We start from the raw sequence: 57,671 nt of genomic DNA on the forward strand, positions 1-57,671 counted from the left end.
TCGTGCACCAGGTTCTGCCCATCGGGGTGGTGACTGCGCTGGTGGGCGCCCCCGTCTTTGTGGCGTTGCTTTATCAAAATCGAAAGGAGCATCCATGAATATAACAGTGGCCGGGTTAACCGTAACCCGACAGGCGCAGACGGTGCTTAAGGATATCGATCTCGACCTGCCATCCGGGCAGATTGTCGGCCTGTTAGGGCCAAACGGCTCAGGCAAGTCGACGCTGCTGCGCTGCCTCGCCGGGCTGTTTCCACGACACAGCGAACGTGTTGCGCTTAATGGCACAACGCTTGGCTTGATGCCGCTGAAAATACGGGCGCAGCACATGGCGTTTGTCCCGCAACATGCTGAGGTCGACGGGGAACTGACCGTTGAGGATATTGTCAGGCTGGGGCGTACGCCCTACCGGAAAACATTCCAGAGAACCACGCGCGACGATGAGGCTGCGGTTGAACAGGCGATTGGCCTGATGCAGTTATGCAGCTTACGCCAGCGGCGATGGCACTCTTTGTCAGGCGGAGAACGACAGCGAAGTCAGATTGCCCGCGCGCTGGCCCAGCAGCCGCAGGTGCTGTTGCTCGATGAACCGACAAACCACCTGGACATTCAGCACCAGCTGGAGCTGATGCGGCTCGTTTCACAGCTGCCGCTTACGGTGGTGGTTGCACTGCACGATCTCAATCTTGCGGCCAATTATTGCCAGCGTCTGATCCTCCTGAAGGCCGGGCAGATCGCAGCCACGGGCGCGCCCGAAGCGGTGCTGACGCCCTCGAACATCGCGGATACCTGGTGCGTAAAAGCTCAGGTCTGTAAGGCCGACGCCGGGATCACGATAAGCTATAACATGGGTAACATGGCGGAGAGCCAGAACAAAAGCAAAAACCCCTGCGATATTGCTATCGCAGGGGTTTCGAATTTGGCGGAAGCGTAGAGATTCGAACTCTAGAACCCTTTCGGGTCGCCGGTTTTCAAGACCGGTGCCTTCAACCGCTCGGCCACGCTTCCTAAGTGAGGCGAACTATAAACACCTCACCGCGCGCTGTAAAGGGTGCGCGCATTCGTTCGCTTTAAAAATAGCCAAAATGCGTTTAATCGGTTGAATAGACAACAGATTGGCCGTTTTACCAGCATAATATCCACCGCGGATCGTTAGTGCTTTTTGATGTACATATCTTTGGTGTAGTAGTAGCCAAGCTTATCCGGCGTGAAGCCCCCTACCCACGGTTTCACCAGGTGCGTGCGCACGTAGTGATAGACAGGGATCGCCGGCACATCGCGCCCCAGCAGATCTTCTGCCTGCTGGTAGAACTTACCGCGCTCCTCCGCCGTTTTCGCCTTCGCCGCATTCACCAGAGCCAGATCGTATTCCGGATTGCTGTACTGAGTGGTGTTTTGGCTGTCACCGGTACGGAAGTTATTCAGGAAGGTTGCGGCGTCATCGTAATCAGCAATCCAGGCGTAGCGCACCGCGTCAAAGTTATGGGTGTGCATGGTATCAAGCATGGTTTTCCACTCCTGGTTTTGCAGCTTCGCCTCTACGCCGAGGTTCTTCTTCCACATCGAGCTGGCGGCAATCGCAATACGCTGGTGCGATTCCGAGGTGTTATAGAGGAGATTAAAGCTGAGCGGATGGCTGTCATTAAATCCGGCTTCGGCCAGCAGTTTTTTCGCCTCGGCAATGCGTTTATCCATCGGCCAGCTGGCGTAATCAGGGTTCTGTAACTTGACGCCGCCAATATCCGGCTGGCTGATGAGCCATGCCGGGCGTTGCCCCTGCCCTAAAACTTTCCCGGCGATAATATCTTTATCCAGCGCCAGATTCAGCGCCTTACGCACGCGGGCGTCGCTGAACGGCGGCCGGGTGGTGTTGAATTCGTAATAATAGGTGGCAAGCTGCGGCGATACGTCCAGCTCGTTCCCCAGCGTTTTCTTCAGCTGAGCAAACTGGTTGATCGGCACCGTGTAGGCGATGTCGATTTCGCCCGCTTTGTAGCGGTTGACGTCAGCGGCTTCGGAGGAAATGGGCAGATAGGTCACCTTGTTGATGACGGTATGTGCGTTATCCCAGTATTTCGGGTTTCGCACCGCCACGATGCGTTCGTTCACCACCCACTGTGACAGTTTATAGGCCCCGCTGCTGACGAAGTGCTCCGGTTTGGTCCACTTATCACCGAAACGACCTACCAGGACTTTATCTATCGGCACCAGAGACGGGTGAGCCAGCATCGCCAGGAAAGCAGCATTTGGCTGGGTGAGCGTCACTTCCAGCGTGGTGTCATTGATGGCTTTCACGCCCAGCGACTCGGGTGCTTTTTTGCCTTCTGCGATATCAGTGCCGTTGACGATACGCATACTGCCGGGATAGCTGGCATACGGAGAGACGGTTTTCGGGTCGACCAGTCGCTGCCAGCTCCAGACGACATCTTCCGCGGTGATGGGGGTGCCATCGCTCCAGGTTATGCCCGGGCGCAGATGGAAAGTCCAGACGGTGTTATCTTTATTTTCCCATTTCTCCGCCAGGCGCGGCTGGATTTCACCTGCCGGAGAGACGCTGACCAGCCCGTCGAATAAATCGCTGATAATATTGAATTCGACATCGCTTTCGACTTTATGCGGGTCGAGCGAGGCGGGTTCACTGCCGTTGTTCCTGACCAGTTCCTGCTTATCTGCCAGCTGGGTTCCTGCTGGCACGTTAGCCGCCCAGGTTGCCGTGCTGGCGCACAGGACCCCTGCGGTTAACAAAGAGAGCGTAAAGTGCATGCGTGTTTGTGGTTTCATTTCCTTCGCCTTATTGTCTGTTTTTATGACGATCCGGAAATAACTCTTAGCGGCCTTAGGGAAATAACGCAATATTTTTCAGTGACCTATAAGAGGTTGATCTGAATACACCTTGCATACCGCACTTCATTCTGAGTACAAAGGCTTTACCAGAATAAAAAACCAGCATAATCCCTAAGGGGCTGAGTAAAGATGGGTAAAACCACTTTGCGTCTGCCGCGCCGTTTCCTATTCTTTGCGCTAATTACATCTGTCATAAGAGAGTGACTCATGGATCGTATAATTACTTCTTCACGCGACCGCACATCGCTACTCAGCACCCATAAGGTGCTGCGCAATACCTATTTCATGCTCAGCCTGACGCTGGCGTTTTCGGCGATCACCGCGACGGCCAGCACCGTACTGATGCTGCCTTCTCCGGGCCTGATCCTGACGCTGGTGGGTATGTATGGTCTGATGTTCCTGACCTATAAAACCGCGGATAAACCGGTGGGTATTCTCTCCGCTTTCGCCTTCACCGGCTTCCTGGGCTACATCCTGGGGCCAATCCTGAACGCCTATCTGTCTGCCGGAATGGGCGACGTGATTGGTATGGCGCTGGGCGGTACCGCGCTGGTGTTCTTCTGCTGCTCGGCCTACGTGCTGACCACCCGTAAGGACATGTCCTTCCTCGGCGGTATGCTGATGGCGGGTATCGTGATTGTGCTGGTCGGTATGCTGGCGAACATCTTCCTGCAATTGCCTGCTCTGCATCTGGCAATCAGCGCGGTGTTTATCCTGATTTCATCCGGCGCAATCCTGTATGAAACCAGCAACATCATTCACGGCGGTGAGACGAACTATATCCGCGCCACCGTGAGCCTGTATGTGTCGCTGTACAATATTTTTGTCAGCCTGCTGAGTATCCTGGGCTTCGCCAGCCGCGATTAACTCACCGTGCTGTGAACAAAGCCCCGCTTATGCGGGGCTTTGTTTTTTTGGTAGACTGAGGCGGTTTTTGACAAACGCGTGAATGAATATGTTGAGTTTTGAAGGCAAAGAGATCGAAACCGATAACGACGGTTATCTGAAAGAGAGCAGCCAGTGGAGCGAAGCGCTGGCGGAGAAAATTGCGGAAAACGAAGGAATTACCCTCTCCCCGGAACACTGGGAAGTGGTGCGCTTTGTGCGCGAATTCTACCTCGAATTCAACACCTCTCCGGCTATCCGCATGCTGGTCAAAGCCATGGCGAATAAATTTGGCGAAGAGAAAGGCAACAGCCGTTATCTGTATCGCCTGTTTCCGAAAGGCCCGGCTAAACAGGCGACAAAAATTGCCGGCCTGCCAAAGCCGGTAAAATGCATTTAATAGCGAATACTGAAGTCAGCGTATTCCCGGCCGGGTTGATGCGGTTCCGTTAGCACCTTATCAACCCGCGCGCTGCGCGGTCCGCCCGCTTTCAGCCACGCCACCAGCTTCTCTACCCGATCCGCCTCACCGCAGGCCACAACCTCCACGCTGCCATCATCCATGTTACGCGCATACCCCGTCAGTCCGAGCTGAAGGGCTTCGCGCTGGGTGCTGTAGCGGAATCCGACGCCCTGTACAAGGCCATGGACCCAGGCAATGGTGCATACATTTGACATCATCCTTCTCCTTATCCGACTGGCGCGTTGCATTTCCTCGCTGAAGTCGGGAAAATGGCGGCCATTTCATTGGAATCGACAGAATAGCAAATTATGAGTGTACGTTTAGTGTTAACCAAAGGGCGCGAGAAGTCATTACTGCGCCGCCATCCCTGGGTCTTTTCCGGCGCGGTTGCCCGCATAGAAGGTAAAGCCAGCCTCGGTGAAACCATCGATATTGTTGACCATCAGGGGAAATGGTTAGCACGCGGCGCATACTCGCCTGCATCTCAGATCCGCGCGCGCGTCTGGACGTTCGATAAAGAAGAAGCCATCGATATCGACTTCTTTGTCCGTCGTCTGCAACAGGCGCAGCAGTGGCGCGAGTGGCTGGCAAAGCGTGACGGGCTGGACAGCTATCGTCTGATTGCCGGTGAATCCGACGGGCTGCCGGGCGTGACCATTGACCGCTTCGGCAATTTCCTGGTGTTGCAGCTGCTGAGCGCCGGGGCGGAATACCAGCGTGCTGCGCTAATTAGCGCCCTGCAAACCCTGTTCCCGGAATGTGCCATTTACGACCGCAGCGACGTGGCGGTACGTAAAAAAGAGGGCATGGAGCTGACCCAGGGCCCGGTCACCGGCGAACTGCCGCCTGCCCTGCTGCCTATCGAGGAGCACGGCATGAAGTTGCTGGTGGATATCCAGGGCGGCCATAAGACCGGTTATTACCTCGACCAGCGTGACAGCCGTCTGGCAACGCGCCAGTACGTTGCCGATAAGCGCGTGCTGAACTGCTTCTCCTATACCGGCGGCTTTGCGGTCTCTGCCCTGATGGGCGGCTGTGCCCAGGTTGTGAGCGTCGACACCTCACAGGAAGCGCTGGATGTGGCGAAACAGAACGTTGAGCTGAACAAGCTGGATCTGAGCAAAGCGGAGTTTGTGCGCGACGACGTGTTCAAACTGCTGCGTAAATACCGCGACCAGGGCGAGAAATTTGACGTTATCGTGATGGACCCGCCGAAGTTTGTAGAAAATAAAAGCCAGCTGATGGGCGCCTGCCGTGGCTATAAAGACATCAACATGCTGGCGATCCAGCTGCTGAACCCGGGCGGCGTTCTGCTGACGTTCTCCTGCTCTGGCCTGATGACGACAGATTTATTCCAAAAAATCATCGCCGATGCCGCAATAGATGCGGGTCGTGATGTACAATTTATAGAGCAGTTCCGTCAGGCCGCCGATCATCCGGTGATCGCTACCTACCCGGAAGGGCTGTATCTGAAAGGGTTTTCCTGTCGCGTCATGTAACTTGAAAAGAGAAATATTGCCCGCACATAGTGTGTATGTAATGTTTCCCGGGAGGTGACTATGATTGCCAGCAAATTCGGTATCGGCCAGCAGGTCCGCCACACCTTGCTTGGATATTTGGGTGTGGTCGTGGATATCGACCCGGAGTATTCCCTTGATGAACCGTCAGCAGACGATCTGGCCGTTGACGCAGAGCTTCGCGCCGCGCCCTGGTATCATGTGGTTATGGAGGGCGACGATGGTCAGCCTGTCCATACCTATCTTGCCGAAGCGCAGCTGAGTGGTGAACTACAGGATGAGCATCCGGAACAACCCACTATGGACGAGCTTGCTCAGACCATCCGCAAACAGTTACAGGCGCCAAGACTGCGTAACTAAAGGTGTAAAAAAGCCCGTAAAACGGGCTTTTTTTATTTTGCCAGCCCCAGACGGGGAATATCGATTGCCGGACAGCGATCCATCACCACTTTCAGCCCGGCATCGCGTGCCAGCACGGCCGCCTGCTCATTAATCACGCCCAACTGCATCCACAGCGTTTTCGCGCCAATGGCGATCGCCTCCTGCGCCACGCCCCAGGCCGCCTCTGAATTACGGAAAACGTCCACCATATCCACCTTTTCCGGCACGTCCGCGAGCGTCGCATAGCCCTGCTGACCCAGCAGCGTTTTCCCCGCCACCTTAGGCGAGACCGGGATCACGTGATATCCCTGGTCCAGAAGGTATTTCATGACCCGGTAGCTTGGGCGATCCGGTTTATCGCTCGCGCCGACCAGCGCGATAGTGCGCGTGGACGTCAGAATCTCGACAATGTCGTTCTCTTTCATGCTGTTCCTCCTGGTTTTTTTCAAAGTGTACGTCAAAGCAGACATCTCAACCACGCATCCCATACAGAAGTATGAGGGCAAAACGGCAGAATATGTCTATATGTTAGTAAACGTGTTTATCGAAAAATTTTGATACATTCTTACCGGGTGGTTTGTCTACAGGAGTCTGCTATGAAAACCGGCATTGCCTGGGCTGTGGTTGCGTTAATCATGCCGGTTTGTGTTTTCGCAACCACCCTCAGACTCTCAACCGACATTGACCTGCTGGTGCTGGACGGGAAAAAAGTCTCCAGCTCCCTGCTGCGGGGCGCAGACAGCATCGAGCTGGATAATGGCCCGCATCAGGTGGTTTTTCGGGTTGAAAAGACGATTCGCCTCGCCGACAACGAACAGCAGGTGTACATTTCGCCTCCGCTGGTGGTCAGCTTTAATACCCAACGCATCAGCCAGGTCAATTTTCGTCTCCCGCACCTTGAAACAGAAAAAGAGTCACTGGCATTTGATGCCTCACCGCGCATTGAGCTGGTGGACGGGGATTCTATGCCCATCCCGGTAAAGCTGGATATCCTGGCGCTGACAAAAAGGCCAAAAGGAACAGATTACGAAGCGGACACGGAGATCTATAACAGAGCCAGCAGGCGCGCCTCCCTGCCCCAGTTCGCCACTATGATGGCGGATGACAGTACCCTGCTTTCGGGCGTATCGGAGCTGGATGTACTCCCTCCTCAGTCGCAGACCCTTACTGAGCAACGCCTCAAATTCTGGTTCCAGAATGCCGATCCGGACACGCGCGCCCGTTTTCTGCAATGGGCGAAACGACAACCTTCGTCGTAAGCCACATTTTTTCGTCCTTTCTCTTGCAGCATCAGTCAGTTCCCGTCATCGTGTAGCGAGGTAACCTCACGGATAAGATTATGGAACTGACAACACGCACACTTCCGGCGCGCAAGCACATTGCTCTGGTTGCGCACGATCACTGTAAACAAATGCTGCTTAACTGGGTTCGTCGCCATCAGCCTCTTTTACAGCATCATGCCCTTTCTGCTACGGGAACAACCGGCAACCTGATCCACCGCGAAACCGGTCTGGAAGTGAATGCCATGCTGAGCGGCCCGATGGGGGGTGACCAGCAGGTAGGCGCTCAGATTTCGGAAGGTAAAATTGACGTTCTGATTTTCTTCTGGGATCCGCTGAACGCGGTTCCGCATGATCCGGACGTTAAAGCGCTGCTGCGTCTGGCGACGGTGTGGAACATTCCGGTAGCCACCAATCTTTCAACGGCAGATTTCATCATTGAATCGCCGCAGTTTAACGATCCGGTGGAGATTTTGATCCCGGATTATCAGCGTTATCTTGCGGAGAGACTGAAGTAGTTTTTTGCCCGGTGGCGCTGCGCTTACCGGGCCTACAGAATTTGCCCGGCGCGTTACGGCTTTCTCGCCACCGGCACGTCAATACTTTTCAAAATATCGACAAACACCGACGGCTCCTCTTTGTTGAACAAGAGCCACACGCGATGGCGCGCGCGGGTTATCGCCACGTACAGTAAACGCCGCTCCTCTGCATCCGGGAAATCTTCCGGAACAGGTAATAACGCCTCTTCCATCACGGATTCCCGCGCCGGCGCCGGGAAACCGTCGCTCCCCTCTTTTAGCCCCACCACAATCACGTAGTCGGCCTGCTGCCCTTTACTGGCATGAATGGTCATGAAATCGAGCTGTAGTTTTGGCCAGCGCGTCGCCGCTTTTTCCAGCGCCGTCGGCTTGAGGTGGTGGTAACGCGCCAGCACCAGAATTCGTTCATCCGGTTTCGCATAGCCGCTCAGTTTATCCAGCAGCGGTTCCAGCTGATCGTCCGCCAGCAGCGTGACGGCCTTTTTATCACCCGACGTCAGGCTGTTAAGCGGTTTCGACAACTGGTGCGGGTTCTGCTGAATAAAACGGTTGGCTATTTCGCCAATCCGCGCGTTGAAGCGGTAGGTGGTGTCCAGATCGCTGCGATCGCCTTCCCCAAAATAGTGGTGGAAGGCTGTCGTGAGGGATAGTTGCGCCCCGCTGAAACGGTAGATAGCCTGCCAGTCATCGCCCACGGCAAACAGCGACGTGTGTTTATTCTGCGCCCGCAGCGCCGAAAGCAGCGCAGCGCGCTGCGGCGAGATGTCCTGAAACTCATCCACCAGAATGTGTTTCCACGGGCTGACGAAGCGCCCTTTCTCCAGAATGATAATGGCCTGATGGATCAGCCCCGAAAAATCGACCGCGTTTTCGTCTTTCAGCGCGGTTTTCCACGCTTTCAGCATCGGCGCCATCAGCTTAACCCGCTTAGAAAACACGGCGCGGATCGCTTCCGGTGCGCTTTCTATCATCTCCGTCTGAGAGCCGCCGTGCATGCGCATCAGGCTTACCCACCGGTCGAGACGAGAGCCCAGCCGGCGCGCCAGCTTTTCATCCTGCCAGAAGCTGCCCTCCGGCACCTCCCAGTTGAGTTCCTCTTCAAGCCACTGACGCCAGCCTTTCGCCTGCGCCTTTTTTTCACTGCACTGCTGACGCCATGCCTTGATAAACAGCGTCTGGCGAGCCTGAGCGTCGTTCTCCAGCTTGCTGACAACAGGGACTTTTTTGCTGCCCTGTTGAATGATGTGTAAAGCGAGGGAGTGGAACGTGCGCGCCGAGATATCCTGGGTATGCAAACGCGCCTGAATGCGCTCATCCATCTCCTGCGCCGCCTTGCGACCAAAGGCCAGCAGCAAAATCTGGTCGGCAACCGCCTCGCCCGTTGTCAGAAGCCAGCCCGCGCGTGCCACCAGCACCGACGTTTTGCCGCTCCCGGCGCCTGCCAGCACTAAAAGAGACTGCTCGCCATTCACCACGGCGCGCGCCTGGGCAGGATTGAGGGGCGATGATTCCACCGTACTGAAAAAATCGGCATATTGCGTAAGCATCGCCTCAGTCCAGGCCTGGTTATGCGCCAGACGGCTTTTCTCGATATCGTTCAGCCAGGCCTGACACTTCCGCCACGCGTCGCGGCAGTTATCAAATTCCTCAAGCCGCGCCACCGGTAAAGGCAATGCCGTCAGCGCCTGGGCAATTTTTTGCTGAAGCCCGGCGGTTTGCTGGCGCGTCAGCCACTTCTGCTGCGTATTGCTTAGCGCGATATCGTCCAGCACCTGTTGCAGCACCTGTGCGGCTATCACGCTCATCTCCTGGCCCCACTGTTGCCAGCGCGTGTTCAGATGGTAGTGGAAGCGTTGGGTTTCCGCCCACTCGGTCCCGTGAAGCCGCACCACTTTGTCTGCCGGCAAGACGAACTCCAGCTCCCCCCATACCAGCCCTCGTTTACAATGAATGGCCAGTAGCTGATTAAACGGAATAAGGTATTCGTGGCGTTCCCCGGAGACTTTCACTCCCGCATTGAGAAGGACAACCTTGTCGTAAGGGTGCTGCGCCAGGCGTTTGCCCATTGAAGTTGCTTTCAGTTCCATATCCTGCCGGATCCACGAGGTCATAATTTGTCAGACAGTTTAACTGCCAGTTTTAAGGTGCTCCAGCCCAAAAAAACGTTACAATCACCGGGCGTTAATCATATCGAAGGAAATGAGGGTTTATGCGTACCGTTCTGAATGTGTTGAATTTTGTCCTTGGCGGTTTTGCCACCACCCTTTCCTGGCTTTTTGCCACCCTGGTGAGCATCGTGCTTATCTTCACCCTTCCGCTGACGCGCTCCTGCTGGGAAATCACCAAACTGTCCCTCGTTCCTTATGGAAATGAAGCCGTGCACGTGGATGAACTGGAGCCGGAAAGAAAAAATGCCCTGATGAATACCGGCGGCACGCTGCTGAATATTTTATGGCTAATCTTCTTTGGCTGGTGGCTGTGTCTGATGCATATCTTCGCCGGTATCGCCCAGTGCATTACGATTATTGGCATTCCGGTTGGCCTCGCTAATTTCAAAATTGCCACCATCGCCCTGTGGCCGGTAGGACGCCGAGTTGTTCCGGTCGAAGTGGCGCAAGCCGCGCGTGAAGCCAATGCCCGTCGTCGTTTTCAGTAATAAGGACTGGCCGCTCTCATGCTAAGCCCCCTGCTTCGTCGCTATACATGGAACAGTAACTGGCTGTATAACGTCAGGATATTTATCGCCCTCTGCGGCACCGTCGCTCTGCCGTGGTGGCTGAATGATGTGAAGCTCACCATCCCCCTCACGCTTGGGGTGGTGGCCGGCGCGCTGGCGGATCTCGACGACCGCCTGGCCGGTCGTTTGCGTAATCTGGTCATCACGCTGGTCTGCTTCTTTATTGCTTCCGCCTCCGTTGAGCTGCTTTTCCCGTGGCCCTGGCTGTTTGCCTTAGGGCTGACGGTGTCCACCAGCGGCTTCATTTTGCTCGGCGGCCTCGGGCAACGCTACGCCACTATCGCGTTTGGCGCCCTGCTGATTGCCATTTACACCATGCTGGGCGTCTCTCTTTACGATCAGTGGTATCAGCAACCGGTCCTGCTGCTATTGGGCGCTATCTGGTATAACCTGCTGACCTTAACCGGGCATCTTATTTTTCCGGTTCGTGCCTTACAGGACAACATTGCCCGCAGTTACGAACAGCTGGCCCACTATCTGGAGCTGAAATCCCGGCTGTTTGATCCGGATATCGAAGAGGACAGCCAGGCGCCCCTGTACGATCTGGCGCTGGCAAATGGCCAACTGGTCGCCACGCTGAATCAGACCAAAGCGTCTCTGCTCACCCGTCTGCGCGGCGATCGCGGTCAGCGCGGTACCCGGCGCACCCTGCACTACTACTTTGTTGCCCAGGATATTCACGAGCGCGCCAGCTCCTCGCATGTGCAATACGCTGACCTGCGCGAGAAATTCCGCTACAGCGACGTGATGTTCCGTTTCCAGCGTCTGCTGTCGATGCAGTCTCAAGCCTGCCAGCAACTTGCGCGCTCAATACTGCTGCGCACGCCCTATCAGCACGATCCTCGCTTTGAACGCGCATTCAGCCACCTGGATGCGGCGCTCGATCGCGTTCAGGCCAGTGGAACTTCGCCGGAACAGTTCAAAGCCCTGGGATTCCTGCTCAACAACCTGAGAGCCATCGATGCTCAGCTCGCCACCATTGAGTCTGAACAGGCGATGGCGATGCCGGGCAATGACGCTGACAACCAGCTTGCCGACGACAGTCTCAACGGTTTCAGCGATATATGGCTGCGCCTGAGCCGGCATTTTACGCCGGAATCCGCCCTCTTTCGCCATGCGGTAAGGATGTCGTTGGTACTGTGCGTTGGCTACGCGTTTATCCAGATAACAGGATTGCACCACGGCTACTGGATCCTGCTGACCAGCCTGTTCGTCTGCCAGCCGAACTATAACGCTACCCGCCATCGACTCGCGCTGCGTATTGTCGGGACGTTAGTCGGGGTCGCCATCGGGCTGCCGGTGCTCTATTTTGTGCCTTCAGTAGAAGGGCAACTGATCCTAATTGTGATTACCGGGGTACTGTTCTTCGCCTTCCGCAATGTGCAGTATGCCCACGCCACGATGTTCATCACGCTGCTGGTTCTGCTCTGCTTCAATCTGCTGGGTGAAGGCTTTGAAGTGGCCCTCCCCCGTGTGATCTACACGCTTATCGGCTGCGCCATCGCCTGGGCGGCGGTGAGCTTTATCTGGCCGGACTGGCGTTTCCGAAATTTACCGCGCGTGTCCGACAGAGCAATGAACGCCAACTGCCGCTATCTGGACGCTATTCTTGAGCAGTACCATCAAGGTCGCGATAACCGTCTGGCCTATCGGATTGCCCGTCGCGATGCGCATAACACTGACGCAGAGCTGGCTTCCGTTGTCTCGAATATGTCAACTGAGCCGCGCGCCACGGCAGAAATCCGGGAGACAGCCTTCCGCCTGCTGTGTCTGAACCACACGTTCACCAGCTATATCTCTACCCTTGGCGCCCACCGAGAGAAACTGACGAATCCGGGCATCCTGGCACTGCTGGACGATGCCGTTTGCTACGTTGATGATGCGCTTCATCATCAACCTGCGGATGAGCCACGGGTTCACCAGGCACTGGATGAACTGGTGCAACGTATCGCACACCTTGATCCAGGCACCGACAACAAAGCTCCGCTGGTCCTTCAGCAAATTGGCCTGCTTATCGCTTTGCTGCCGGAAATTTGTCGGCTGCGACAGCAGATCGCTACCTGGCGGAATGATGGCCCTGCGACTCAGGCAGCGCATTAAACCACTCCGTAAGCTCCCGGCGAATATCCGCCGGGAGTGCCGCTTCATGTAACCCTTCAATCGCGCCTTCAAGCGCGAACAATACCCGGATACTCAGCGCTTTATTCTTAGAGCGCATTTTCAGCCAGCTCGTCTTCGCCCCCAACTGTCGTAGCGTCTCTTCATTAGTAATGCCCGCCTCCATAAGCAGGACCTCAATCTGAAAGGTCAGGTTCGGCAGATCTTTAAGCCGGTTACGCTGATGGCGCTGGTAGCGCTCTTTCCTGGCGGCATCGAGCGCAAACGAGGAGAGCTGAAGCAGTTTTTCCCTGTTTTGCCACAGACCTTCATCCACACGGTAGTAATTAAGCAGCACAGGACGTCCTCGTTTCATCAGGGTCAGAAAAGAAGAGGCGTTTTTTACACAGTATTTTGCACTTTGCTCACAGGCGCGAAGGTAAAGCTCACCGTCAGACACCATCGCGAACACCGCTTCATCCACGGCCAGGGTATAACCGCCAAACAGGGCGCGATGATGAATTTCGCCCAGCGGAGAGAGGTATTCTTGAGATTGATAAATCCGATCATAAGATATCTTTTTCATGATACTTCCATTAAAAATCATACAGTAACAACGATATTTCTTACTAACGGATCCGTTAGCAGGAAAATAGGCAACTTATTGCCGTTGGGCAAGATGATTTTTTCAGGTTCACCAGGAATGGATGAAATTTGCGAGTCGCTTTCCGAAAATGAGGTTGATCTTTATGCATACAGGGGTTACTGTATATCCATACAGTAACTACAGGGCTGGAATGAATATGTACACTTCAGGCTATGCAAATCACTTAACACCTTCTACTTCTGCCGCAGGCAATGCTGCGCAGAATTCTATCGGGCGTGAATCGACAGGGCTTATCAGTGAAGTGGTTTACCGTGAAGACCAGCCGCTATTGACACAACTCTTACTCCTGCCGCTTTTGCAGCAGCTCGGGCAACAGTCTCGCTGGCAGCTCTGGCTGACGCCACAGCAAAAATTAAGTCGCGAATGGGTTCAGTCGGCTGGGCTGCCGTTAGCGAAGGTGATGCAGATTAATCAACTCTCCCCTTGCGATACGGTCGAGTCGATGGTCCGGGCATTACGTACCGGGAACTATAGCGTCGTGATTGGGTGGTTGCCTGAGGATCTGTCGCAAGAGGAACATTTGCGTCTGACTGAAGCGGCTGAAGAAGGTAACGCGATGGGTTTCATCATGCGGCCAGTTCGTGGAGATTCCTATCGCAGAGGACAACGTCCCGGGCTAAAAATTCACTCAAATGTGTACCATTGAGTCATTTTAAGAGTTTTCCTGGATTTTTTTTCGACCGCAGTATGCAAAAAAAGTTCAACGCGCCAAAACTGCGGCAAGGCTTGTCTGACGCGGTTCTCGTTAATTTTACTGCACAAAATTCGTTCAAAAATTGTTAAATATTAGGTATACGGAACTTTTTTTTTCATATGCCTGACGGACTTCACACTTGTAAGTTTTCAGCTACGTTGTAGACTTTACATCGCCAGGGGTGCTCGGCCTAAGCCGAAGATATCGGTAGGTTTATATTTGACCACGCCCCCCGGTGAAGGATTTAACCGTGATTCCTCCGATGGAGATATTCATGGCAAATTTTGGATGATAACGAGGCGCAAAAAATGAAAAAGACAGCTATCGCGATTGCAGTGGCACTGGCTGGCTTCGCTACCGTAGCGCAGGCCGCTCCGAAAGATAATACCTGGTATGCAGGTGGTAAACTGGGCTGGTCTCAGTTCCATGACACCGGTTGGTACAACAGCAGCCTGAACAACGATGGCCCTACTCACGAGAGCCAGCTGGGTGCAGGTGCGTTCGGTGGCTATCAGGTTAACCCGTATGTTGGCTTTGAAATGGGTTACGACTGGTTAGGTCGTATGCCTTACAAAGGCGACAACGTAAATGGCGCTTTCAAAGCTCAAGGCGTACAGCTGACCGCTAAACTGGGTTACCCAGTAACTGACGATCTGGACGTGTACACCCGTCTGGGCGGCATGGTATGGCGTGCAGACTCCAGCAACAGCATCGCTGGTGACGACCACGACACTGGTGTTTCCCCAGTATTCGCTGGTGGCGTTGAGTGGGCAATGACCCGTGACATCGCTACCCGTCTGGAATACCAGTGGGTTAACAACATCGGTGACGGTGCTACCGTTGGTGTTCGTCCAGACAACGGCATGCTGAGCGTTGGTGTTTCTTACCGTTTCGGTCAGCAGGAAGATGCGCCAGTCGTAGCTCCAGCTCCGGCTCCAGCGCCAGAAGTACAGACCAAGCACTTCACTCTGAAGTCTGACGTTCTGTTCAACTTCAACAAAGCTACCCTGAAACCAGAAGGTCAGCAGGCACTGGATCAGCTGTACACCCAGCTGAGCAACCTGGATCCTAAAGACGGTTCTGTAGTGGTTCTGGGCTTCACCGACCGTATCGGTTCTGACGCTTACAACCAGGGTCTGTCTGAGAAACGTGCTCAGTCTGTAGTTGATTACCTGGTATCTAAAGGTATCCCAGCTAACAAGATCTCCCCACGTGGTATGGGCGAATCTAACCCAGTTACCGGTTCTACCTGTGACAACGTGAAACCACGCGCTGCACTGATCGACTGCCTGGCACCAGATCGTCGCGTAGAGATCGAAGTTAAAGGTATCAAAGACGTTGTAACTCAGCCTGCGGCATAAGTTATCGTCTTATAAAAAAACCCCGCCATGCGGGGTTTTTTATTATCTGAAGAAAAGTAAAAAGCTTATTTTTTACCTAACAGTGCCTGTAGATCGTTTTTCAACGTCGACATCTGGCTGGCATACTTCTCTTTGTGCTCGGCATCTTCAATCAGCTGCACCACCGTTTCCGACAGGGTTTTCCCGCGCCGTTGCGCAAGCCCGGCCAGACGCTGCCAGACCATGAACTCCAGGTCGATGGATTTCTTACGGGTGTGCTGATGCTCGGCATTGAAATGCCGTTTACGACGAGCTCGGATAGTTTGCTTCATCCGGTTTAACAAGGCCGGATTAATGTGTTTCTCAATCCAGCCGTTGACCTGTACCGGTTCGTTTTCGAGGGTCAGCAACATATCCACAGCTTCTTGTGCCGCGCTGGCTTCGATGTAGCAGGTGATCAGCTCCCCTTCACGGTGCTTTTTGACCAGGTACTTCCATTTCCAGCCGCTTTCGAGGTTTTCCAGTTGTTGATATTTCATTGCGATCTCAGTGTTACCGTGTAACTCTGTTCAGAATATCAGTTTTTTGGCAATCTGCTGAAAAGAAATCATATCCTGTGAAACGTCGCAGGCGATCCGCATGACGAAAACCCGAATCCTGATTGGGCAGAGTGCGCCGCTTACGGTATACTCCACGGTTTTACTTCTGACTAAAAAACATCAACTTTGACCATTACGAAACTTGCATGGCGTGACCTGGTTCCGGATACCGAGAGCTATCAGGAGCTGTTTGCACAGCCAGACCTCACAAAAGAACACAAATTCATACTTAGCGAGACACAACCGCGTTTGCATTACGCGCTGGAGCAGATGTCATCCCCATGGGCTACATCTCCTTTCATGCTGCTCAAAGCCCCGGAAGAAGCCGAGTATCTGACGCTTCTCGGTGATGCCATGCGCCAGTTGCAGCCAAAAACGAATGCCGTTTTTGGTGGTCAGTATCATATTGCCGGTCGCGACGTGACATTCGAACCTGCCACGCAGGCAGATGGATTGTTCGCTGCAAAAGGCGAGGTGATCACCGCCAACTGGGTGGAAGCAGAACAGTTGTTCGGCTGCCTTCGTCAGTTCAATGGCGATGTTTCACTGCAACCCGGGCTGGTACACCGCGCGAATGGCGGCGTATTGCTCATCTCCCTTCGCACACTGCTTGCGCAGCCGCTGCTGTGGATGCGCCTGAAAACGGTGGTGACGCAGCAACGTTTTGACTGGGTAGGCTTCGACGAGTCACGTCCTCTGCCTGTTTCCATTCCGTCTATGCCGCTGTCGCTGACCGTCGTGCTGACGGGTGACCGTGAATCCCTGGCTGACTTCCAGGAAATGGAGCCAGAACTCGCGGAGCAGGCGGTTTACAGCGAATTTGAAGACAATATTCAGATTGCAGATGCCGATGACATGGCGCAGTGGTGTCAGTGGGTTATGGCCGTGGCGGAACGTTTCGCGCTGCCCTCACCTGCCGAGGATGCGTGGCCGGGCTTAATCCGAGAGGCCGTACGCTACACCGGCGATCAGGAAACCCTGCCGCTCTGTCCGCTCTGGATCGGCAAACAGCTGCGTGAAGTGGGCGTTATCAGCGGCAACGGTACGTTCAACGGTGAGCAACTGAGCCAGATGCTGGCCCAGCGTGAATGGCGCGAAGGCTATCTTGCTGACCGTATGCAGGATGAAATTCTGCTTGAACAGATTCTGGTGGAGACCGAAGGCGAACGTATCGGGCAAATCAATGCCTTGTCCGTCATCGAGTTCCCCGGGCACCCACGCGCCTTTGGTGAGCCTTCCCGTATCAGCTGTGTCGTACACATTGGTGACGGCGAATTTACCGATATCGAACGCAAGGCCGAACTGGGCGGAAACATTCATGCCAAAGGCATGATGATCATGCAGGCATTCCTGATGTCTGAACTTCAGCTCGAGCAGCAGATCCCCTTCTCTGCCTCGTTGACCTTTGAGCAGTCCTACAGTGAAGTCGACGGCGACAGCGCCTCAATGGCAGAGCTGTGCGCCGTGATCAGCGCGCTTGCAGACGTGCCGATTAACCAGAATATTGCGATTACCGGGTCCGTGGATCAGTTTGGCCGTGCCCAACCGGTGGGCGGACTGAATGAGAAAATCGAAGGCTTCTTCGCAATCTGCCAGCAGCGCGGTTTAAACGGCAAACAGGGCGTGATTATTCCGGCACCTAACGCTCGCCATTTGAGCCTGAGCCAGGCGATTCTGGATGCGGTAGAGCAGGAACAATTCACTGTCTGGGCCATCGAAGGGGTTGAGGATGCACTACCCTTACTGACAAACCTGGTCTGGGACGGCGAAGGCCAGACAACCCTGATGCAGACCATTCAGGAACGTATAGCTCAGGCGACACAGCAGGATGCTCGTCATCGTTATCCGTGGCCGTTACGCTGGTTAAGTTGGTTTAGTGCGAACTGATCGGACTTGTTCAGCGTACACGTGTTAGCTATCCTGCGTCCTTCACTAAAATAAGGCTTACTGAGAACATGGTAGATAAACGCGAATCCTATACTAAAGAAGACCTTCTTGCCTCTGGTCGCGGTGAACTGTTTGGCGCGAAAGGCCCGCAGTTACCAGCCCCAAATATGCTGATGATGGACCGTGTCGTGAAAATGACCGAAACCGGCGGCAACTTTGATAAGGGTTACGTAGAAGCAGAACTCGATATCAACCCGGACCTGTGGTTCTTCGGTTGCCACTTTATTGGCGATCCGGTAATGCCTGGCTGCCTGGGCCTCGATGCTATGTGGCAGCTGGTTGGCTTCTATCTGGGCTGGCTTGGCGGTGAAGGCAAAGGCCGTGCGCTGGGCGTAGGCGAAGTGAAATTCACCGGTCAGGTTCTGCCTACCGCGAAGAAAGTCACCTACCGTATCCATTTCAAACGCATCGTTAACCGCCGTCTGATTATGGGCCTGGCGGACGGTGAAGTGCTGGTTGATGGTCGTCTGATCTATACCGCGAACGACCTGAAAGTGGGTCTGTTCCAGGATACCTCCGCTTTCTGATAACGGCTTTTAGCCCCTTCCAGAAAGGCGAAACCTCCGCATTGCGGAGGTTTCTTTTTAAAGAGACGGTATCAAGCAAGTACTGCCCTGTCTCCGATGGCTTCTCGCCAGCCCCCTAGCCATTGGGACCTTTGATTCAGGGCCTGATAGGGACACATTTCTTTAGAACGTCCGGCGATGCCAGCCTGATAACCACGTTGATGAGCCCTTTCCAGGCGATCTCGTTTCTGTCTCTTCATGCCTCGTTTCCCTCATTCTTTTGTCTGGTGGAAAGAAAACAGTGGTTGCAATATGTGCAAGCACAGTTAACGAATACCCCGAATCTGCGTCAGCGTCAACGTTCAAAATTCATACGGGTGTCATATTTGTGAGCTACATGGAAGATCGTTTGTACAAAAAGTGTGATGCGGGACAAGTAACAACCTGAACGTAAAACGAAAAAAAAGCCGCAATCAGCAAGAAGCTGAGTGCGGCTTTCGTCGATGAATTTTACTTATGGCAGGCGGGAAATCTCTCTTGCTATAGTAGCCGACTCCTGTGCCCATCCCTGCGCAAGTACTTTCACCATTTCGTCATAGCCATCTTTCTGCTGCTTGAGTTCAAGATGGAAAGGACGCTTAATCAGCTGACCCTGGTGATTCAGCAGCCACTCCCCGCTGATAACAACGGCACCATCATAGCGGCCATGGAATCCCGTCACGTTAACATTCAGAGTGTCCTGATCGCTTCCCAGAGGCTGCGAGGCAACGACCCAACCGGGGAGCTGGCTGCTCAGATTCGCCACCAGCGTATTGCGTAGCTGCTGATCCAGCGGGCTGGCCCACAGGTTATTGTTGGCGATTACGTACTGCACATCGCTGGTCTGGTAGACCACCCCGTTGCCCGCCAGGTAATCTGGCACGGCAACCTGCTCAACCCACAGCAGACGGCTGCCCTGCGAGGCACTGCTCTGCGCCCCCGACTGCGCGCTTAACGGCAGCTGGTAGTAGCTTTTGTTATCGCTTCCAGAGCTACAGGCCGTTAATACCAGTGCGCCTGCGATGATTAGCCATTTTTTCATTGTTTCGCCCTCTTAGGCTCAGGATCCTTTTTATCTTTCGCTTCAAACACCAGCGCGTTGCTCTTTTCATTGAGCGTTTTCAGAACGGGCTGTAGCTCGCGTAAAACCTGATCAAGACGTTGCATATCCGCCACCATCTTGTTGTAGGCCGCTGAGCCCGGCTGGAAGCCCTGCATACTGCGATTCAGTTCACGCAACGTTTTCTGCATATCCTGCGGCAGTTGCTGCATGGACTGGTTGGCCGTGATCTTGTTGATATTATCCAGGGTGGTTTGCAGACGTTGCATCGTCGCCTGGCTCTGATGCAGTGATCCCGTCGCAGCCTCAAGCATTGGATTCAGCGGCAGATTGTTGATCTTATCCAGCGTTTCCATCAGACGCTGTTGGATCTGCGCCAGGCCACTGCTGACCGTAGGAATGATTTTGTAGCCGCCAAATTCACGGACTCCCGTCATAGGTGGCGCTTTTGGATAGAAGTCCATATCGACATACAACGCCCCTGTCACCAGGTTGCCGGTTTTCAGCGAGCCACGCAGACCGCGATTCATCAGGTCGCTGATATGCTCCCCAATATCCTGATCTTCACCTATCTGGTTAATTAAACGCTCAGGCTCAATGCGTATCAGCACCGGAATACGATAATCATCATCAAGCATTTGCTTGAGTCCCGGAACAAAGTAAGGCACTTGCCCCACTGTACCCAGACGGATACCGCGGAACTCAACTGGCGCTCCTGGCTGCAAGCCGCGTACAGAGTCCTTAAAGAACATCAGATAATCGATGTGATCGGTATAGAGCGCATCCTGAATGCTTTTTTGATCGTCAAACAGTCTGAAGGCGGTTTTTTCCGCCACCGGTTGTCCCAGATCTATACCTTCCGGCACGTCAAAACTGACGCCCCCACCAAACAGCGTGGTGAGTGAACCCATCTCAACGCGCATCCCCGCAGAGGTGAGATCCACAGCGATCCCACTGTCTTTCCAGAAACGAACGTTACTGGTCACCAGTCGGTCATTAGGCGCATTGATAAATAGCTGATAGCTGATGGTCCGTTTTTGCGGATCGAAGGTGCTCGTTTCAACCGAACCGACACGATACCCACGGAACAGCACCGGATCGCCCGGCGAGAGCTGGCCCGCTTTTTTGCTGTCCAGAATGACGCGGATCCCTTTTGCATCCGGTGGCGCAAGCGGCGGTGAATCCAGCAACTGATAGTTTGCTGGCTGGGCGCCTTTATTGCCGGGCTGGAGTTCAATGTAAGCCCCTGACAATAGCGTCCCTAAGCCGCTGATCCCTTCTCTTCCGACCTGCGGTTTCACCACCCAAAAAACGGAATCTTCATGGAGCAGTTTTTCCATGCCAGCATTCAGGCGGGCCTTAATTTCAACATGGGTTAAATCATCCGTCAGGGTCGCGCTTTCCACGACACCCACATCCACGCTGCGGCTCTTGATGGTGGTTTTTCCGCCCTCAATTCCCTCTGCATTGGTGGTAATTAGCGTGACTTCCGGTCCCTGATGGCTGTAATGATAAAACAGGATCCATGCACCGATCAGCGCGGTCACGATGGGGAAAATCCACACCGGCGACCAGTTTCTGACCTTCTGCACTTTAGCCTCTCCACTCTTATTTTCCATGCTCTTACTCTTCCTCATGGCTTGAATCGGGCTCACGATCCCACGATAAACGAGGGTCGAAGGTCATGGCCGCAAACATGGTCATAATGACGACCAAAGCAAACATCAGCGCTCCCATAGCGGGATAAATACTCATCAGCCCACCCATACGCACCAGCGCTGAGAGAACCGCAATCACGAACACGTCAATCATCGACCAGCGGCCAACAAATTCCACGACCTCATAAATCAGATGCATGCGCTCACTGTCACGCTTACCGTGCCCTTTTGCATCCCAGCAAAGCCAGGCAATGGCAATCATCTTTAAGGTCGGAACCATAATGCTGGCGAGAAATATGACGCCTGCAACAGGGTATGACCCTTCGCTCCACAGCAAAATCACCCCGGCAAGGATGGTCGAGGGCATTCTGTCGCCGAGCAGATCGGTGATCATGATCGGCAAAATATTGGCGGGCAGATAAAGCATGACAGAGGTCACCAGCAGCGCCATGGTCCATTGCAGGCTATTTTTGCGTCGGACGTGACCTTTTGTTTCACAGCGGGGACACACCTCGACATCCGCGGGCAGCACGGCGGTGCAGCAGGAGCAGGAGCGCAGCCCCTGACGGATACCCGGTACGCCCACCTTTACCGTCTGCGAGAGCGTCGGTGCCGGGGCAATATCGTCCCAGGTCCATCGTCGGTCCACGCACTGGAAAGCGCGCAGTTGCAGCACGCAATACAGACACCACGGAATAAAGCTGCTGCCAATCCCCACATCGCCGTAGGCCATCAGCTTCACGAAGCTGACCAGGATACCCGCCAGAAAAATTTCCGCCATCCCCCAGCTTTTCAGCTGGAACAGGATCCGCGCGAGTTTGATTTTAAGGGCGGTGGGCATCCTGACGCGATTGACCAGTAGCAGAATGACGACCAGGCAAAAAGCCGGGACTATCTGCACGAACAGAAGAAAGAAGGTGCCAAGGCTGGCGTAATCTTCCGAGAACATCACGCCTGGAATTTCCAGTAACTCCACCTGGCTTACCATCCCGCCCACTTTCATAGAGATGAAAGGGAAGAGATTGGAGAGTAGTAACATGAACAGGGCTGCCAGTGCGTAAGCCGTAGGACGCTGCCTTGGCGCGTCCCACTCGGTCGTCAGCGTAGCTCCGCAGCGCGGGCAGGCAGCCTTATGTCCGTGACCAAGCTCTGGCAACGCCACGAGCATATCGCATTGCGAGCATAAAATATGCCGATCGGCATGGTGCTGGTCACACATAGATTATCCCTGTTTATGCGCCGTTTTTCAGAGACTCAAGGTACTCCCAGCGCTCAAATGCCTCTTCCAGCGCCTGCTCGGCCTGGGAGAGTTCAGCCAATACTTTCTGAGTATAGTCGTGAGGCTGCGTAAAGAATGACGCATCAGCGACCTGAATTTGCAGTGCTTCCAGTGCCGCTTCCAGCTCTTCCAGACGCTGCGGCAGTCCTTCCAGCTCGCGCTGCAAGTTATAGCTCATTTTAGCAGGAGACTTTTTGACAGTTTCTGCTTTCACAACAACAGGTTCAGCGACATTTTTGGTCTTCGCCTGTTTTTGCGCCAGCGACTGCGATTGCTGTCCACGCGCGTCATGATAGCCGCCCACATATTGACCGATACGTCCTTCGCCTTCGAAGATCCAGCACTCGGTCACGGTGTTATCGACAAATTGACGATCGTGGCTGACCAGCATCACGGTTCCCTGATAGCCATCAATCAACTCTTCCAGCAGTTCCAGCGTTTCGACATCCAGATCGTTCGTCGGTTCATCGAGAATCAGTAAGTTACTGGGTTTCAGGAACAGGCGCGCCAGTAAAAGACGGTTACGCTCACCGCCGGACAGCGCGCGCACAGGCGTCAGGGCGCGTTTTGGGTGGAACAGGAAGTCCTGAAGGTAGCCCAGCACGTGACGCGGCTTGCCGTTAACCATCACCTCCTGTTTACCCTCTGCGAGGTTGTCCATCACCGTACGGTCCGGATCCAGCTCTGCGCGATGCTGGTCAAAGTACGCTACTTCCAGCTTGGTACCACAGTGAATACGACCGCTGTCGGCCTGCAACTGGCCCAGCATCAGTTTCAACAGCGTGGTTTTGCCGCAGCCGTTTGGACCAATAAGCGCAATTTTGTCGCCGCGCTGAACCTGTGCGGAGAAATCGTTCACCAGCACTTTGCCGTCAACCGAATAACTCACGTTCTCCATTTCGAAGACAATCTTGCCCGAGCGGGACGCCTCTTCCACCTGCATTTTGGCGCTACCCATGACTTCACGGCGTTCGCTACGTTCGCGGCGCATCGCCTTCAGGGCGCGAACGCGGCCTTCATTACGGGTACGACGCGCCTTGATGCCCTGACGGATCCATACCTCTTCCTGCGCCAGCTTGCGGTCGAACTCGGCGTTTTGCAGCTCTTCCACGCGCAGGTTCTCTTCTTTCTCCAGCAGATAGGTATCGTAATCGCCCGGATAGGTCACCAGCTTGCCGCGGTCGAGGTCGACAATGCGCGTGGCCATGTTGCGGATGAACGAACGGTCGTGGGAGATGAAGATAATGGTGCCATTGAAAGTTTTCAGGAACCCTTCCAGCCAGTCAATCGCTTCGATATCCAGGTGGTTCGTTGGTTCGTCCAGCAGCAGTACCCTGGGCCCGCTCACCAGGGCACGGCCCAGCGCGGCTTTACGCAGCCAGCCGCCGGAGAGCGCCGACAGCTCCATATCCGCTTCCAGGCCAAGCTGAGCCAGCACTTCGTTAATGCGGTTTTCCAGCTGCCACAGGCCGTGGTGATCGAGCATCTCCTGCACTTTTGCCAGTTCGTTGAGATTTTTGTCGCTCGGGTCGGTCATGACCAGATGCGAAATCTCGTGGTAGCGCTTGAGGTATTCCGCCTGCTCTGAAATCCCTTCGGCCACAAAATCGTACACGCTGCCGGTAACGTTACGCGGCGGATCCTGTTGCAGACGAGAGACGACCAGATCCTGCTCGTAAACAATACGGCCGTCGTCCAGCCCCTGCTCACGGTTGAGGATTTTCATCAGCGTCGATTTACCTGCGCCGTTACGGCCGACCAGACAGACGCGCTCGTTATCTTCGATATGCAGCTCTGCATTATCGAGAAGCGGTGAGTCGCTGAAAGAGAGCCACGCGCCGTGCATACTAATTAAAGACATTTATTTTTCCTTTCAGACCGCGGAGATCAGCCAGCAGTTGTGGATTTGACGGTTACGGGCAAAGTCCTGAGACAGCGTTTTTTGGCTGATTTCTTGTGCTTTAAGTCCCAGTTCGGCCAGGCCGTCGTGATCCATGCGGAATCCGCGCTTGTTATTCGAGAACATAATGGTGCCGCCTTTACGCAGCAGACGCTTCAGGTCGGTCATCAGGCGCAGGTGATCGCGTTGAACGTCAAAGCTATCCTCCATACGCTTGGAGTTAGAGAAGGTCGGCGGATCGATAAAGATAAGGTCAAACTGCTCGTCGGTATCGCGCAGCCAGCCCAGCACGTCGGCCTGTAACAGGCGATGCTGACGACCGGTTAAGCCGTTAAGACGCAGGTTGCGCTCTGCCCACTCCAGATAAGTACGGGACATATCGACCGTGGTGGTACTACGCGCCCCACCAAGCCCTGCATGAACGCTGGCGCTGCCGGTATAGGAGAACAGGTTCAGGAAGTCTTTGCCCTTACTCATCTGGCCCAGCATGCGGCGGGCGATGCGGTGATCGAGGAACAAACCGGTATCAAGGTAATCGGTCAGGTTAACCCACAGGCGCGCGTTATATTCGCCCACTTCGATGAAGTCGCCCTTCTCGCCCATCTTCTGATACTGGTTTTTGCCTTTCTGACGCTCACGGGTTTTCAGCACCAGCTTGTTTGGCGAAATGCCGAGTACGGCGATGGTGGCCGCAATCACATCCAGCATACGCTGACGCGCTTTTTGCGCATCAATGGTTTTCGGCGGGGCGTATTCCTGAACCACCACCCAGTCTGCATAGCGGTCAACCGCCACGTTGTATTCCGGCAGGTCAGCGTCGTAAAGGCGATAACATTCGATGCCTTCCTGCTTCGCCCACTTCTCAAATTTCTTCAGGTTTTTGCGCAGACGGTTGGCATAATCTTCCGCCACGCCAGACGGTTTGCTGTCCGCTGCTATCTCTGCCAGATGGTAGTTTTTCTGCACGCAGTCCAGCGGGCCGTTTTTCGCCTTGAACTGGCGATCGGCACGTAATTGCAGGCAGCTCAGCAGCTCCGGCGAGGCGCTAAACAGGGAGAGGTTCCAGCCGCCGAAATGCGCTTTCATGTTGCGGCCCAGCAGGCTGTGTAGCGCAATCAGCGCTGGCTCGCTGCCAAGACGCTCACCATAAGGCGGGTTGCTGATCACCGTACCGTACGGGCCTTTTGGCAGCGGATTGGTCAGGTTCGCCACATCTTTGACGTCGAAGGTCACCAGCTCACCGATACCGGCTCGACGGGCGTTGCTGCGCGCGCGTTCAATCACCCGTGGGTCGTTGTCCGAACCGTAAAAGTGAGAGGTGTACTCCGCCAGCCCTTTACGGGCACGGGTCTGCGCGTCGTCTTTGACCTCTTTCCAGAGGGCTTCATCGTGCTGCGCCCAGCCTTTGAAGCCCCACTGTCCACGATGCAGCCCTGGCGCGCGGTCGGTGGCCAGCATCGCGGCTTCAATCAGCAGCGTACCGGAACCGCACATTGGATCGAGCAGCGGCGTACCCGGCTGCCAGCCGGAGCGCATCACGATAGCGGCGGCCAGTGTCTCTTTGATTGGGGCCATGCCGGTGCGATCGCGATAGCCGCGCAGATGCAGGCCTGCGCCGCTCAGATCCAGGGAAATACTGGCAGTGTCGCCGTTCAGCCAGACGTTGATACGCAGATCCGGGCTTTCACGATCAACGTTCGGACGTTCTTTATTACGACGCGTGAAGCAGTCCACAATGGCGTCTTTGACGCGCAGGGCACCGTACTGGCTGTTGCGGATCTCATCGTTGACGCCGTTGAAATGCACCGCAAAGGTGGCGTCCGGGGTGAAGATCTCTGTCCAGTCGATCATCTGTACACCGGTGTAGAGATCAAGATCGCTGTAGACCTTGCACTCTTTCATCGGCAGCATGATGCGCGACGCCAGACGGCTCCACATCAGGCTCTGGTAAATAAGCCGCGTGTCGCCCTCAAAATGGACACCACCCTGAACCACCTGGCACTCTTTCGCGCCCAGGGTTTCCAGTTCAGTTTTTAACAGCTCTTCCAGCCCACGGGCCGTACTGGCAAACAGAGAATTCATATCGTCACTTTTACTCATAGAAAATTGTCGCGCATTATAGCTAATATGGCGTGTATGTCATAAAGTTGAAGGCTTATTTTATTTAGCGGGAGTGTGCAGTGGCGACGTTATCCAGGCTTTTTATTCATCCGGTGAAATCCATGCGTGGTATCGGCGTGACGCACGCGCTGGCCGATATGAGCGGATTCGCCTTCGATCGTATTTTTATGATCACCGAGCCTGACGGTACGTTCATCACCGCACGTCAGTTCCCGCAGATGGTTCGCTTTACGCCTTCCCCGCTTCATGACGGATTGCATTTGACCGCGCCAGACGGTTCAAGCGTCGTGATCCGCTTTGCTGATTTTGCGCCGGTTGAAGCGCCAACGGAAGTGTGGGGCAATCATTTTACCGCGCGTATCGCGCCGGATAACATTAACCAGTGGCTGAGCGGCTTTTTCTCACGTGACGTTCAGCTGCGCTGGGTTGGGCCTGCGCTGACTCGTCGCGTGAAACGCCACGACGCGGTTCCCCTCTCCTTTGCGGATGGTTTTCCCTTCCTGCTGACCAGCGAGGCCTCGCTGCGTGATTTACAAACCCGTTGCAAAGCCAGCGTGCAGATGGAGCAGTTTCGCCCGAATCTGGTGGTGACCGGAGCGGATGCCTGGGATGAAGATACCTGGAAAGTGATCCGCATCGGCAGCGTTATCTTTGATGTCGTGAAGCCGTGCAGCCGCTGTATTTTTACCACCGTCAGCCCGGAGAAAGGCCAGAAACACCCTTCCGGCGAACCGCTGAAAACCTTGCAGTCATTTCGTACCGCGCAGGATAACGGTGATGTCGACTTCGGCCAGAACCTGATCCCCCGCTCCAGCGGCGTAATCCGCGTGGGCGACGAGGTCGAAATTCTTACCCGCGGGCCTGCAAGAGTGTACGGCGCAGGCCAGGAAGAAGAAATGGTTGACGTTGTCACCAACGTCGCTTCCGCGGTGGATATTCACTGGGAAGGCAAAGTTATTCGTGGTAACAATCAGCAGGTGCTACTGGAACAGCTGGAGCAGGCGGGTATCCGCGTACCTTATTCCTGTCGCGCGGGGATTTGTGGATGCTGTCGCATTAAACTGGTCGATGGTGAAGTGAGTGCCCTGAAGAAATCTGCGATTGGCAGTGACGGCACGATCCTGTGCTGTAGCTGTGTACCGAAAACATCCGTACAGCTGGAAGCTTAAACCGCCTGTTCGAGGCTGAAGGAATCGACGCGCAGCTGAGGCTTCAGCCTGTCATTCATCACTTTGATGGCATCACCTAACTGCATGACTCGCCCGGCAATGGTCACGCCGGGTTGGGCCAGCAAACAGAGCGCAGCGTTTTCACCGGGTTCAACCACCAGCAGATTCACCTCTTCTTCGGTATCGCTCAGATTGACGCTGGCCGCATCGCCGATAGCCGGGGTCCAGCTCATACCGTGCGCGAGGAAATGCCAGCTTTTCGGCATTTGTGGTTTCAGGAAACGGATCGCCACCAGCGCATTTAGTACCAGTTCAGCGCGCTGTTCTTTGGAGAGATTGAAGTCGCGGCATTTTTCTTCAAAAGAGAAATAGAGTGCAGCGTCGTCAACGCAAAAGCCTGAGGGAGCAAACGCGTCTGGCGTTAACATTCGGCGCGCAAAACGAGAGCGAAACAACATGCCATTGGCTAAGTCGAGCATCATACGGTCATGCTCGTCACAAAAATACCAGCGCCAGTTATCGTCAGGTTTAATTCGCATGTTTCTCTCCCGTCCCCAAAACGTCCTGTACTAAAAATGTCCTGTTTGCCGCTTCGCTTATAACACTAGTAATAAAAGACTATAATGTCTAAATAAGCAACAATGACGGAATATAAAACAACCAGGGCTGGAAATAAAGCCCTGGTTGTCTGATTAAGAGAAAAGATTAGATATGCGTGACAATTTCTTTAATCAATGGCGGCCCTTTAAAAATAAAGCCGGAATAAATTTGCACCAGTGAAGCCCCTGCCGCCATCTTCTCACGTGCAGCGATGACGGAGTCAATGCCACCCACGCCAATAATCGGCAGCTGGCCTTTTAATTCCGCGGAGAGTGCGCGAATAATTTCGGTGCTTTTTAATTGTACCGGACGGCCACTTAATCCACCCGCTTCGTCACAGTTTTTCATTCCCTGGACGAGGGAGCGATCGAGCGTGGTATTGGTCGCAATCACACCATCAATATTATGGCGAACTAAACTGTCGGCAACCTGGATCAATTCCTCTGCCGAAAGATCCGGGGCGATCTTAACCGCGACCGGAACATATTTATGGTGGATCGCCTGTAGTGCCGTTTGTTTATTTTTAATGGCGCCAAGAAGATCGTCGAGCGCTTCGCCATATTGTAATGAACGCAGCCCTGGGGTGTTAGGCGAGGATATATTCACCGCGATATAACCGGCATAGGCATAGACTTTTTCCATACAAATCAGATAGTCATCTTTACCCTGCTCGACTGGCGTGTCTTTATTTTTGCCAATATTAATACCCAGCACACCATCAAAATGGGCTTTCTTAACGTTCTCAACCAGATGATCGACGCCAAGGTTATTAAAGCCCATGCGGTTGATCAGCCCCTCGGCTTCAACCAGGCGGAACAGACGTGGCTTGTCATTTCCCGGCTGCGGACGCGGCGTCACTGTCCCGATTTCGATCGAGCCAAAGCCCATCGCGCCGAGTGCATCAATGCATTCGCCATTTTTGTCCAGACCGGCCGCAAGGCCCAGTGGATTTTTGAACGTCAGGCCCATGCATTGGACAGGTTTTTCCGGCACGTTTTGACGCACCAGCGCGGCCAGAGGCGTTCCTGTAATACGACGTAACTGCTGAAATGTAAATTCATGAGCGCGCTCAGGATCGAGCTGGAAAAGGGCTTTACGAACGAAGGGGTAGTACATGAACTCTCCTGGATTCCCGGTGTGCAAACCGGGAGGGGATTATGTGCGATCCCGCCCGGAAAGGGAATTGACCTGTGGCAAAAAAAGCCATGTAAAACGCAATCGTTTACTTATCGGTTCGCTTCTTATGCTTTTTTCTGCATTCATCCTGAGGATAAATCATTTAGTGGAATAACCACGCAATGTCACACTCCTGAAAATTGTTATGAATGTTAGATAAAAGCAAACAATTAGTTATAAGGAGCAACCATGCGCGTCATTACCCTGGCCGGAAGCCCCCGCTTCCCCTCTCGATCCAGCGCACTGCTGGAATACGCTCGCGAAAAGCTTAATGCTCTGGATGTCGAAGTGTGTCACTGGAATTTGCACAATTTCGCGCCTGAAGATCTGCTCTACGCACGTTTCGACAGCCCGGCGCTGAAAACCCTGATCGAACAACTTAAGCGTGCTGACGGGTTGGTCGTCGCGACACCAATTTATAAAGCCTCTTTTTCCGGTGCACTGAAAACGCTGCTCGATCTGCTGCCCGAACGCGCGCTGGACGGTAAGGTCGTCCTGCCGCTGGCCACAGGCGGTACGGTAGCCCATTTACTGGCGGTGGATTATGCCCTCAAGCCGGTTCTGAACGCGCTGAAAGCGCAGGAGATCCTGCATGGCGTCTTCGCTGACGACTCACAGGTAATCGACTACCAGCATAAACCGCATTTCACGCCGAATCTGCAAACCCGCCTCGACAGCGCGCTTGAAACATTCTGGCACGCCCTTAATCGTCGGGATCGCCACGCGGCGGCATTTCATCAATCACAAGGAGTGGCGCATGTTTAAAACAGTTACCCGTATCGGGCTGGCAGGTCTGCTGGCAGTGGCATCGCTGGCTCAGGCGGCGGAGAAAACGCCGGAGAGCCTGCGTATCGGTTATCAGAAAGGCAGCGTCAGCATGGTGCTGGCGAAAAGCCATGCGTTGCTGGAGAAACGTTTCCCGCAGACCAAATTCTCATGGGTCGAGTTCCCTGCCGGACCGCAGATGCTGGAGGCGCTGAACGTCGGGAGTATTGATTTAGGCAGCACCGGCGATATCCCGCCGATCTTTGCCCAGGCGGCCGGGGCGGATCTGGTTTACGTTGGCGTTGAACCCGCCAAGCCGAAGGCAGAGGTTATTTTGGTGCCGGAAAACAGCGAGATCAAAAGCGTCGCCGATCTCAAAGGCCATAAGGTTGCTTTTCAGAAAGGTTCCAGCTCGCACAACCTGCTGCTGCGCGCGTTGCAGGAGGCCAGCCTCAAATTCACCGATATCCAGCCCGTTTACCTGACGCCTGCCGATGCGCGCGCGGCGTTTCAGCAAAAAAATGTTGATGCCTGGGCTATCTGGGATCCGTACTACTCCGCCGCACTGTTGCAGGGCGGTGTGCGGGTGCTGAAAGACGGCACCACCCTGAAACAAACCGGTTCGTTCTACCTGGCGGCACGTCCTTACGCTGAAAAAAATGGCGCATTTATTCAGCAGGTGCTGGATACCTTCTCTCAGGCCGATGCGCTGATCCAAAGCCAGCGTCAGCAGAGCATCACGCTACTGGCAAAAACCATGGGCCTGCCTGAACCGGTGATCGCCACCTATCTTGACCACCGTCCTCCCACCACCATAGCGCCGGTTGACGCCCACGTTGCCGCCCTCCAGCAGCAAACGGCAGACCTCTTTTATCAAAACCGCCTAGTTCCAAAGCAGGTGAATATTCGCGAACGCATCTGGCAACCCGCTGGCATTGAAGGAAAAAAATCATGAGTCTGAATCTTTTCTGGTTTTTACCCACCCACGGTGATGGACACTATCTTGGCACAGAAGAAGGCGCCCGCCCGGTCGATCACGGCTATCTACAGCAGATCGCCCAGGCGGCAGACCGCATCGGTTTTACCGGGGTGCTGATCCCGACGGGCCGTTCATGTGAGGATGCGTGGCTGGTTGCCGCGTCGATGATCCCCGTCACCCAGCGCCTGAAATTCCTGGTAGCCTTGCGCCCGAGCGTGGTGTCGCCCACCGTCGCGGCACGCCAGGCGGCAACGCTGGACAGGCTCTCCAACGGCCGCGCGCTGTTCAATCTGGTGACGGGCAGCGATCCGCAGGAGCTGGCGGGCGATGGTGTTTTTCTCGATCATACCGAGCGCTATGAAGCCTCCGCAGAGTTCACCCGCGTCTGGCGACGTCTGCTGGAAGGGGAAACCGTCACCTTCGAAGGAAAACATATCCACGTTCGCGATGCGCAACTCTACTTCCCGCCGGTACAGCAGCCGCGCCCTCCCCTTTATTTCGGCGGATCGTCGGACGTGGCGCAGGAGCTGGCGGCTGAGCAGGTCGATCTCTATCTGACCTGGGGCGAGCCACCGGAGCTGGTTAAAGAGAAAGTTGCTCAGGTACGCGCCAAAGCCGCAGAACATGGCCGTACGGTGCGCTTCGGCATTCGCCTGCACGTGATCGTACGCGAAACCAACGACGAGGCCTGGCAAGCCGCCGACCGTCTGATCGCTCATCTGGACGACGACACTATCGCCAAAGCACAGGCGGCGTTTGCCAAAACCGACTCAGTGGGCCAACACCGAATGGCCTCCCTGCACAACGGCAAGCGTGAAAATCTTGAGATCAGCCCGAACCTGTGGGCCGGGGTGGGTCTGGTGCGTGGCGGCGCCGGTACGGCGCTGGTCGGCGACGGTCCAACCGTAGCGGCACGCATTAATGAATACGCGGCGCTGGGGATCGACAGCTTTATCCTGTCTGGCTACCCGCATCTGGAGGAGGCCTACAAGGTGGGTGAACTGCTCTTCCCGCACCTGGATGTCGCTATCCCGGAGATTCCGCAGCCACGTCAGCTTCAGTTGCAGGGCGAAGCCGTGGCGAATGCGTTTATCCCGAGAAAAGTCGCGCAAAGTTAAGGAGCCACCATGTCTTCAACCGCACAAAAATGGCTGCTGCGCGCCGCACCGTGGTTTCTGCCCGTCGGCATTGTCCTCGTCTGGCAACTGGCGTCTTCAACTGGCTGGCTGTCGAGCCGTATTTTGCCCTCTCCGGAGGGCGTTGTGGAAGCGTTCTGGTCGCTAAGCGCCAGCGGTGAGCTTTGGCAACATCTTGCCATCAGCTCCTGGCGCGCGGTAATCGGCTTTTCGATTGGCGGGAGCATCGGCCTGACGCTGGGGCTGATCAGCGGCCTGTCCCGCTGGGGTGAGCGGCTGCTGGATACCTCCGTTCAAATGCTGCGTAACGTGCCGCATCTGGCGCTTATTCCGCTGGTTATCCTGTGGTTCGGCATTGATGAGAGCGCCAAAATTTTCCTCGTGGCGCTGGGAACATTATTCCCGATTTATATCAATACCTGGCATGGGATCCGCAATATCGATCGCGGTCTGGTTGAGATGGCCCGCAGCTATGGCCTGTCAGGTTTTGCCCTGTTTACCCATGTGATCCTGCCGGGCGCCCTGCCCTCCATTATGGTTGGGGTGCGTTTTGCGCTCGGCCTGATGTGGCTAACCCTGATCGTGGCGGAAACCATTTCGGCCAACTCCGGCATTGGTTATCTGGCGATGAACGCCCGCGAGTTCCTGCAAACGGACGTGGTGGTGGTTGCCATTATCCTTTATGCCCTGCTTGGCAAACTTGCGGACGTCAGCGCCCAGTGGCTGGAACGTAGCTGGCTGCGCTGGAACCCGGCCTACACCGCTCAGGAGGCGAAAGCATGAATACTGCACGACTGAACCAGGGAACACCGTTACTGCTGAACGGCGTGACCAAACGCTACGGCGACAACACCATTCTGAATGCACTGGATCTGCATATTCCTGCCGGACAGTTTGTGGCCGTTGTTGGCCGCAGCGGTGGCGGCAAGAGTACCCTGCTGCGTCTTTTAGCCGGGCTGGAGGCGCCAAACAGTGGTGACATTCTGGCGGGCACGACGCCGCTGTCCACGATTCAGGATGATACGCGCATGATGTTTCAGGACGCGCGTCTGCTGCCGTGGAAAACGGTGATGGATAACGTCGGGCTGGGCCTGAAGGGCAGCTGGCGGGAGGACGCCCGGCAGGCACTCGCCGCGGTAGGGCTGGAGAATCGCGCGGGAGAGTGGCCTGCGGCCCTGTCGGGTGGACAAAAGCAGCGCGTGGCCCTGGCACGCGCGCTGATTCATCGTCCCGGCCTGCTGCTGCTTGATGAACCGCTCGGCGCGCTTGATGCCCTGACGCGGATCGAGATGCAGGATCTGATTGAAACCCTCTGGCAGACGCACGGCTTTACGGTGCTGCTGGTGACGCATGACGTAAGCGAAGCTGTGGCAATGGCAGACAGGGTGCTGTTAATAGAAGAGGGTAAAATTGGTCTGGATCTGACGGTGGATATTCCACGTCCTCGCCGGGTGGGATCGGCCAGACTGGCGGAGCTGGAGGCGGAAGTGCTGGATAGAGTGATGAAACGTGGAGAAGCGGAGATTCAGCGGATAAAGGCTAATGCCTGATGCCCTCACCCCGGCCCTCTTCAACAGGGAGCACGGCGCAAGGGCAAATCGTAGGCCCGGTAAGCGAAGCGCCACCGGGCTTTTTTACATCAGGCCAGCGCCTTTGTAATCTTCTCGTACAGATCGCCAGACAAATTTTCCAGCCCTTTCAGCTGCTCAAGTGCGGCACGCATTTTCGCCTGACGCTGCGCATCGTAGCGTTTCAGGCGGATCAGCGGCTCAATCAGACGAGACGCCACCTGCGGGTTACGGCTGTTCAGCTCGGTCAGCATTTCAACCATGAACTGATATCCGCTGCCGTCTTCGGCGTGGAACGCGGCCGGGTTGCTGCTGGCAAACGCGCCAATCAGCGAGCGGACGCGGTTCGGGTTGCTCATGGTGAACGAACGGTGCTTCAGCAGGCTGCGTACGTTGCTGAGCGCATCGGCTGCCGGGCTGGTGGCCTGAAGAATGAACCACTTGTCCATCACCAGACCATCCTGATGCCACTTGTCGTCGTACTCCTGCATCAGCGCATCGCGGCACGGCAGCTCGGCGGCAACGCTTGCGGCCAGCGCAGCCAGCGCATCCGTCATGTTATCGGCTTCGTGGTACTGCTTGCTCACCAGCGTGTTCGCCAGCTCTGCCTCACCAAACGCCAGATAGCGCAGGCAGGTATTGCGCAGGGAACGTTTACCGATATCCGCATGTTCCACCCGATACGCGTCCAGCTTGTTGGCGTTGTAAATCGCCAGGAACTCGTCCGCCAGCTCGGTCGCCAGCGTGCGGGTCAGCGCTTCACGCACGGCGACGATCGCAATGGGGTCGATGATGTCAAACAGCTCGGCGATTTCAGTCGCGGACGGCAGCGTCAAAATTTCAGCCGCCAGCGCCGGGTCAATATTCTCATCCAGCAGGATGGCACGGAACGCGTCTGCCACATGAACCGGCAGCGTCAGCGGCTGGCCCTGCTGGTAACGGTTGACGTTCAGCTTGATGTAGGTCGCCAGCAGGCTTTGTGCCGCATCCCAGCGCGAGAAATCGTTGCGCGCGTAACGCATCAGGAACGTCAGTTGCTGATCGCTCCACTTGTATTCGAGTTTCACCGGCGCGGAGAACTCGCACAGCAGGGCAGGAACAGGCTGGAAATAGACGTTATCGAAGATAAAGGTCTGCTCTGCCTGGGTCACATTCAGCACGTTATGTACCGGGTGACCGCCCTTCTGTAGCGGGATCACGTTGCCTTCGTTGTCGTACAGCTCAACGCTGAACGGAATGTGCAGCGGATGTTTCTCTTCCTGCTCCGCCGTTGGCGGTGTGCGCTGGCTGATGGTCAGCGTGTACTGCTCAGTTTCCGGGTTGTAGTCGTCTTTGACCGTCACAATCGGCGTACCGGCCTGGCTGTACCAGCGGCGGAAATGAGACAGATCCACGTTAGAGGCGTCTTCCATCGCCTGGACGAAATCGTCGCAGGTGGCCGCACTGCCGTCATGACGCTCGAAGTAAAGCTGCATCCCTTTCTGGAAATTCGCTTCGCCCAGCAGGGTGTGGATCATGCGGATAATTTCAGCGCCTTTTTCGTACACCGTCAGGGTGTAGAAGTTATTCATCTCAATGACTTTATCCGGGCGGATCGGATGGGCCATTGGGCTGGCATCTTCTGCAAATTGCAGACCACGCATGGTGCGCACGTTGTTGATGCGGTTTACCGCCCGCGATCCCAGATCGGAGCTGAACTCCTGATCGCGGAAGACGGTTAAGCCCTCTTTCAGGCTCAGCTGGAACCAGTCGCGGCAGGTGACGCGGTTCCCGGTCCAGTTATGGAAATATTCGTGGCCGATAACGCGTTCGATATCGAGGTAATCTTTATCCGTTGCGGTATCGGTACGCGCCAGCACGTATTTGGAGTTGAAGATGTTAAGACCTTTATTCTCCATCGCGCCCATATTGAAGAAATCGACAGCAACGATCATATAGATGTCGAGGTCATATTCGAGGCCAAAGCGCGTTTCATCCCACTTCATGGAGTTGATGAGGGAAGTCATGGCCCACGGGGCGCGGTCAAGGTTGCCACGGTCCACGAACAGCTCCAGCGCGACTTCACGGCCAGAGCGCGTTTTAAAGGTGTCGCGCAGAACATCGAAATCGCCCGCCACCAGCGCAAACAGATAGCATGGTTTAGGGAACGGATCCTGCCACTGTACCCAGTGACGGCCATTCTCCAGTTCCCCTTCACCAATCCGGTTGCCGTTGGAAAGCAGGTACGGGTACAGCGTTTTGTCGGCAATAATTTTGGTGGTAAAGCGCGCCAGGACGTCCGGGCGATCCAGATACCAGGTAATGTGGCGGAACCCTTCGGCTTCACATTGGGTGCACAGGGCTACGCCTGACTGGTAAAGCCCTTCCAGCGCGGTATTGGCGGCAGGGCTGATTTCATTCACGATGCGCAGGGTAAAGCGTTCCGGCAGGTTGTCGATGACCAGCTGGTTGCCTTCTTCTTTATAGTCTGACCAGGCTTCATCATTAATATGCAGGGAAACCAGCGTCAGGTCTTCACCATCCAGACGCAGCGGCACGGCTGTCGCGCTCTGGCGCGTCACCTGGCTTACCGCCGTGACGACGGTTTTTGTGGCATCCAGGTCGAAGGTCAGATCGATATCGCTTATCAGGTAATCCGGCGCACGGTAGTCGTGGCGGTATTTAGCTTGTGGCTGTTGTGTCATAGAAAACCTTATGCATCGTTTGTCGAGTAACGATTCAATATATTCCGGTTGTGTAAAACGCGCTATGCAGAATGTTCATCTTTTCAGGCACAACGCCGTTTTTGCTACATTTTTATAACACGGGGCACGAAATGCGCTCGACCATAAAGTGTGCTTATGTTGTGATCGGGGTTCAATAAATCACTAAACAGGGTATACTCCGGAGTTGTTTATTGTACTAAACGCTCCCGTGAGAGGATGCTACAGCGCACCTATGACTCAATTCGCTTCTCCGGTTCTGCATACGTTGCTGGATACCGACGCGTACAAGCTGCATATGCAGCAAGCCGTGTTTCACCACTATCATGATGTTCATGTTGCGGCGGAATTTCGCTGCCGGGGTGACGACTTGCTGGGTATCTACGCAGATTCCATTCGTGAACAGGTCGATGCCATGCAGCATCTGGCGCTCACCGATGACGAATATCAGTGGCTTTCAGGCCTGCCTTTCTTTAAAGCGGACTATCTGAACTGGCTGCGTGAGTTCCGCTATAAGCCGGAACAGGTCACCGTCACCAATGATAACGGCAAGCTGGACATTCGTCTGACCGGCCCGTGGCGCGAAGTGATCATGTGGGAAGTGCCGCTTCTGGCCGTGATCAGCGAGCTGGCCCACCGCTATCGCTCCCCTGAAACCGGTGTAACGCAGGCGGTTGCTGCTCTGGAGAATAAACTCGTTGAGTTTTCCAGACTGACAGAAGGGCTGGATATGTCCCGCTTCCGTCTGATGGACTTTGGCACGCGCCGCCGCTTCTCTCGCGAGGTTCAGGAAGCCATTGTCAGACGTCTGCAACAGGAGCCGTGGTTCGTTGGCACCAGTAACTACGATCTGGCGCGTCGCCTTGATTTAACGCCGATGGGTACCCAGGCGCACGAATGGTTCCAGGCGCACCAGCAGATCAGCCCTGACCTTGCCAACAGCCAGCGCGCCGCCCTCGCCGCGTGGCTTGAGGAATACCCGGATCGGCTGGGTATTGCCCTTACCGACTGCATTACCATGGACGCGTTCCTGCGCGACTTTGGCCCTGAGTTTGCCGAACGCTACCAGGGTTTGCGCCATGATTCCGGGGACCCGGTTGAATGGGGTGAGAAAGCCATCGCCCATTACGAAAAACTGGGTATCGATCCCATGAGTAAGGTGCTGGTCTTCTCCGATAACCTTGACCTGGCGAAAGCCGTCGACCTTTATCGCCACTTCTCATCGCGGGTGAACCTGAGTTTCGGAATTGGTACGCGCTTAACCTGTGATATCCCCCAGGTGAAACCGCTGAACATCGTCATAAAGCTAGTGGAATGTAACGGTAAGCCGGTCGCGAAGCTTTCCGACAGCCCGGGCAAAACCATCTGCCATGACAAAGCGTTTGTCCGCGCATTACGTAAAGCCTTCGATCTGCCTCAGGTTAAAAAAGCCAGTTAACGGCTTCGGGGGAGCCTTCATGGCTCCCCTTCTCTTATTAATTTCTTATTTCTTCTCTTAAGACGGTGAAATTTACTTGTCTGATAGCGGATGGCAGGTAACATAGATATCCCCCCTATCAGGGCGGACAAGTGTTTATTTTTCCGACTATTAACAGAGAGAATATTATGAGCGTTGTGCCTGTAGCCGACGTACTCCAGGGCCGTGTCGCCGTTGACCAGGAGGTCACCGTGCGCGGATGGGTGCGTACTCGCCGAGATTCTAAAGCTGGCATCTCCTTCCTCGCCGTCTATGACGGTTCCTGCTTTGATCCTGTACAGGCCGTCATTAATAATTCTCTGCCCAATTACAATGATGACGTTCTGCACCTGACAACCGGCTGTTCCGTGATCGTCACCGGTGTTGTGGTGGCCTCTCCGGGCCAGGGTCAGAGCTACGAAATTCAGGCGACCTCGGTGGAAGTGACCGGCTGGGTTGAAGATCCGGACACCTATCCGATGGCTGCAAAGCGTCACAGCATCGAATATCTGCGTGAAGTTGCGCACCTGCGTCCGCGCACCAACCTTATTGGTGCAGTGGCGCGCGTGCGTCATACGCTGGCGCAGGCGCTGCATCGATTCTTTGACGAGCAGGGTTACTTCTGGGTGTCTACTCCGCTGATCACGGCATCCGATACCGAAGGCGCAGGTGAAATGTTCCGCGTTTCAACGCTGGATATGGAAAACCTGCCACGTACGCCGGAAGGAAAAGTCGATTACGACAAAGACTTCTTTGGTAAAGAAGCCTTCCTGACGGTTTCCGGCCAGCTCAACGGCGAAACCTACGCCTGTGCGCTGTCTAAGATCTACACCTTCGGCCCAACCTTCCGTGCGGAAAACTCTAACACCAGCCGTCACCTGGCGGAATTCTGGATGCTGGAGCCGGAAGTCGCCTTTGCCGATCTGAATGACGTGGCTGGCCTGGCAGAAGCGATGCTGAAATACGTGTTCAAAGCCGTTCTCGAAGAACGCGCAGACGACATGAAATTCTTCGCTGAGCGTGTCGATAACGACGCCATCGCCCGTCTTGAACGCTTCGTCTCCGCAGACTTCGCGCAGGTGGATTACACCGACGCGGTCGCTATCCTGGAAAAATGCGGTGAGAAATTCGAAAACCCGGTTTACTGGGGCGTGGATCTCTCCTCCGAGCATGAACGTTATCTGGCAGAGAAGCACTTCAAAGCACCGGTTGTGGTGAAAAACTATCCGAAAGACATTAAGGCGTTCTATATGCGCCTTAACGAAGATGGTAAAACCGTTGCCGCGATGGATGTTCTGGCGCCGGGCATCGGTGAGATCATCGGTGGCTCCCAGCGTGAAGAGCGCCTGGATGTGCTGGACGCGCGTATGCAGGAGATGGGCCTGAACCCGGCGGACTACAGCTGGTATCGCGATCTCCGTCGCTACGGCACCGTTCCGCACTCTGGCTTTGGCCTGGGCTTCGAACGTCTGATTGCTTACGTAACAGGTGTTCAGAACGTACGTGATGTGATTCCGTTCCCACGCACACCGCGTAACGCAAGTTTCTAACCGACCAAATCATTAATGGCCAGCAAATGCTGGCCATTATTTTATCCTGCAATGTCAGTTTTCGTCAGTCAAAAGTAAGCGTCTATAAACCACAACCCCGCAATTCCCTCTACCTGTTACGTTTTGTTTCCACGAAATATTCTTAGACAAAAAAATAACCCTATTCTTATTGCGCTTAATATAATCCTTACGCAATAGCACAAAAAACAACCACTTTCACAGCCATCTGGATGGCTTTTGTCGATTATAAGAAAAAATGAGCCGTTTAACTTCTGTTTATACGAAAGGCCTTTAGCTAAATTAAACATAAGGAAATCATATATATAAGAATAAAGTGGAGGTTTAATTCACCAGAACGCGCTGAAGTTTGAGGTGCTTCACAAAGTTCCCAAAAATACATATTTAGTTACACATATTTTCTTTTGGTAACTGAATCTTGAAGATTGTAGCACTTTCAGTGTAGCGAAACGGTTCTATGAATGGAAAGATGCCTGTCAGACACATAAAGACACCTAACTCTCATCAATAGTTCCGGAAATATTTATTGACAGAATTTATTGACGGCAGTGGCGAGTGTCATAAAAAAACCAATGAGGGTAATAAATAATGATGAAGCGCAATATCCTGGCAGTGGTAGTCCCTGCCCTGCTGGTAGCCGGTGCAGCAAACGCTGCTGAAATCTATAACAAAGACGGCAACAAATTAGATCTTTACGGGAAAGCAGTTGGCCTGCATTACTTCTCTGATTACGCGGGCAACGATGGCGACAACACTTACGCGCGTCTGGGCTTCAAAGGTGAAACTCAGATCAACGATCAGCTGACTGGCTACGGTCAGTGGGAATACAATTTCCAGGGTAACAACTCTGAAGGCGGCGATGCGCAGAACGGCAACAAAACCCGTCTGGCATTCGCAGGTCTGAAATTTGGTGACGCAGGTTCCTTCGACTACGGTCGTAACTACGGTCTGGTCTATGACGCAATCGGCATCACCGATATGCTGCCTGAGTTCGGCGGCGACACCGGCGCGAGCGATAACTTCTTCGCAGGCCGTACGGGTGGTCTGGCGACTTACCGTAACAGCAACTTCTTCGGCCTGGTTGACGGTCTGAACTTTGGTGTTCAGTACCTGGGCAAAAATGAACGTGATGACGCGGTACGTTCCAACGGCGACGGCTGGGCGACCTCTCTGAGCTATGACTACGAAGGCTTCGGCATTGTCGGTGCTTATGGCGCCGCTGACCGTACCAACAACCAGCAGACTCTGGAATGGGGTGAAGGCGACAAAGCTGAACAGTGGGCAACCGGCCTGAAGTACGACGCGAACAACATCTACCTGGCAGCCATTTATGGCGAAATGCGTAACGCAGCGCGCCTGGGCAGCCGTGGTTTCGCTAACAAGTCTCAGGACTTCTCTGTTGTCGCTCAGTACCAGTTCGATTTCGGCCTGCGTCCATCCATCGCTTACTACAAATCTAAAGCGAAAGACGTAGAAGGTATCGGTGACGAAGACTACATCAACTACGTTGATATCGGTGCGACCTACTACTTCAACAAAAACATGTCTACCTATGTTGACTATCAGATCAACCAGCTGAAAGACGACAACAAGCTGGGCATCAACAACGACGACATCGTGGCTCTGGGTCTGGTTTACCAGTTCTAATCAGCACACCTCGTTGCTATATGCTTAATGAACAGGGCTTCGGCCCTGTTTTTTTATTCCCGAGAGAAAATAATAGCGACTTTTGAAAAGCCGCACGCTTTTCGTCGCAAACGGTTGGCATTTTGTAAATCTACCGTTAACCTGATAGCGGATTTCACTTCTGTAATCACAATGGAACTTCGTCATGTTTGAGAACATTACTGCCGCTCCTGCCGACCCAATTCTGGGCCTGGCCGATCTGTTTCGTGCCGACGACCGCCCTGGCAAAATCAACCTGGGTATTGGTGTATATAAAGATGAAACCGGCAAAACTCCGGTACTGACCAGCGTCAAAAAAGCTGAGCAGTATCTGCTGGAAAACGAAACCACCAAAAACTACCTCGGTATTGATGGTATCCCTGAATTTGGTCGCTGCACCCAGGAGCTGCTGTTCGGCAAAGGCAGCACCATTGTGAGCGAAAAACGCGCCCGCACGGCGCAGACCCCAGGCGGTACCGGCGCACTGCGCGTGGCGGCAGATTTCCTGGCGAAAAACACCTCTGTTAAGCGTGTCTGGGTAAGCAATCCAAGCTGGCCGAACCACAAGAGCGTGTTTAATTCTGCGGGTCTGGAAGTCCGTGAATACGCCTACTATGACGCGGCAAACCACGCGCTGGACTTCGATGGTTTGCTGGCCAGCCTGAGCGAAGCCCAGGCGGGCGATGTGGTGCTGTTCCATGGCTGCTGCCATAACCCAACTGGTATCGATCCTACGCTTGAACAGTGGGAACAGCTGGCTAAGCTGTCCGTTGAAAAAGGCTGGCTGCCGCTGTTCGACTTCGCTTACCAGGGCTTTGCCCGTGGTCTGGAAGAAGATGCTGAAGGTCTGCGCGCATTCGCCGCCGTCCATCAGGAGCTGATTGTCGCAAGCTCCTATTCCAAGAACTTTGGTCTGTATAACGAGCGTGTCGGCGCCTGTACGCTGGTGGCCGCTGACGATCAAACTGTCGATCGCGCATTCAGCCAGATGAAGTCCGTGATCCGCGCTAACTACTCCAACCCACCGGCACACGGTGCGTCTGTAGTTGCGACGATCCTGAGCAACGATGCGCTGCGCGCAATCTGGGAACAAGAGCTGAACGATATGCGTCAGCGCATTCAACGCATGCGTCTGCTGTTTGTGAACACGCTGGCTGAGAAAGGCGCCGACCGTGACTTCAGCTTCATCATCAAGCAGAACGGCATGTTCTCCTTCAGCGGCCTGACCAAAGAGCAGGTGCTGCGCCTGCGTGAAGAGTTTGGCGTCTATGCCGTTGCCTCTGGCCGCGTGAACGTTGCAGGTATGACGCCTGACAACATGGCGCCACTGTGCGAAGCCATTGTCGCGGTGCTGTAACCTGCACCCATAAAAAAAGCCTGCATCGCGCAGGCTTTTTTATTGAAAGGGTTTACCAGACAGGCATTTCATCCTGAAGGAACGGGTTATGCAACCGCTCATCGCCCAGCGTTGACATTGGTCCGTGTCCAGGGATAAACGTCACATCATCACCTAACGGTAATAACTTCTGCTTAATCGACTGAATCAGCTGACCGTGATCGCCGCGTGGGAAATCGCTGCGTCCTACGCCCCCTTTGAAAATCACGTCACCGGAAATCAGCAGGCGTGACACGTCATCAAAGAAGACAATATGGCCAGGCGTATGCCCGGGGCAATGCAACACCTGTAAAGTTACATTCCCTACGTTAACGCGATCGCCTTCGTTCAGCCAGCGGTCCGGTGTCAGTGGCTGACAGTCATCCAGACCAAACATGCGGCTTTGGGCAGGCAGCCCCTGAAGCCAGAACTCATCTTCTTTTTCCGGGCCGATAATCGGCACACCGTAGTGTTCAGCCAGTTCAGCCGCTGCACCCACATGGTCAAGATGGCCATGGGTCAGTAAAATCTGCATCAGCGTTACACCGCTGGCAGCGACCTCCTGCTTGATTGTCTCAGCGTCGCCACCGGGATCAACAAGCGCGGCCAGTTTAGTTTGTTCACACCAGATCAATGAACAGTTCTGTGAGAACGCGGTAACCGGAATAATACGATAGTTCATACTGCTCCTGTGTTTCGTTATTACCAGTGCCGAACCGGCCCGGTATCAATATGCACAAAGTTGCTACGTGGGTAGTATCCTACACCACCTGCGCGCATAGATAACGCCGCTTTGCGAATATTGGCTAACGAAACGCCTTCAATATGGAAATCCATCGCCTGCCCTTTGGTGTGATAGCTTTTTTTCGCTACCCCACGGCTGTGGGCGCGCAGTTCATTGTTGGTATCCAGAGAGCGATAGCCAGAAATGAGTTGCACCGGCCTTTTGGTCCCCAGCAGTCCCTGCAAGCGGTAAAGCTGATCGAATAATCCAGGGTCGATGGCTTTGATTTTGTTCGCGCGGAAATCACGGAAAAAATGGTTGAGTCGTGCTAATTCATCCTGAATATAGCCTCTGCCATCGAAAAATTCCGCTTTAAGCGTCTCACCAGTATGCAGATTGTTGAGCGTTAAAATACGCGGACGAGGTGTCGAGAGGGTGGCAAATGCTGGCGTCGGAAGGATGGCTGCTGCGCCCAGCGCAACGCCACCTAACGCCAGCAATTTGCGGCGATTAGCGTCAAATTTGTCCATGATAATCAGGTCTACAGGTAAAAGAAATTGTCAATATGCTTAGCGCACGAAGGGCACCATAACTGGCAAAGCCTGCTACGTCAAGGCGCCCAACCCCAGTGAATACGCGGCTTGCAACCAGATCGCCTCATATTCACCATAACTTACGACAATCATTTTTACCGAACTACTTCATTTACCTGATTAATTGTTCCGCTTTTGGCAAGATTTGTGCGCCGGATCGCGCTGTCAGATCATAATTGTAAATATCTGTACGATACTGGGTACGTCCGTCCGCGCCCACAAACGCCGTCAGATAGTAAAGATTGACCGGAATATTGTGGCGGATATTGACGTAACGCGTATCCCCCTGCTTCAGGGCATCTGATATCCGCGTATCGTTCCAGCCTGCATCCTGCAACAGCATATTCGCCAGTTCGGAGGCCTTATTCACGCGAACGCAGCCAGAACTGAGCGCGCGTGCGTCTTTCTGGAACAGATTATGGTTCGGGGTATCATGCAGATAGATTGCGTCCGAACTTGGCATATTGAATTTGTAACGTCCGAGCGAGTTATGCGCACCCGGTGCCTGCTGGAAACGGAACGGCAGGTTCGAAGGCGTAATCGTTGACCAGTCGACCATCCAGGGGTCAATCGCTTCTTTGCTGTTCCAGCCACGCATCACCGTATAGTTATGTCGCTCCAGATAGCCCGGGTCATTCCAGACCTTAGGCAGGATATCTTTGCGCGCCAGCGTCGGCGGCACGTTCCACGGCGGGTTAACCACCACGTTATTCAGCGCGCTGCTCATCATCGGCGTTTTGCGGTCAGGTCGACCCACAATCACGCGGGACGCCAGCACTTCGCTACCGTCCTGATAGTAGACCAGAGAGTACGCCGGAATGTTGACCATAATGCCGGTGGATAACGTGCCCGGCAGCAAGCGCAAGCGCTGGATATTCAACGCCAGCACCCCTGCCCGCTGGGCCGGAGAGACGTTCAGCCAGTCGCGAGTCGATGGACCAATCACGCCGTCGGCGCCCAGCCCCTGCGCGGCCTGGAACTGCTTCACTGCCGCGACCAGTTCGCGATCGTAAGCGGCGGGCTTATTGCTCAGCGCAACGGCGGTTTTCTCTTTTACCGGCGCCGACGGGCTGACGACCGCGTTTTGCGTCTCGTCGCCGGGCAGCGCAATTTTAGGGCCGCTGTCAAGCATGCCAGACCGTTTCATAATTTCGCGAATCGCAGGCACATCGCTGCTCCATTGTCCCGGACGCAGCGTTGCTGTTCCACGCAACTGAGGCCACGGGCGGGAATCCGCGACCAGCTCAAGAAGCGACTGATGCATCGTGGCATACTGCGGGTGGGCGGGCGCAAGGCTTGCGATAAAGCGCGGCAGTTCACCGTTGTCCAGCGACAGCTGCCACTGATTAATGACGGACAGCGCGGGCGTCGCCAGCTTGTACGGTTTACTGCTGTATAACCAGCGGTTGCCGTTCACCGAAATCCCCGCCACAAACTGCAAGTAGCCCATCATGGCATCAGACAGCACCACATCACGCGCCTGTCCGGTAACGGCAGGGTCGGTCAGGAGTTCAACCCAGGTCGTGAACTGTGGCTGAAAACCTGCAATCGCCACTTCAGCCAGCTGCTGCTGGAAGGCACGTACCGCATCGCGATTTTCCCACATCGGTTTCATATCGCGCGCAGCGTAAAGCAGCGTGAGCTGGTTAATATAAGCGGGAGTATAGCCCGAGGGCAGCCCGGTCATAAGCTGCTGGCGTAATGATTCAGTATCGATGCCTTCCGGCAGCGGTTTAATGCCGGCCATGATGGCCGTCGCCGGAGACTGATCCAGCGGTTGTGACAGCGACGTCGGCTGCGCGCCCATCGTCGCGGAGCTGTCAGTCGGTACAATTTCAGGCTCATCGGCCTGAGCGGTAAACAGTGGAGCAAACATCACTGTCAGGCACAAACTCAGCGCAGACAGCTGACGACCACGATCTTTCTTAAGCAACATCCCTTGCCCCCTGTTTTTCACGACATGCCCAGTATTATGGAGCTTTCCTTCAGTATAGAAAGGCATACACGCTGCTGCCTTACCTTATGTAAAGAAGTTTAAAGATAACGCAGCCCTGAACACAAGTTAAGTGAATAAAAAAAGCGACGCCTGAGCGCCGCCTTTTATCATACCCGGGGTTAAGAGGCGTCAGCCGTGCCCGGTAAAGACTCCGGAGGCTGCGGCGCAAAGCCACGCAGACCTACGACGTGTACATGTTCACTGTTCTGGAACACTTTACGCACCAGCTTATAGGTTGTCCCTTTTTCCGGACTGATGTTTTCCGGCGCCGCGATGATGAGCTGCATATCGAGTCGCTCGCAAAGCTCAAACAGCGTGGCGATGGAGCGGGCGTCGAGACGCGCGGCTTCATCGAGGAACAGCAGACGGCATGGAGAGATGTCCTTGCCGCGCAGACGACGCGCTTCATCTTCCCAGCTCTGCACCACCATCACCAGAATCGACATACCAGTACCGATGGCTTCACCGGTAGAGAGCGCACCGGATTCCGCGCGCAGCCAGCCGTCTGAGCCACGGTTAACCTCAACTTCCATTTCCAGATAGTTGCGGTAGTCCAGCAACTCCTCGCCGATGGTTTGCGGCGTACGCTGGCCCATGTCAATCTGCGGATTCAGACGCTGATACAGCTTCGCCAGCGCTTCGGAGAAGGTCAGGCGGTTACTGTTGAACAGATCCTGATGCTGCTCATGCTGTTCAGACAACACGTCCAGCAGCGTGGAGTGCGCCTCACGCACGTTCACGTTCAGCCGCACGCTGTTGACCTGGCCAAACGACACGCTTTGCAGGCCCTGGTTCAGCTGACGGATACGGTTCTGCTCGCGCTGAATGGTTTTACGAATAATATTCGCCACGCTGCGGGAGCTGATTGCCAGCTTCTGCTCGCGGGAGGTCAGCTCCTCCGTCAGACGGCCCAGCTCGATCTCCATCTGTTCGATCGCTTCAACCGGATCGTCGGTACGGATGATGTCCTGACGAATACGCTCGCGTAAGTGCTGATAAACCGCCACGAAGAACTGAATTTTGCGCTCAGGACGCTTCGGATCTTCGGACATGCGCAGCACGTCGCGCAGGTGTTCATTGTCCGCCACGGCCAGACGCAGCGCACCCAGCGCCTTATCCGACATAGAGCGCAGTTCATCGGCTGACAGGTACGCCAGCTCGCGACGGTGCAGACGACGCTCCACGTTGTTGTCCTTCACCATGCGCATCACCGCGCACCAGCCCGCCTTCGCGGTCACAACCTGTTCACGCATCTCAAAATAGTCGCGCTCCAGCTTGCGCAGACGACGCGTCAGGTTGTCCATCTCCGCTTCACAGAAGGTCAGCGCTTTTTCGAGCTGATTACGACGCGCACGGTTGTTGCTGAGCTGAGCATGCAGCTCATCACGGCGAATACGCGCCCGCTCTTCTGCGCCGCTGTCGGCGCGCACGCCAATGTCCTGCAACTCTTTGTGCAGGTCATTTAACAGCTCTTTCTTGGTGTCGAAGGAGCTTTTCAGCGATGCCATGACCTGGCTGTACTGGCTCAGCTGTGCAGCGTGAGTACGCATCGCTTCACGGGCGCGCGTTCGTTCCGCTTCGGCCTGCTCAAGACGCTGGCGCAGCTTTTCATTCAGATCGCTGTTCCCGCTCAGCATTTCTGCTGAATCGGAGTAGCCGAAGTGTGCGCGACGTTGCACCACTTCCGTGAGGGCAAACGCCTGCTGACGCGCTTCGCGCTGCACCTGCTGTGACCAGGCGTAATCTTCTTTTAACTGCTCAAACTGTTCCGGGTCGCTCTGGAGAACGGAAACCATCGGCTCCAGTTTTGCCAGCTGATTGCCGTGTTGCTGCACAAAGCGCGCCGCTTCCTGCGCTTCGTCCAGACGTTCCTGAATCTCATCCACGCGGTCGGCGAGCGTATCGTCCGCCAGCAGGTTCAGGCGCGGCAGGATGCGGTTAAGGGCCGCAACGCCCTCTTTTGCCTGCTCAAACTGCACGCGGCTTTGCTGGTTGTCATTTTCATGGCTGGCAAGCGCACGCTCCAGCTCACCGCGGCGGGTGTTGAGCTTACGAATTTCGGCTTCCGGATCGGGCTGGAAGGCAACGCCCAGATGGCTGCCGATAAAGCGGCTGAACGCCTGATGCAGACGCTGGGTTTTCTGCACGTCAAACGACAGGGTCGCAAAACGCTCTGAAAGCGTTTCACGCTCGGCGTGCAGGCTTTCAATACGGTTTTCACGCGCGGCGCGGCCAAACAGCGGCAGTTCCGGGAAGCGCGAATAGCGCCACTGGCGATCGGCGATTTTCACCACCACCGCTTTTTCCAGCTCGTCGACGCTGAATACGCTGTCATCAAACGACTGCGGATCCCCTTCGATGAGGTAGAGATCTTCCGGGCAGTCTTCCAGCCCTGCAAGCTGGTCAGAAATCAGCGACAGATCCGGCACTACAATCGCGTTACGGGACGGACCGTACAGCGCGGAGAAGTACGGCGCATCGTCCAGGCCGACGTCGTCGTAAATTTCAGACAGCAGCACGCCGCCGAAACGCTCGGCTAACGCATTCAGGCGCGGATCTTCTGAGCCGCCAGGCTGGCTTAAACGCTCGATTTCTTCATCGACGTCACGCTTGCGCGCGCCCACTTCGTCACGCTCAACAATCGCTTCGCGTTCGCACTCCAGCAGCTGTTGCATGTATTCGGTGACGTCCTGGCTGGAGGCAAACTCCTGACCACACTGCTCGCTGAGCTGGTTCAGGCTGCTTTGTGCGGCCAGCCAGATCGGCGCACGCTGTAAGAGCGTCTTCGAACGGGACTGAAGCTGTTCCAGCTCCTGACGCAGCGTCATGCGCTGTTCGCTGGCGTTCGATACGGTATCGGACAGGGCCGCAATACGCGCTTCCAGCTCCTGATGCAGAGCCTCAAGCTCGTCGAAATCGTAATTTTTACCCTGACGTTTGCAGAATTCCGCCAGCAGACGCTCAGCTTCCTGCTGTTCACGCAGACGCTGTTCCAGCTCGTTCAGGCGCATGCGCAGCGGCTGCACCTGCTCGGCCAGATGGCGTTGATTGACGCCGTCGCGCAGTAGCTCACGGGCAACGTCCCATGCTTCGTTACGCGCCAGCGGACCGTTGATCGCCACCACCAGCTGGTACGCCTGCTCAAACTGGCTGTGTGCCGTTTGCGCCACGCTCATTTTCTGATCAAGAGAAAGCAGTTTCTCAGTGGCTTCCTGCTCTTTGGCCTGGAAGGTATCCAGCCATTCGTCAGCGCTTTCAGGGGTCAGGTCCGGCAGGTGGCACAGCTCTTTGGCACGCTGCAACGCCTGCAGCGCCTGGTTGTATTGGATCGCGCGGGTCTGCTGCACGTCCAGCGCCTGCTGGTAGTCTGCGAGCTGGCTTTTCAGCTCATCCACTTCCAGCTCGGCGGCTTCCGCGCGGGCTTCGTTCTCTTCCTGCAAATCGGCGGCTTCTGCCACCACTTCATTTTGCTCTTCAAGACGAATTTGCAGCTCATCGAGATCGGCTTCATAACGCTCGATTTTTTCCTGCTGACGCAGCGCGGTTTGCACCAGGTTCAGATGATCGCTGGCCGCCTGGTAATCGGCTTCCAGATCCCCTTCGGCACCGTTGTGCTCGCCCAGTTCGCGCGCCATTTCGACATGCTTATACTGCTCGGCGACCAGCTGTTTGCGGGAGGTAAACAGCTCGCGGCGGTATTCCAGCGCCTGATCGAGATGAATACGGCGCTCGTTGGCGTGACGCATATAGTCTGCCGCCACGTAGTTGGTGGCTTCGCTGATCAGGTGCTTAAACAGATCGCGGTCAGATTGCGTAACGCGAATCGCTTCCAGCGTCATGCGGTTTTCACGCAGCGCGGCTTCCATATCCTGGAAGGCCTTACGCACGCCGCTGTTTTCCGGCAGCAGGTAGTCGCGCAGGGAGCGGGTAATGGCGCTTGAGATACCGCCGTACAGGGAGGCTTCAATCAGACGGTAGTATTTACTACGATCTGACGCGCTGCGCAGACGACGGGCCACCACGCCGAGATCGAACATCAGAGAGTGGTAGTCGGTAATGGAGTTAAACTGCTTAAACTGCACGCCTTCGATGGCTTCCAGCTTGTCTTTCAGCTCCTGGAGCGTCAGAACGCGCGCCTGACGTTCATTCAGGGTTTCCGTCAGCAGCGCGGTCGGCTGCACGGAGGTTGGCAGCCCCTGGATCGCAAACGGTTTGATATCTACTTTACGGTCGCGGCCGGCAACCTGCTGCAGGCGCACGCCTACAACCACGCGCTGATGACGGGAGTTGATCACGTCCAGCACCGAATAACAGACGCCCGCTTTCAGCTTACCGTGCAGCCCTTTATCTCGGGAGCCGCTCGTTGCACCCGCTTCAGTGGTGTTACGGAAGTGCAGCAGGGTCAGGTCAGGGATCAGCGCCGTCACGAAGGCCGCCATGGTGGTGGATTTACCTGCCCCGTTACCGCCGGAGAGCGTTGTCACCAGCTCATCCAGATCGAAGGTTCGGGCAAAGAAGCCGTTCCAGTTAATCAGCGTTAGTGAGCGAAATTTACCGCGTTCAATCATTACTCTTCCTCCCCGCTATCCGGCTGATTCTCTTCGTGCTCGTCATTGAGCTGCAAATGGTTTTCCACCGGCATCGCTTCACCGTCACGGATCATGCGCAGCTGTGCTTCACGCGCATCGTCACCCGCACGCACGTCGGCACCAAAGCGGAAGACCGATTCGGTAATGCGGAACTTGCTGCTGTCGTGACCCATGAACCAGACCATTCCCAGACGGCGCAGACGGTTCAGGGAAGAGCGAACTTTTTCCTGTAATTTCTGACGGTCCAGATCGGACCCCGTCGAGCGGTTATTTACCAGCTTGAGCAGCTTGCTTTCATCCGCCAGCGACAGCAGCTCATCGTAAAGCTCCTGCTGGGTGAAGATCCCTTCATTCGCCAGACGTTCCGGGCTGAGGTAGAGGTAGCAGAGAATTTTGCCGACCATCATATCCAGTTCGGAAAGCACCGAGCGCGGAATAAGCGTAGTAGAGCGCGGACGCAGGTAGAAAAACCCTTCCGGCGCGCGGATCAGCTCAACGTTATAGCGAGCGTAAAACTCTTCCAGATACTCCTGAAAGTCCATCAAAAAGGCGTGATTATCCAGCTCGTCAAGGCCAATGTGACGACCGGCACGCAGCTGGCTGTCCAGCGCCGGAAACAACGGATTCGCCAGCGCCTGTGCCAGCTTAACTGGCATCACTTGTTCAATATTTGTCAATGACATGCGCCTGTACCTTGGCTCCGTAATCGTTAATCGGCTGCCACTTCGGCGGCAGTCCGGTGAAATCGGCTTGTGCGATGCCCAGGCGCACCGCCTGGTCTACAACAATGCGGGCTACATCGAAGTGGCGCGCTCGCGGATACTGCGCCAGATAGTCGCGTACCACGAGGCCAAGATCCAGCGGTGCTTGTCTGGCTTTATAGACAGCGAGCTGTTCTTCGATCATCGCCGCAAGCTGCTCGCGAATTTCGTTAAATTCTTCGTATTCCAGATCCGGCGGCAGTTCACCGGTGACCTCTTCATCACGCAGCGCCATCTCTTCGTCGCGCATATCCAGAAGACGATCGGCGTTGGCGTAGGTCAGCGCCCACGGCGCATCAAAGTAGGTCTGTACCGACTGGCGCAGACGCTGAGCAAAGACGCGGTTCTTATCCATATCGATGGCGGTACGGATAAATTTATGCACGTGGCGGTCGTAACCGATCCACAGGTCGATCGACTGCTGGCCCCAGCTGATAATGCGGTCAAGCTTACTCTGCAAATCAAACACCAGACGGTCGATAAAATGCAGATCGTCGTGCGCCATCGTCGCGTCCTGGATGCGCAGCAGGTTGGCCTGTAGCTTATCCCCAGCCGCCTCCAGCGTATCCTGCAACTCACGTAGCGTACCGGACGTTTCTGACAGCAAAAGTTCACAGCTGGAGATGGCCGCACGCCAGTCTTTATTCAGCAGTTGAGCGATATCGTCTTTGACCTGCTGCTGCTGTTCGTCCATCAGACGTTGAGTCAGATCGATACTGTCGAAAATCTCGGCGACCGAGTATTTTAGCGGCGCGTAAACGTTGCGATGCCAGTGGAACTCGTCACCGTTTTCATCAGCCGCGTCGGCGGCACGCTTCAGCTCGCCTGCAACAATGGAGAGCTGCATGGAGAGACGCAGCGTGGAAAATTCGCGCTGGCGGATGTAATAGTCGGTAATGCCAATGCCCAGTGGCGTAAGACGATAGATGGCGTTTCCTTCCGCCTGCTCGCTGGTAAAGCGGTTCAGCAGACGTTGACGCACCATATCATTGATTGCGTTGTTGGCACGCACGCTAATGGTTTCGCTGGTTTGCTCAAACGCATCACTGACGTGGCGGAACGCATCCACCAGTTCGCCTTCACTCATTTCGCCATCCAGGCGTTCGCCGTTTAGCGTCGCAACCGCCAGCAGGAATGAGAGTCTGTCTACCGGCAGCGAGATGGAGAAATCGTTTTTCCTGGCCCAGGCAACCAGTTCGGGGACTGTCTGGGAAAATTCACTCATAGATTATCCTTGCATCTGCGGCTTGCGCGCGGTGACGTGGATATAGCGGCCAAGGCTCAGATAGGGCTCCTGGCGGCAGTACCGCGTCTCTATTTCTGTTAAGGCGTCTAAACAGTCATCCTGTTTTTGTTTATCACGCAGATAATCATGAAACACCCTCACGCCGGTTTTGCCGGTAATTTCCCAACCGATCTCCTCCAGCCAGCCATAGACCTGCTGCGGTTCACGGGGGAAATCCGGTGAAAGCGTGCGTCGTTTCTTTTTATACATGCCCTGCTGTACATAGCCAAAATTGCCGACCAGCACGTTTCGCATTAGCAGGCCGTTGGCATTGTAAAACATCAGCGATAACGCACCGCCTGGGCGCAACATCGACCACAGCGTTTTTAACATCGCTTGTGGTTCGGCGACCCATTCGAGCACAGCATGAAACAATATCAGATCAACCTGCGTTTCCAAATGCTGCGGAATGTCCTGAGCGGCGCAATGTATAAAATGCATGTTGTCGCTCACACCTTTCTCTTCTGCCGCTCGCCCGGCGCGCGCAACCATCTCGGCAGAAAGATCGCAAAGCGTGACGTGATGTCCCCGCTGCGCCATCAGAATTGCAGTCTGCCCTTCCCCACCGCCGGCATCCAGTACGCGCAACGGTCGGTCACCAAATTCAGCCAGCAGCTTATCCAGATCCTGCCAGAGGATCGTCTGACGAAGCTGACCTTTGGTGGTGCCATAAATGTTGCGCGAAAACTTTTCCGCGATGTCATCAAAATTGCGATCCCGCATTGGGAGGGTTCCACTCACTGCAAAACCGCTATTTTGTCACACCCGCGCGGAGAATGAACCACTCTGGTGTAATATCACGGGCAATCGCCTGCTGTATGGTTAAAAAAGGAACCAAAAAGGATGCTTTTTACCCTAAAAAAATATATCGGAGGCATGATGCTTCCCCTTCCCCTGCTGTTGCTTCTCATCGCGCTGGGGCTGGCATTGATATGGTTTAGCCGCTTTCAGAAAAGCGGTAAATCCCTCGTCACCGTGGGCTGGCTGGCGCTGCTGTTACTCAGCCTGCAACCGGTCGCTGACGGTTTGTTACGCCCGATTGAAAACACCTACCCTACATGGCAGGGAAAACAGAAGGTGGGCTATATCGTGGTGCTGGGCGGCGGGTATACCTGGGATCCGAACTGGGCCCCCAGCTCAAACCTGATCAACAACAGCCTGCCGCGCCTGAACGAGGGGATCCGCCTGTGGCTTGCCAATCCGGGATCGAAGATGATCTTCACGGGCGCTGCGGCAAAAACCAACCCGGTAAGTACCGCTGAAGCAGGGGCAAGAGTGGCTGAATCGCTTGGCGTACCACGTTCCGCCATCATCACGCTGGATAGCCCAAAAGATACCGAAGAAGAAGCTGCTGCGGTGAAACAAGCCATCGGTGATGTGCCGTTCCTGCTGGTGACCTCTGCTTCACACCTGCCGCGCGCAATGATTTTCTTTGAGAATCAGGGCCTGCATCCGCTTCCTGCTCCGGCAAACCAGCTGGCCATTGACGCCCCGCTCAACCCGTGGGAACGGATAATCCCGTCCCCGGTATGGCTGATGCACAGCGACCGCGTCGGTTACGAGACGCTTGGCCGCCTGTGGCAGTGGCTTAAGGGTTCGTCAGGCAAGCCAGGGCAGGAGTGATTTTGCGGCCAGATCGAAACTGGCCCGATTAAAGCGCCCGGTGTTGACCAGTTGCGCCACCTCATCCCAGAGAAGATAGAGCCAGCGTCGCCAGAGAAAGGCCTCCGCAACGGGGGCGCGCTGAAGATAGTGCCAGAGCAAATCTTCCGCCGCCCCGCCCTCGCTCAGCCTGAACAGTTCGTACTCGCGCGGCGCCCAGAGCATGATCCCCGGCCCGACCATTGCCAGAAGCTGATCGCTGCGCGAGTCTTTAAGCATACTGCGCAGCGTGAAGTTGCCGTGAACCAGCACGCAGTTGTCGTTAAAGCCCTCAAACAGCGTCGGAAGACATTCCCGGGTGCGGAACAGAATACGTTTGTCCTGCATCGTTAAACCGGTGTTGTTGAACTGGTTCAGCGTGCCCCAGAGCACTTCGACACGCTGGCGATACCATAGCGGCCACAGGTTTTCCTGGGTGCTGTCTACCGCGCCAACAAGACCCCGGCTGTCCTGCCGATGCCAGGCAAGCAGAGCCTCGACAATCTGATCTTTCAGCTGTTCCCAGCGCTCCGGTGTACGCGTCGGAGCTTCAACAGAAACCCCGCGTAAACGTTCAATAAGCAGAACATCCGGGCCGGGATGCTCCTCATGGGTCATCACGCCGTAGACCGTCGGCATACGGACAGTCCCTTCCCGCGCCAGCATCGACATTTTCCAGGCCAACTGTCTGGCGACGCCCGGCGAGGTAAAACTTCTGGCCATCAGCGGCATGGGGTTTCCCTGACTGTCGTACAACGACCAGAGTGCGGTATCGGCCTTTTCATTCACGCATTCCACCCGGCTTAGCTGTTCGCCAAGGAGATGGCTGAGTTCAGCACGCAGCTGTTCCATATGAGATTACCCCCATTAAGGCTACTGCTTTTATAATGAGCGCGCGAACCCCGGATGTCACCCGGTCGAGATCAATAATGAAAAAGAAAAGGAAGAGAACATCCCCCCAGAACGAGGGGATGGCAGCGAATTAACGCAATTCGACGCGTACGCGCTCAAGATCTTCAGGCGTATCCACGCCGGTGCCAGGGACTTCCTGGGCAACCGCAACGTGAATTTTCTCGCCGTACCACAGTACGCGAAGCTGTTCGAGCATTTCGATATGCTCAAGCGGGCTTGGTGCCCAGGCGACATAGCGACGAATAAAGCCGGCGCGGTAGCCGTAAATACCGATGTGGCGCAGGAAGGTTTCGCCGATCGTCTCTTTCGATTGCGCGAAACGATCGCGATCCCACGGAATGGTGGCGCGGGAGAAATAGAGCGCGTAGCCCTCTGCGTCCATGACCACTTTCACCGCATTCGGATTGAACGCCTCTTCAGCGTGGTGAATCGGCACCGCGAGGGTCGCCATGCCAACCTTACGCTGGGCCAGGTTGTCGGCCACCTGACGGATAATAGCCGCCGGGATCATCGGCTCATCGCCCTGCACGTTCACAATCACCGTCTCGTCACTGAAACCGCATTTTTCGACGACTTCCGCCAGGCGCTCGGTGCCTGACTGGTGGTCGGCACGGGTCATGCACACTTCCCCACCCGCGGCCTCAACCGCTCGCGCGACATCCGGGTGATCGGTGGCGACGATGACGCGTCCGGCGCCCGATTCGCGTGCCCGTTCAAGGACATGCACAATCATCGGTTTACCGTTGATATCCACCAGCGGTTTACCTGGCAGGCGCGTTGAAGCATAACGCGCAGGGATAATGACAACAAAACTCATGGTTTGATCTCTTCTGCCACCAGGGAACGGGCTTCATTTTCCAGCAGGACCGGAATACCGTCACGCAGCGGGAACGCCAGGCTGTCCAGTTTGCAAATCAGCTCTTGTTTATCCTGGCTGTAATACAGTTTGCCGTTGCACACCGGGCAGGCAATAATTTCAAGTAAACGGTGATCCATAGTTCCTCCGTATGGGTAATTGCTAAAGCTTACCACATTCTTTTTTCAGGGAGTGCCTGTTTCCCAGCCACCTCGACAGGTCGTAAACAGCCCCGCAGGCACGCGACCGAGTACAATTTCATACGCCCCCTGCCAGCGCGCAAATTCACTGAGCGCAGACGTTAGCCCTTTTTCCAGGCCAGCCGTGACTTTTATGCCCTCTTCCAGCCAGAGCGCGATAATTTCAAGAGTGCCGGTTTTACGGTGCATTTTAGCGTCCATGCGCCCGACAAGCTGCCCTTTATGAAGCAACGGCAAAACAAAATAACCGTACTGACGCTTTTGCGCCGGGGTGTAGCATTCCAGACGGTAGCTGAAATCAAACAGCTGTTCGGCCCGCTTTCTGTCCCAGACTACGGGGTCGAATGGCGAGAGCACGGCACTGTGGGTCGCCTGGAGTTTGCCCTCTTGCGCCTGCGCCAGCAGAGGGAACAAATCCGCATGCAGCCACATTTCACCTAACGACTCAACCGAGACCGGCATCACGCGCTGTTCACGCTGCCACGTTTCCAGCAGCGGTTTTAGCTGCGGCTGACGCAGGCGATAATAATCCGCCAGCCACTGTGGGCGGAATATGCCCAGGCTGCGGGCGCTGTTCCCGAGCATGATGGCTTCGGCTGCGTCCTGAGACAGCAGGTCACGCGTATCGTCCCAGTGAGGCATAACGCGGTGCGTGAGGTCATAAACGCGCTGAAAGTTGCGGCGCTCGACCACCATCACTTTGCCCGACGTAAACAGCCCTTCAAGATGGCGTTTGTGCGGTTTCCACTCCCACCATCCGCTTGCGCCTTTTCGCGGGTGTTCAAAATCCGCGGAGCGCACCGGACCGTTTTCCTGAATATGGGCAATCAGTTGTTCTATTTCATCCGCGTGTTCCACCATCCACTCCTGACGGTATTTCCAGCCCATTTTGTCCGGGGCGAGCATGCGGTGACGCACCAGTGCAAAATCGCTGCGCGGGAGAAAACAGGCTTCATGCGCCCAGTATTCCATCAGTTCGCCCTGACTTAGCGCATTATCCAGCCACTGCGGAGGATAGTTTCCCAGGCGGCTAAACAGGACCAGATACGGGCTACGCGCCACGATGTTAATGGTGTCGATTTGCAGCAACGACATGCGTTGCACGGTAGAGAGGATATCAGTTGGCTGCGCGCGGCGGCGGGACTTCTTCAGAAGCCCCTGGGCGGCAAGATGCAGGTTGCGTGCGGCTGCAAGTGAGAGTTGCGGTAGAGACATGCGTTTTCCTGTCAGTCAAAGCGCTACCGGAACCACGTAGAAGTTACTGCACTAACGCGAGCAGTTCCTTGAGCAAATGTTCCGGCTGTTCGCCGCTGAGTTCAGCATCAACCGGCAGATACCACCAGTTTTCTTTCGCAAAGGCCCGGCATTTTACCGCGTCTTTTTCCGTCATGATCAGCGTCTGGCC

General features: G+C 55.1%; 52 protein-coding genes and 1 tRNA gene (2 of these 53 only partly in view). 25 read left to right on the forward strand and 28 right to left on the reverse strand.

Annotation, left to right across the window (positions count from 1 at the left end):
• Nucleotides 1-98, forward strand: partial view of an iron ABC transporter permease gene (locus tag IPZ49_RS10920; RefSeq protein WP_038415793.1) — the 3' end only. It extends 934 nt beyond the left edge of the window; the window shows 98 of its 1,032 coding nt (coding positions 935-1,032); its start codon lies off the left edge, out of view; the stop codon is at nt 96-98.
• Nucleotides 95-931 (forward strand): ABC transporter ATP-binding protein, encoded by an 837-nt coding sequence (locus IPZ49_RS10925; protein ID WP_223863098.1) that lies wholly within the window; start codon nt 95-97, stop codon nt 929-931. The genes IPZ49_RS10920 and IPZ49_RS10925 overlap by 4 nt, the downstream gene beginning before the upstream one ends.
• Here the strand turns inward: IPZ49_RS10925 and IPZ49_RS10930 are convergent.
• Nucleotides 918-1,005, reverse strand: a tRNA-Ser gene (locus tag IPZ49_RS10930). The two genes, IPZ49_RS10925 and IPZ49_RS10930, sit on opposite strands and share 14 nt — an antisense overlap.
• Before the next feature lie 144 nt (nt 1,006-1,149).
• Nucleotides 1,150-2,778 (reverse strand): ABC transporter substrate-binding protein, encoded by a 1,629-nt coding sequence (locus tag IPZ49_RS10935; protein WP_045623328.1) that lies wholly within the window; start codon nt 2,776-2,778, stop codon nt 1,150-1,152.
• A 270-nt stretch (nt 2,779-3,048) separates the two neighbouring features.
• On the opposite strand from IPZ49_RS10935, the gene yccA reads away from it, so the two are divergent.
• Together yccA and tusE are read left to right on the forward strand one after the other, a co-directional pair.
• On the forward strand, nt 3,049-3,708 hold the full coding sequence (gene yccA / locus IPZ49_RS10940) for an FtsH protease modulator YccA (RefSeq protein WP_003858127.1): 660 nt from the start codon (nt 3,049-3,051) through the stop codon (nt 3,706-3,708).
• Nucleotides 3,709-3,796: 88 nt separating this feature from the next.
• On the forward strand, nt 3,797-4,126 hold the full coding sequence (gene tusE / locus IPZ49_RS10945; protein ID WP_003858129.1) for a sulfurtransferase TusE: 330 nt from the start codon (nt 3,797-3,799) through the stop codon (nt 4,124-4,126).
• Here the strand turns inward: tusE and yccX are convergent.
• Nucleotides 4,123-4,404 carry an acylphosphatase gene (yccX, locus tag IPZ49_RS10950; protein ID WP_003858131.1) on the reverse strand — a complete coding sequence of 94 codons (282 nt, stop codon included), beginning with the start codon at nt 4,402-4,404 and terminating at the stop codon, nt 4,123-4,125. The two genes, tusE and yccX, sit on opposite strands and share 4 nt — an antisense overlap.
• Before the next feature lie 93 nt (nt 4,405-4,497).
• Here yccX and rlmI point away from each other — a divergent pair, with 93 nt between their 5' ends.
• Together rlmI and hspQ are read left to right on the forward strand one after the other, a co-directional pair.
• Nucleotides 4,498-5,688, forward strand: a complete 1,191-nt coding sequence (gene rlmI, locus IPZ49_RS10955) for a 23S rRNA (cytosine(1962)-C(5))-methyltransferase RlmI (protein WP_063146144.1) — start codon at nt 4,498-4,500, stop codon at nt 5,686-5,688.
• 60 nt (nt 5,689-5,748) lie between these two features.
• Nucleotides 5,749-6,066 carry a heat shock protein HspQ gene (gene hspQ, locus IPZ49_RS10960; protein WP_003858136.1) on the forward strand — a complete coding sequence of 106 codons (318 nt, stop codon included), beginning with the start codon at nt 5,749-5,751 and terminating at the stop codon, nt 6,064-6,066.
• Nucleotides 6,067-6,098: 32 nt separating this feature from the next.
• Here the strand turns inward: hspQ and IPZ49_RS10965 are convergent, their stop codons facing one another.
• Nucleotides 6,099-6,512 carry a CoA-binding protein gene (locus tag IPZ49_RS10965; RefSeq protein WP_006809337.1) on the reverse strand — a complete coding sequence of 138 codons (414 nt, stop codon included), beginning with the start codon at nt 6,510-6,512 and terminating at the stop codon, nt 6,099-6,101.
• A gap of 171 nt (nt 6,513-6,683) precedes the next feature.
• Between IPZ49_RS10965 and IPZ49_RS10970 the strand changes: the two genes are divergently transcribed.
• Nucleotides 6,684-7,346, forward strand: coding sequence for a DUF2057 family protein (locus IPZ49_RS10970; protein ID WP_023305822.1), 663 nt, complete (start codon nt 6,684-6,686; stop codon nt 7,344-7,346).
• Between the two features lie 80 nt (nt 7,347-7,426).
• Nucleotides 7,427-7,885, forward strand: coding sequence for a methylglyoxal synthase (gene mgsA / locus IPZ49_RS10975; protein ID WP_003858146.1), 459 nt, complete (start codon nt 7,427-7,429; stop codon nt 7,883-7,885).
• 53 nt (nt 7,886-7,938) lie between these two features.
• On the opposite strand, the gene helD is transcribed toward mgsA, so the two are convergent.
• The gene (gene helD / locus IPZ49_RS10980) at nt 7,939-9,993 is read right to left on the reverse strand and encodes a DNA helicase IV (RefSeq protein ID WP_063146145.1); all 2,055 of its coding nucleotides are present in this window, start codon (nt 9,991-9,993) and stop codon (nt 7,939-7,941) included.
• 122 nt (nt 9,994-10,115) lie between these two features.
• On the opposite strand from helD, the gene IPZ49_RS10985 reads away from it, so the two are divergent.
• Nucleotides 10,116-10,562 (forward strand): YccF domain-containing protein, encoded by a 447-nt coding sequence (locus IPZ49_RS10985; RefSeq protein ID WP_022647660.1) that lies wholly within the window; start codon nt 10,116-10,118, stop codon nt 10,560-10,562.
• A gap of 18 nt (nt 10,563-10,580) precedes the next feature.
• Complete coding sequence (gene yccS / locus IPZ49_RS10990; protein ID WP_193762841.1) at nt 10,581-12,743, forward strand: YccS family putative transporter; 2,163 nt, start codon at nt 10,581-10,583, stop codon at nt 12,741-12,743.
• On the opposite strand, the gene IPZ49_RS10995 is transcribed toward yccS, so the two are convergent.
• Nucleotides 12,700-13,326, reverse strand: a complete 627-nt coding sequence (locus IPZ49_RS10995; RefSeq protein WP_023299743.1) for a TfoX/Sxy family DNA transformation protein — start codon at nt 13,324-13,326, stop codon at nt 12,700-12,702. The two genes, yccS and IPZ49_RS10995, sit on opposite strands and share 44 nt — an antisense overlap.
• Nucleotides 13,327-13,543: 217 nt before the next feature.
• Here IPZ49_RS10995 and sulA point away from each other — a divergent pair, with 217 nt between their 5' ends.
• Both sulA and ompA read left to right on the forward strand, forming a co-directional pair.
• Nucleotides 13,544-14,053, forward strand: a complete 510-nt coding sequence (gene sulA, locus IPZ49_RS11000) for an SOS-induced cell division inhibitor SulA (protein ID WP_063146213.1) — start codon at nt 13,544-13,546, stop codon at nt 14,051-14,053.
• A 356-nt stretch (nt 14,054-14,409) separates the two neighbouring features.
• Entirely contained in the window at nt 14,410-15,462 is a 1,053-nt protein-coding gene (ompA, locus tag IPZ49_RS11005; protein WP_017694761.1) for a porin OmpA, read from the forward strand.
• Nucleotides 15,463-15,527: 65 nt separating this feature from the next.
• Here ompA and matP read toward each other — a convergent pair whose 3' ends face one another.
• The gene (matP, locus tag IPZ49_RS11010) at nt 15,528-15,980 is read right to left on the reverse strand and encodes a macrodomain Ter protein MatP (protein ID WP_006809347.1); all 453 of its coding nucleotides are present in this window, start codon (nt 15,978-15,980) and stop codon (nt 15,528-15,530) included.
• 186 nt (nt 15,981-16,166) lie between these two features.
• Between matP and IPZ49_RS11015 the strand changes: the two genes are divergently transcribed.
• A complete protein-coding gene (locus IPZ49_RS11015) occupies nt 16,167-17,927 on the forward strand; it encodes a Lon protease family protein (RefSeq protein WP_023305819.1) in 1,761 nt (586 codons plus the stop codon).
• 68 nt (nt 17,928-17,995) lie between these two features.
• Nucleotides 17,996-18,514: a bifunctional 3-hydroxydecanoyl-ACP dehydratase/trans-2-decenoyl-ACP isomerase gene (gene fabA, locus IPZ49_RS11020; RefSeq protein ID WP_000227926.1), complete on the forward strand. Its 519-nt coding sequence runs from the start codon at nt 17,996-17,998 to the stop codon at nt 18,512-18,514.
• Nucleotides 18,515-18,585: 71 nt separating this feature from the next.
• Here the strand turns inward: fabA and rmf are convergent, their stop codons facing one another.
• From rmf to rlmKL, 6 genes are all read right to left on the reverse strand, one after another.
• Nucleotides 18,586-18,753 (reverse strand): ribosome modulation factor, encoded by a 168-nt coding sequence (gene rmf / locus IPZ49_RS11025; protein ID WP_003858162.1) that lies wholly within the window; start codon nt 18,751-18,753, stop codon nt 18,586-18,588.
• A gap of 254 nt (nt 18,754-19,007) precedes the next feature.
• Nucleotides 19,008-19,574, reverse strand: coding sequence for a membrane integrity-associated transporter subunit PqiC (pqiC, locus tag IPZ49_RS11030; RefSeq protein WP_022647654.1), 567 nt, complete (start codon nt 19,572-19,574; stop codon nt 19,008-19,010).
• On the reverse strand, nt 19,571-21,211 hold the full coding sequence (pqiB, locus tag IPZ49_RS11035) for an intermembrane transport protein PqiB (RefSeq protein ID WP_022647653.1): 1,641 nt from the start codon (nt 21,209-21,211) through the stop codon (nt 19,571-19,573). Before pqiB ends, pqiC begins: the two co-directional genes overlap by 4 nt.
• A gap of 4 nt (nt 21,212-21,215) precedes the next feature.
• Complete coding sequence (pqiA, locus tag IPZ49_RS11040; protein ID WP_022647652.1) at nt 21,216-22,469, reverse strand: membrane integrity-associated transporter subunit PqiA; 1,254 nt, start codon at nt 22,467-22,469, stop codon at nt 21,216-21,218.
• Nucleotides 22,470-22,482: 13 nt separating this feature from the next.
• Entirely contained in the window at nt 22,483-24,390 is a 1,908-nt protein-coding gene (locus IPZ49_RS11045; RefSeq protein ID WP_045308863.1) for an ABC transporter ATP-binding protein, read from the reverse strand.
• 12 nt (nt 24,391-24,402) lie between these two features.
• Nucleotides 24,403-26,511 (reverse strand): bifunctional 23S rRNA (guanine(2069)-N(7))-methyltransferase RlmK/23S rRNA (guanine(2445)-N(2))-methyltransferase RlmL, encoded by a 2,109-nt coding sequence (gene rlmKL / locus IPZ49_RS11050; RefSeq protein WP_063146214.1) that lies wholly within the window; start codon nt 26,509-26,511, stop codon nt 24,403-24,405.
• A gap of 98 nt (nt 26,512-26,609) precedes the next feature.
• Between rlmKL and IPZ49_RS11055 the strand changes: the two genes are divergently transcribed.
• Complete coding sequence (locus IPZ49_RS11055; protein WP_022647649.1) at nt 26,610-27,719, forward strand: YcbX family protein; 1,110 nt, start codon at nt 26,610-26,612, stop codon at nt 27,717-27,719.
• On the opposite strand, the gene zapC is transcribed toward IPZ49_RS11055, so the two are convergent.
• On the reverse strand, nt 27,716-28,258 hold the full coding sequence (zapC, locus tag IPZ49_RS11060; RefSeq protein WP_023299740.1) for a cell division protein ZapC: 543 nt from the start codon (nt 28,256-28,258) through the stop codon (nt 27,716-27,718). The genes IPZ49_RS11055 and zapC overlap by 4 nt on opposite strands.
• 166 nt (nt 28,259-28,424) lie before the next feature.
• Nucleotides 28,425-29,435: a quinone-dependent dihydroorotate dehydrogenase gene (gene pyrD, locus IPZ49_RS11065; protein WP_023299739.1), complete on the reverse strand. Its 1,011-nt coding sequence runs from the start codon at nt 29,433-29,435 to the stop codon at nt 28,425-28,427.
• Nucleotides 29,436-29,684: 249 nt separating this feature from the next.
• On the opposite strand from pyrD, the gene ssuE reads away from it, so the two are divergent.
• The 5 genes from ssuE to ssuB are packed head-to-tail and all read left to right on the forward strand — an operon-like array spanning nt 29,685 to nt 33,925.
• Nucleotides 29,685-30,260 (forward strand): NADPH-dependent FMN reductase, encoded by a 576-nt coding sequence (ssuE, locus tag IPZ49_RS11070; RefSeq protein WP_022647647.1) that lies wholly within the window; start codon nt 29,685-29,687, stop codon nt 30,258-30,260.
• On the forward strand, nt 30,253-31,215 hold the full coding sequence (locus IPZ49_RS11075) for a sulfonate ABC transporter substrate-binding protein (RefSeq protein ID WP_063146146.1): 963 nt from the start codon (nt 30,253-30,255) through the stop codon (nt 31,213-31,215). The genes ssuE and IPZ49_RS11075 overlap by 8 nt, the downstream gene beginning before the upstream one ends.
• Nucleotides 31,212-32,357 carry an FMNH2-dependent alkanesulfonate monooxygenase gene (gene ssuD, locus IPZ49_RS11080; protein WP_038415787.1) on the forward strand — a complete coding sequence of 382 codons (1,146 nt, stop codon included), beginning with the start codon at nt 31,212-31,214 and terminating at the stop codon, nt 32,355-32,357. The genes IPZ49_RS11075 and ssuD overlap by 4 nt, the downstream gene beginning before the upstream one ends.
• A gap of 9 nt (nt 32,358-32,366) precedes the next feature.
• Complete coding sequence (gene ssuC, locus IPZ49_RS11085; RefSeq protein ID WP_023299738.1) at nt 32,367-33,158, forward strand: aliphatic sulfonate ABC transporter permease SsuC; 792 nt, start codon at nt 32,367-32,369, stop codon at nt 33,156-33,158.
• The gene (gene ssuB, locus IPZ49_RS11090) at nt 33,155-33,925 is read left to right on the forward strand and encodes an aliphatic sulfonates ABC transporter ATP-binding protein (protein WP_022647644.1); all 771 of its coding nucleotides are present in this window, start codon (nt 33,155-33,157) and stop codon (nt 33,923-33,925) included. The genes ssuC and ssuB overlap by 4 nt, the downstream gene beginning before the upstream one ends.
• An 89-nt stretch (nt 33,926-34,014) precedes the next feature.
• Here the strand turns inward: ssuB and pepN are convergent, their stop codons facing one another.
• Complete coding sequence (gene pepN, locus IPZ49_RS11095) at nt 34,015-36,627, reverse strand: aminopeptidase N (protein WP_063146147.1); 2,613 nt, start codon at nt 36,625-36,627, stop codon at nt 34,015-34,017.
• A 253-nt stretch (nt 36,628-36,880) separates the two neighbouring features.
• Here pepN and pncB point away from each other — a divergent pair, with 253 nt between their 5' ends.
• The 4 genes from pncB (at nt 36,881) to IPZ49_RS11115 (ending at nt 42,691) form a co-directional block, all read left to right on the forward strand.
• The gene (pncB, locus tag IPZ49_RS11100) at nt 36,881-38,083 is read left to right on the forward strand and encodes a nicotinate phosphoribosyltransferase (protein ID WP_023299736.1); all 1,203 of its coding nucleotides are present in this window, start codon (nt 36,881-36,883) and stop codon (nt 38,081-38,083) included.
• Between the two features lie 167 nt (nt 38,084-38,250).
• Nucleotides 38,251-39,651 (forward strand): asparagine--tRNA ligase, encoded by a 1,401-nt coding sequence (asnS, locus tag IPZ49_RS11105; RefSeq protein ID WP_003858191.1) that lies wholly within the window; start codon nt 38,251-38,253, stop codon nt 39,649-39,651.
• 606 nt (nt 39,652-40,257) lie between these two features.
• Nucleotides 40,258-41,316, forward strand: coding sequence for a porin OmpF (gene ompF, locus IPZ49_RS11110; RefSeq protein WP_022647640.1), 1,059 nt, complete (start codon nt 40,258-40,260; stop codon nt 41,314-41,316).
• A 184-nt stretch (nt 41,317-41,500) separates the two neighbouring features.
• Nucleotides 41,501-42,691: an amino acid aminotransferase gene (locus tag IPZ49_RS11115; RefSeq protein WP_023299734.1), complete on the forward strand. Its 1,191-nt coding sequence runs from the start codon at nt 41,501-41,503 to the stop codon at nt 42,689-42,691.
• Nucleotides 42,692-42,743: 52 nt separating this feature from the next.
• On the opposite strand, the gene IPZ49_RS11120 is transcribed toward IPZ49_RS11115, so the two are convergent.
• From IPZ49_RS11120 to cmoM, 7 genes are all read right to left on the reverse strand, one after another.
• Complete coding sequence (locus IPZ49_RS11120) at nt 42,744-43,391, reverse strand: MBL fold metallo-hydrolase (protein ID WP_023299733.1); 648 nt, start codon at nt 43,389-43,391, stop codon at nt 42,744-42,746.
• 20 nt (nt 43,392-43,411) lie between these two features.
• A complete protein-coding gene (locus IPZ49_RS11125) occupies nt 43,412-43,963 on the reverse strand; it encodes a YcbK family protein (protein WP_003858202.1) in 552 nt (183 codons plus the stop codon).
• Between the two features lie 175 nt (nt 43,964-44,138).
• A complete protein-coding gene (gene ldtD, locus IPZ49_RS11130; protein ID WP_063929006.1) occupies nt 44,139-45,962 on the reverse strand; it encodes a L,D-transpeptidase in 1,824 nt (607 codons plus the stop codon).
• Between the two features lie 179 nt (nt 45,963-46,141).
• The gene (mukB, locus tag IPZ49_RS11135) at nt 46,142-50,590 is read right to left on the reverse strand and encodes a chromosome partition protein MukB (RefSeq protein ID WP_063146149.1); all 4,449 of its coding nucleotides are present in this window, start codon (nt 50,588-50,590) and stop codon (nt 46,142-46,144) included.
• Nucleotides 50,590-51,294 (reverse strand): chromosome partition protein MukE, encoded by a 705-nt coding sequence (gene mukE / locus IPZ49_RS11140; RefSeq protein WP_003858208.1) that lies wholly within the window; start codon nt 51,292-51,294, stop codon nt 50,590-50,592. Before mukE ends, mukB begins: the two co-directional genes overlap by 1 nt.
• Complete coding sequence (gene mukF / locus IPZ49_RS11145) at nt 51,275-52,597, reverse strand: chromosome partition protein MukF (RefSeq protein ID WP_022647635.1); 1,323 nt, start codon at nt 52,595-52,597, stop codon at nt 51,275-51,277. Before mukF ends, mukE begins: the two co-directional genes overlap by 20 nt.
• 3 nt (nt 52,598-52,600) lie before the next feature.
• Nucleotides 52,601-53,380, reverse strand: a complete 780-nt coding sequence (gene cmoM / locus IPZ49_RS11150; RefSeq protein WP_006809373.1) for a tRNA uridine 5-oxyacetic acid(34) methyltransferase CmoM — start codon at nt 53,378-53,380, stop codon at nt 52,601-52,603.
• 120 nt (nt 53,381-53,500) lie between these two features.
• Between cmoM and elyC the strand changes: the two genes are divergently transcribed.
• A complete protein-coding gene (gene elyC / locus IPZ49_RS11155) occupies nt 53,501-54,280 on the forward strand; it encodes an envelope biogenesis factor ElyC (protein ID WP_022647634.1) in 780 nt (259 codons plus the stop codon).
• Here the strand turns inward: elyC and IPZ49_RS11160 are convergent.
• From IPZ49_RS11160 to lpxK, 5 genes are all read right to left on the reverse strand, one after another.
• Entirely contained in the window at nt 54,257-55,150 is an 894-nt protein-coding gene (locus tag IPZ49_RS11160; RefSeq protein WP_023299729.1) for a YcbJ family phosphotransferase, read from the reverse strand. The genes elyC and IPZ49_RS11160 overlap by 24 nt on opposite strands.
• Nucleotides 55,151-55,280: 130 nt before the next feature.
• Nucleotides 55,281-56,027 (reverse strand): 3-deoxy-manno-octulosonate cytidylyltransferase, encoded by a 747-nt coding sequence (gene kdsB, locus IPZ49_RS11165; protein WP_022647632.1) that lies wholly within the window; start codon nt 56,025-56,027, stop codon nt 55,281-55,283.
• Nucleotides 56,024-56,206 carry a protein YcaR gene (gene ycaR, locus IPZ49_RS11170; RefSeq protein ID WP_003858220.1) on the reverse strand — a complete coding sequence of 61 codons (183 nt, stop codon included), beginning with the start codon at nt 56,204-56,206 and terminating at the stop codon, nt 56,024-56,026. The genes kdsB and ycaR overlap by 4 nt, the downstream gene beginning before the upstream one ends.
• Nucleotides 56,207-56,251: 45 nt before the next feature.
• Complete coding sequence (locus tag IPZ49_RS11175; protein WP_063146150.1) at nt 56,252-57,481, reverse strand: winged helix-turn-helix domain-containing protein; 1,230 nt, start codon at nt 57,479-57,481, stop codon at nt 56,252-56,254.
• Between the two features lie 43 nt (nt 57,482-57,524).
• Nucleotides 57,525-57,671, reverse strand: the final stretch of a protein-coding gene (lpxK, locus tag IPZ49_RS11180) for a tetraacyldisaccharide 4'-kinase (protein WP_063146151.1). Its footprint extends 831 nt past the window's final position; the window shows 147 of its 978 coding nt (coding positions 832-978); the start codon falls outside the window, past its right edge; its stop codon occupies nt 57,525-57,527.

This window comes from Enterobacter cloacae complex sp. S2 (assembly GCF_015159675.1).
GTDB classification, from domain to species: Bacteria; Pseudomonadota; Gammaproteobacteria; order Enterobacterales; family Enterobacteriaceae; genus Enterobacter; species Enterobacter intestinihominis.

Coding starts and splice junctions, on each gene's coding strand:
- IPZ49_RS10925 (WP_223863098.1), top strand. CDS start 95: ATGAATATAACAGTGGCCGGGTTAACCGTAACCCGACAGGCGCAGACG.
- IPZ49_RS10935 (WP_045623328.1), bottom strand. CDS start 2,778: ATGAAACCACAAACACGCATGCACTTTACGCTCTCTTTGTTAACCGCA.
- yccA (WP_003858127.1), top strand. CDS start 3,049: ATGGATCGTATAATTACTTCTTCACGCGACCGCACATCGCTACTCAGC.
- tusE (WP_003858129.1), top strand. CDS start 3,797: ATGTTGAGTTTTGAAGGCAAAGAGATCGAAACCGATAACGACGGTTAT.
- yccX (WP_003858131.1), bottom strand. CDS start 4,404: ATGTCAAATGTATGCACCATTGCCTGGGTCCATGGCCTTGTACAGGGC.
- rlmI (WP_063146144.1), top strand. CDS start 4,498: ATGAGTGTACGTTTAGTGTTAACCAAAGGGCGCGAGAAGTCATTACTG.
- hspQ (WP_003858136.1), top strand. CDS start 5,749: ATGATTGCCAGCAAATTCGGTATCGGCCAGCAGGTCCGCCACACCTTG.
- IPZ49_RS10965 (WP_006809337.1), bottom strand. CDS start 6,512: ATGAAAGAGAACGACATTGTCGAGATTCTGACGTCCACGCGCACTATC.
- IPZ49_RS10970 (WP_023305822.1), top strand. CDS start 6,684: ATGAAAACCGGCATTGCCTGGGCTGTGGTTGCGTTAATCATGCCGGTT.
- mgsA (WP_003858146.1), top strand. CDS start 7,427: ATGGAACTGACAACACGCACACTTCCGGCGCGCAAGCACATTGCTCTG.
- helD (WP_063146145.1), bottom strand. CDS start 9,993: ATGGAACTGAAAGCAACTTCAATGGGCAAACGCCTGGCGCAGCACCCT.
- IPZ49_RS10985 (WP_022647660.1), top strand. CDS start 10,116: ATGCGTACCGTTCTGAATGTGTTGAATTTTGTCCTTGGCGGTTTTGCC.
- yccS (WP_193762841.1), top strand. CDS start 10,581: ATGCTAAGCCCCCTGCTTCGTCGCTATACATGGAACAGTAACTGGCTG.
- IPZ49_RS10995 (WP_023299743.1), bottom strand. CDS start 13,326: ATGAAAAAGATATCTTATGATCGGATTTATCAATCTCAAGAATACCTC.
- sulA (WP_063146213.1), top strand. CDS start 13,544: ATGTACACTTCAGGCTATGCAAATCACTTAACACCTTCTACTTCTGCC.
- ompA (WP_017694761.1), top strand. CDS start 14,410: ATGAAAAAGACAGCTATCGCGATTGCAGTGGCACTGGCTGGCTTCGCT.
- matP (WP_006809347.1), bottom strand. CDS start 15,980: ATGAAATATCAACAACTGGAAAACCTCGAAAGCGGCTGGAAATGGAAG.
- fabA (WP_000227926.1), top strand. CDS start 17,996: ATGGTAGATAAACGCGAATCCTATACTAAAGAAGACCTTCTTGCCTCT.
- rmf (WP_003858162.1), bottom strand. CDS start 18,753: ATGAAGAGACAGAAACGAGATCGCCTGGAAAGGGCTCATCAACGTGGT.
- pqiC (WP_022647654.1), bottom strand. CDS start 19,574: ATGAAAAAATGGCTAATCATCGCAGGCGCACTGGTATTAACGGCCTGT.
- pqiB (WP_022647653.1), bottom strand. CDS start 21,211: ATGGAAAATAAGAGTGGAGAGGCTAAAGTGCAGAAGGTCAGAAACTGG.
- pqiA (WP_022647652.1), bottom strand. CDS start 22,469: ATGTGTGACCAGCACCATGCCGATCGGCATATTTTATGCTCGCAATGC.
- IPZ49_RS11045 (WP_045308863.1), bottom strand. CDS start 24,390: ATGTCTTTAATTAGTATGCACGGCGCGTGGCTCTCTTTCAGCGACTCA.
- rlmKL (WP_063146214.1), bottom strand. CDS start 26,511: ATGAATTCTCTGTTTGCCAGTACGGCCCGTGGGCTGGAAGAGCTGTTA.
- zapC (WP_023299740.1), bottom strand. CDS start 28,258: ATGCGAATTAAACCTGACGATAACTGGCGCTGGTATTTTTGTGACGAG.
- pyrD (WP_023299739.1), bottom strand. CDS start 29,435: ATGTACTACCCCTTCGTTCGTAAAGCCCTTTTCCAGCTCGATCCTGAG.
- ssuE (WP_022647647.1), top strand. CDS start 29,685: ATGCGCGTCATTACCCTGGCCGGAAGCCCCCGCTTCCCCTCTCGATCC.
- IPZ49_RS11075 (WP_063146146.1), top strand. CDS start 30,253: ATGTTTAAAACAGTTACCCGTATCGGGCTGGCAGGTCTGCTGGCAGTG.
- ssuD (WP_038415787.1), top strand. CDS start 31,212: ATGAGTCTGAATCTTTTCTGGTTTTTACCCACCCACGGTGATGGACAC.
- ssuC (WP_023299738.1), top strand. CDS start 32,367: ATGTCTTCAACCGCACAAAAATGGCTGCTGCGCGCCGCACCGTGGTTT.
- ssuB (WP_022647644.1), top strand. CDS start 33,155: ATGAATACTGCACGACTGAACCAGGGAACACCGTTACTGCTGAACGGC.
- pepN (WP_063146147.1), bottom strand. CDS start 36,627: ATGACACAACAGCCACAAGCTAAATACCGCCACGACTACCGTGCGCCG.
- pncB (WP_023299736.1), top strand. CDS start 36,881: ATGACTCAATTCGCTTCTCCGGTTCTGCATACGTTGCTGGATACCGAC.
- asnS (WP_003858191.1), top strand. CDS start 38,251: ATGAGCGTTGTGCCTGTAGCCGACGTACTCCAGGGCCGTGTCGCCGTT.
- ompF (WP_022647640.1), top strand. CDS start 40,258: ATGATGAAGCGCAATATCCTGGCAGTGGTAGTCCCTGCCCTGCTGGTA.
- IPZ49_RS11115 (WP_023299734.1), top strand. CDS start 41,501: ATGTTTGAGAACATTACTGCCGCTCCTGCCGACCCAATTCTGGGCCTG.
- IPZ49_RS11120 (WP_023299733.1), bottom strand. CDS start 43,391: ATGAACTATCGTATTATTCCGGTTACCGCGTTCTCACAGAACTGTTCA.
- IPZ49_RS11125 (WP_003858202.1), bottom strand. CDS start 43,963: ATGGACAAATTTGACGCTAATCGCCGCAAATTGCTGGCGTTAGGTGGC.
- ldtD (WP_063929006.1), bottom strand. CDS start 45,962: ATGTTGCTTAAGAAAGATCGTGGTCGTCAGCTGTCTGCGCTGAGTTTG.
- mukB (WP_063146149.1), bottom strand. CDS start 50,590: ATGATTGAACGCGGTAAATTTCGCTCACTAACGCTGATTAACTGGAAC.
- mukE (WP_003858208.1), bottom strand. CDS start 51,294: ATGTCATTGACAAATATTGAACAAGTGATGCCAGTTAAGCTGGCACAG.
- mukF (WP_022647635.1), bottom strand. CDS start 52,597: ATGAGTGAATTTTCCCAGACAGTCCCCGAACTGGTTGCCTGGGCCAGG.
- cmoM (WP_006809373.1), bottom strand. CDS start 53,380: ATGCGGGATCGCAATTTTGATGACATCGCGGAAAAGTTTTCGCGCAAC.
- elyC (WP_022647634.1), top strand. CDS start 53,501: ATGCTTTTTACCCTAAAAAAATATATCGGAGGCATGATGCTTCCCCTT.
- IPZ49_RS11160 (WP_023299729.1), bottom strand. CDS start 55,150: ATGGAACAGCTGCGTGCTGAACTCAGCCATCTCCTTGGCGAACAGCTA.
- kdsB (WP_022647632.1), bottom strand. CDS start 56,027: ATGAGTTTTGTTGTCATTATCCCTGCGCGTTATGCTTCAACGCGCCTG.
- ycaR (WP_003858220.1), bottom strand. CDS start 56,206: ATGGATCACCGTTTACTTGAAATTATTGCCTGCCCGGTGTGCAACGGC.
- IPZ49_RS11175 (WP_063146150.1), bottom strand. CDS start 57,481: ATGTCTCTACCGCAACTCTCACTTGCAGCCGCACGCAACCTGCATCTT.